Genomic DNA, 48,035 nt, shown 5'->3' with positions numbered 1-48,035 from the left:
GGGTGGTACTCCGGTGGTGGGTCACGAGGCCGACGGGCGGATGGCGGTCTTCGTCCTGGGGCCCGACGGCGGCAGTGTCGCGATCCGTGAGCAGAGTGCCCCGTCCTCGGGTTGGGGCGGCTGGAACGGCTCCTTCGGCGGAGCGGCCTCCGGTGTGACGGTCGGTCAGAACGCCGACGGCCGGATGGAGGTGTTCGCGGTGGCGCCGGACCGGAGTTCGATCTCGCACGTCTGGCAGACCGCGCCGAACGGTGGGTGGAGTGCCTGGAACGGTGACGGCAGCGGTCTGTTCGGTGGTCCGACGGGTGGTACTCCGGTGGTGGGTCACGAGGCCGACGGGCGGATGGCGGTCTTCGTCCTGGGGCCCGACGGCGGCAGTGTCGCGATCCGTGAGCAGAGCGCCCCGTCCTCGGGCTGGGGCGGCTGGAACGGCTCCTTCGGCGGAGCCGCCGCGACCGTGAACGTCAGTCACAACGCGGACGGCCGGATGGAGGTGTTCGCCCTCGCTCCCGGCGGCGCGAACATCTCGCACATCTGGCAGAGCACCCCCAACGGCGGCTGGAGCGGCTGGAACGCCGACGGCACCTTCGGTGGCACCGCCTGGGTCGGCGCGTGAACCCTTCGAGAGGAGCAGCGGAGAGCGAGATGTCACCCTTCGACCACCCCGTGCGGCACGTGTCACACGGGTCCAGGGCCACGGCCCGGGCCCTGCTGATGGTCGTCACCCTCGTCCTCGCCCTGGCGGGCACCGGTCTCGCGACCGCGGGCAGCGCCTCCGCCGCCTCGACCATCGGCGGCCCGATCACCCGCGGCGAGATCATCGCCCGGGCCCAGTACTGGGTCGACCACCAGCCGGGCCCCTACGACCAGGGCGGCTACTCGCCCGGCCCCGGCGGTGACTTCGACTACCGCCGTGACTGCTCGGGCTACGTGTCGATGGCCTGGCACCTGGACGCCAACGCCTGGACGGGGTCGCTGTCGGACTCCTACTCCTACGCCATCGACCGCGGCGACCTGCGCCCCGGCGACATCCTGAACAACTACAGCGAGCACGTGTTCATCTTCGACCGGTGGCTCGACGGTGACGGCGACTTCTCCTACTACTCCTTCGGCTCGACGCCGGTCCGCCACCTCAGCGCCAACATCGGCGACGCCTCGCTGGACGGGCACCCCAACGGCTCCTTCAGCGCCCGCCGCTACCACAACGTCATCGAGGACGGCGCGGTCACGCCGCACCCGTACCAGTCCGGCCGGATGGTGTCCGGCCGCGATGCGGACGGCCGGCTGGAGACCTTCGCCGCGGGCCCGGACGGTGTCTGGCACACCTGGCAGCCGGCGGTCAACGGCGGCTGGTCGGAATGGGTCAACGAGGGCGGTCCGGCCAACGCCCAGCTGGCGATCGCGCCGAACCAGGACGGCCGGCTGGAGGTGTTCGCGCTCAACGGCACCACGCTCGACCACATGTGGCAGACCGCGCCGAACGCCGGCTGGTCGGGGTGGGCCGGACTCGGCACCGGCGGGTCCCGCATCGCGGCCGGCGGCAACGCCGACGGCCGGATCGAGGTCTTCGCCGCCGGCTCCGCCGGGGTGTTCCACACCTGGCAGACCGCGCCCAACGGAGCATTCGCCGCCTGGGCCGGTCTCGGCGGCCCCGCCGACGCGCGGCTGCAGATGGAGAGCGCCCCCGACGGCCGGCTGGAGGTGTTCGCCCTGTCGGACACCACCTTCGGCCACCTGTACCAGACCGCGCCCAACGGCGGCTGGTCGGCCTGGGACACCTTCGGCGGCGGCGGGCACGGCCTGACGGTCAACCACGACTCGGACGGCCGGCTGGAGGTGTTCGCCTCCAACGGCGCCGGGGTGTTCCACCGGTGGCAGACCGGCCCCACCAGTTGGTCGGAGTGGACCGGGACCAACGGGGGAGCCGCCGATTCCGAGCTCTCCTCGGCGCGCTCGGTCGACGGCCGGATGGAGGTGTTCGCCATCAACGCCGGTACGGCCGCCCATCTGTGGCAGACGGCCGTGAACGGCGGCTGGTCGCCCTGGGAGACCTTCGGCACCGGCGGCACCGGGATCGCGGCGACCACCAACCAGGACGGCCGGCTGGAGGTGCTCGGCAGCAGTGCCTCCGGCGTCTTCCACCGCTGGCAGACCGGTTTCAGCACCTGGTCCGGCTGGGCCTGGCTGAACTCCACGGCCGGCCCGGCACTGGCCTGACGACAGCGGGGCGCCTGCCCGCCCCGGAGGGAAGGGGCCCGTCCGGTCGGAGGAAGGTCTCCGACGACCGGGCGGGCCCCGCGGGTCGATCCCCGGCCCACCGGCGGTGGGTCAGGCCAGGGGGCGGCAGAGCAGCGCGTCCGGCACGCCGCCGTGCGTCCAGCGCCAGGTCATCGCGACACCCGCGAGGTACTCGCCGGCGGCGCACTGGCCCTTGTAGTACCCCGGTGCCCAGTCACTGGCCGCGGAGTCGGCCCCGGTGGAGGCCGGCGGGCGGTTGTCGCCCCGGTCGAACCAGAGGACCCGGTTCGTCGCGGGCAGCGCGCCGGCCGCGGGAGCGCACAGCAGTGCCGCCATCGCGTTGCCGCGGACGCTGTAGCCGACCACGAGGTGGCCGGCCGGGCACTGGAGCTTGTTGTAGCCCGGGGCCCAGTCGCCGTCGGTGACCTGGCGCTCGTCGGTGACGGTGACCCAGCCGCCCGGACCGGTGGCGGGCTGTCCGGCGTCGGTGCACAGGCCGCGGCTGTCGCTGCGGCCCAGGCCGATCAGGCGCTGGCCGTCCGGGCAGTTGCCCTTGCGGTTGCCGCTGCTCCAGTCGGGCAGGGCGAGCATCCGCCGGGACACGTTCTGGTCGGTGTGGTCGAGGTCGAGCAGGTTCCAGCGCGGCGACCGCGGCACCTGGCCGGTGTACGAGGGGGCCGCGATCAGCCGGTTCCAGTACGGGGCCCGCCAGTCTCCCTGGTCCTCGATGCTGAGCCGGCGGCCGGCCCGGTCGTAGTGCAGCAGGGCCCAGGAGTCCTGCGGCGCACCGTCGTTGTGCCAGCCGACCAGCGGCCAGATGGCGAAGTCGGCGTCCCGGGCGGCCAGGATCGCCGTGAAGCGGTCGAACCAGGCCTGCTCCTTGGCGTCGGTCGAGCCGCGTCCGCCCGCGCCGAACTCGCTGATCCAGACCGGAGCGGTGAAGTGCTGCCCGGACCGGGTGACGAACAGCGCCTCCTCGTCGACCACCGCGGCCAGCTGTTCGGGCGTCAGGTCCTGGTAGCGCGGATCGCTGGTGGACCCGAGCCCGCTGCCCGCACCGGTGTTGGCCGAGCCGGTGTAGCCGTAGAAGTGGGCGGCGTAGACCAGCTTGCCGGAGTCGATCAGGGTGTTGGAGAGGGTGGCGACCGGCTTGAGCATCGGGCGGCCGTGGTAGAGGCCGGCCAGCGGGATGCCCTGCCAGTTGATGCCCTCCATGATGATCAGCAGGTCGGGCGAGGCCTGGAGGATCCGGTTGCCCGCCTCCTCGAAGGCGGCGTACTCGTCGTGGCTGTCACCCATGCCCCAGTTGGGGTCGTCCCAGGTGTCGCGGCGGACTTCGTTGCGCAGGTCGGCGCCGACGACCCGCTTGTTCGCCCGGTACCGGTTCGCCATGAACAGCCAGTCCTCCTCCCACTGTTGGGTGGACTGGCCGCTGTTCCAGCGCTCGTTGCCGTCCAGGCCGCAGCAGAACCGGTAGGAGGTGGTGTGGTTGTTGAGGACGACGGCGAACCCGTCGGCGGTGAGGGCCGCCACCACGGCGTCGAAGACCTGGAGGGGGGTGCTGCCGCGCAGCTGAGGGTTGGCGGCGACGGCGACGTCCGGGACGACCGTGGTGTCCCGGAGCATCGCGTCCGCGAAGGGGAGGCGGATGCTGTTCAGCCCCAGGCTGTGGAACCCGGCCATGATCTCGGGCAGCGCCGCCCGGTCCAGACCGAGCGGCAGGTTGTACGACACCTGGCCGGCCTGGTTGTTCGCCGGATCCGCGGTGTCGCCGCTGCCCTGCCAAGTGCCCTGGGCGCCGGCCCAGTTGCCCGACCGCAGTTTGAACCGGTCGCCGGCCGCGTCGACGACGTAGCGGCCGCGGGTGCTCAGCGGTCCGGTCCAGGAGGCCGCCAGCTGTGCACCGGTGAGTGCCACCGGGGCGGCCGCCGGCGCGGTGGCGGCTGTGATGGGGGCGGCCGGCGCCGCCGGGGCGGTCCCGGGCGACGCCATGACGCAGGCGGACAGGGTCGTTGCCACGGACAGCACGCGCAGTGCAAGTCTTCTCATGGTGATCCCGACGTGGGTGAGGGTGATGGACGCCGGTCTCCCCCGCCGGGGACCGGCCTGCATGTACACGGTCACCCGGGATCCTGACACACCCCGGGCCCGCCCGGGAGTCCCCCTTCCGCCGCCGCTGCCATGGTCCTTGCGCCCGGTGACCGGACCGTGGCCACCCGGTGGCTGCCCGGCGGCCGGACGGCGGCCGGGCGGTCGGATCACCGGGCGAGGATGCGCCGGAGCCAGCGGAGACGGGCCTCGCGGGCGTCCCGGGCGAGCGCCGACCGGGGCGCGAGGGTGTCGAAGCCGTGGAAGGCACCGGGCCACACGTGCAGTTCGGCCTGGCCGCCGGCCTGCCAGAGCGCCTGGGCGTAGGCGACGTCCTCGTCCCTGAAGGTCTCGGCCGACCCGACGTCGAGGTAGGCCGGGGGCAGCCCGGACAGGTCGGTGGCGCGGGCGGGCGCCGCGTAGGGCGAGAGGTCCGCGGCGCCGTACCGGTCGCCCAGCAGTGCCTGCCACGCGGTGGCGTTGGAGGTGCGGTCCCAGGTGTCGAGGCCGGCCATCTGGTGGCTGGAGAAGCTGGTGCCGCGGTCGTCGAGCATCGGGCACAGGAGCAGCTGCCCGATCGGGGCGGGGCCGCCCCGGTCCCGGGTGAGCAGGGCCAGAGCGGCGGCGAGTCCGCCGCCGGCGCTCTTGCCGCCGAGCACGATGCGGTCCGCGTCGATGCCCAGCTCGGCGGCGTGCTCGGCCGCCCAGACGAAGCCGGCGTAGCAGTCCTCCAGCGGTCCGGGGTGGCGCGTCCGCGGAGCCAGCCGGTACTCGACGGAGATGACGGCCAGCTCCAGCGGGAGAGCCCACTCGCGCAGCAGCTGCGGAACGACGGACCACGCGTTGCCCATGATCATTCCGCCGCCGTGCAGGTAGTACAGCAGCGGCAGCGGCCGGGGGATCCCGGCGGGTCGTGCGCTCACCAGCGTGACGTCCGGCCCGTCCGGCGCTCGCGGCACCCGCAGCTCGGCCACCTCGAAGCGGCCGTCGGCCCGCAGCTCCCGGAGTGTCGGCCGGGGCCGGGACGCGACATCCCGCTCCTGCCGGGCCGCCAGGTTCTCCGGGGTGATCGGCCCCCCGGCCCCGCCGCCCAGGGCCGCCAGCGCGGCGGCGAGTTCGGGATCGAACGGGGGCGCGAGCCCGGGCCTCGGAGCGGCGGGAGCGGACTCCGACGGTATGTCGGCGACGCTCATGCCTGCCCGTCCCGTCGCGCGGGTGCGCCCCGACCGGCAGGTCGGCCGGGGCGCACCGGTGGCACGTCCGGGGACGGGGAGAACGTCGGGGCGAGGTCCATGCGGTGTAGTCAACCACCTGTCGGGCGGGGGCCACAGCTCCCCGGTGGCCGCGGTGGCCAGGGGTCTGACAGCGCGTTGTGCGCGGGTTGCCAGCGGCGGGGCGGAGGCTGAACCCGTCGGGGCCGGTCGGGTCGGCCCCCGAGCAGAGAAGAGGAACGCCCCATGTCCCGTTGTGTGTTCTCGTCGGAGCGTGCGAGGTGGTCACGCCGGTTGCGGCTGGTGTCGGCCGTGGTGACGGCGTCGGGGCTGGCCGTGGGGCTGGCGACGCCCGCGGTCGCCCGCCCCGCCCCGGCGGCCGGGGCCACCCCGGGCGCGGCGCCCGCAGTGGTCCGGGACGGGGTCGAGGCGCAGCTGACCGAGCTGGCGCGCAGGCTGGTGGCGGCCGGGGCACCGGGGGTGATCGTACGGGTGGACGACGGCCGTGGCCGGCCGATCGAGATCGCCGAGCAGGCCGCCTGGGCCGCGCGGGACCACCGGCTCGACGCGGGCGACGAGTTCCGGATGGGTTCCAACACCAAGACCATGATGGCCACCCTCGTCCTCCAGCTGGTCGCCGAGGGCCGGCTCGGTCTGGACGACCCGGTGGAGCGGTGGTTGCCGGGCAGGGTCCCGAACGGCGGGGCGATCACGGTGCGGATGCTGCTGAATCACACCAGCGGCCTGTTCGACTACACCGAGGACAGCGCGCTCCTGCCCGCGATCCTCGGCACGGACCGGCAGCGGTGGACCTCCACGGCGCTGCTCGCGGTGGGAGCGAAGCACGAACCGCTGTTCCCGCCGGGTACCAAGTGGTCCTACAGCAACACGAACTACGCGGCGGTCGGCGCCGTCCTCGAACAGGTCACCGGCAGCACCCCGGCCGACCTGCTCCGGGACCGGATCGCCCGGCCACTGGGCCTGCGGCACACCTATCTCGCCACGGACGGCGGCTGGCGCGGCCGGCACGCCCGGGGCTACGAGCCGGACGCCGCGCACATGCCGCCGGGCGTGCCCGCCGAGTTCAGGACGGTCGCCGGGGTGCGCCACGACGGTCAGGTGGACGTCTCGGCCAACGATCCGAGCTGGGGCGGCAGCGCCGGAGCGGTGGTGTCCACCGCAGCGGACTGGTCCCGGTTCTACCGGGCGCTGATGTCCGGTCGGCTGCTGCCCGCGGCCCAGCTCGCCCAACTGCGCACCACCGTCCCGATGGACCCGGCGAACCCGGTGGACGGGCCCGGCTACGGGCTGGGCGTCGAGACGGTGACCACCCCGTGCGGCACCATCTGGGCCCATGAAGGGGGAATCACCGGGTACTCCAGCGCCAACTACACCGATGGCACCGGCGGCCGTACCGCCACGGTGCTCGTCCCGACGGAGTTCCGGTACGAGTTCGAGGCCGATCCGCAGCTCGCCGAGGCCGACCGGGCGCTGCAGACCGCCGCGATCTGCACCATGTTCGGCAGGCCGGTGCCGACCGCCGGGCCGGTGCCGACCGTCGTGGCCACGGCTCAGGCGGGCTGACCGGGGCGGACCGGGCGAGGCCCGGGGGCGGGTGCTGCCGCCGGGACCGCTTCCGGGAGCGCTTCCGGTGTGGCTTCCGGCGCGGCGATGGTCGCGGTCACGAGGTCCCTGGCCCCGGTCCGCGGCATCGCCGCGCCCTTGGCGTGGGCCGCCGCGAACCCGGCGGCTCCCAGGGCGTCGGCCGCCCGCCGGGCGATGCCGCGCACGTCGGCGTCGTCGAGGCCGTCCGCGCCGCGCAGTGCGGTGGCGGCACCGAGCAGCCGTGCGGCGCTGCCCGGCCTGCCCCGCGCCAGCTCGGCCCCGGCCACCACGACGGCGAGCCCGGCCGCGACCGGCGTCTCCCAGGCCAGTACCAGGTGCACCGCCGGGTGGTCGAGCCGGCGCACCGCGTCGTCGGGGAGTCCCTCGGCCGTGTCCACCCGGGCGAGCTCCGCCAGCAGCAGGGCGGTCAGGTGTGACGGGGGCTCCTGGTCGGAGGGCGAGTCGTCCAGGCCGGCCCGGGCGTGCTCACGGGCCGCTCCCGGCCGCCGGTCCTGTGACTCCAGCCGGGCCAGGCCCAGGCGCACCTGTGCCCACAACTCGGCCGACCCGGTCGGCGCCACCTGGTCGAGCAGGTCCTCCAACCGCCGCCGTCCGCCCGCCACGTCCCCCGCCTGCGCGCGGATCAGCGCGGCCTCCACGTCGTTCTCGACCGTGTACTCCCGCATGCCGAGTTCCCGGAAGTACCGGGTGGCCCGCTCGTTCATGGCCAGTGCGGCGGACGGATCGCCGGACCGCCGCCGGAGCGATCCGAGGACGCTCAGCGTGGTCGCCAGGCCCCACCGCTCCCCGAGCTCCTCGAAGCCGGCCAGCGCGCGGGTGAGCAGCTCGGTGGCCCGGGCGGGATCCCCGGCGTGCAGGGCCAGCCGGCCCCGGACCGCCAGCCCGAACGCGCGGCTCCACGGCTCCCGCCGTCCGTCGTCGGAGGTGCCCGGTTCGTCGGAGGGACCGACCGTCGCCGGGGCCGCCGGTGCGGTGATCGCGGTGGCCAACCCGGCCAGCTCCAGCAGGGGGTGGACGGCGGGGTCGATGCCCTCCAGCGCCCGCTCGATCCGGCCGAAGGCGGCCGCCACCTCCTGCGGCCGGCCGACCTCTCCGGTACCGAGCGCGTGGGCCACCAGGACCAGCGCGCGGGCCGGCGGATCGGCCGGCCCGGGCACCGTCAGGACCCGGCCGAGCAGGTCCAGCGATTCCGGGGGGTTGCCCCGCATGGACCAGTACCAGCTCAGCGCGGCACCGAACCGGACGGCCGTGTCGGCGTCCCCGCTCTCGATCGACCGGCGGATCGCGGCCAGCAGGTTGTCCCGTTCGGCCGACAGCCGGGCCAGCCAGCGCAGTTGGTCGCGGGTGCGCAGCCGGGGTTCCGCGCGTTCGGCCAGGTCGAGGAGGAACCCGAGGTGCCGTCGGCGGGCGGCGTCGCTCCCGGCGCGCCGGTCCAGCTGCTCCAGGCCGTACTCCCGGATCGTCTCCAGCAGCCGGTAACGCACCTCGCCCGCATCGGCGGCCCAGACCGGATGCAGCAGCGACTTGTCGACCAGCGCCGCCAGCAGCTCCCGGACGTCGCCGGGCCCGACCTCGCCGGGCCGGGGGTCGCCGCCCTGGACGGTGCCGGCCCGCCGGTCGAGCCCGCCGACCGCCCGCGCCGCGTCCTCCGTGAAGCTGCCGGGCACCACCGCCAGCCGCTCCAGGAGGGTCCGTTCGTCGGCGGTCAGCAGCTCCCAGCTCCAGGCCACCACGGCCCGCAGGGTCCGGTGCCGGGGCAGCGCGGTGCGGCTGCCCGCGGTGAGCAGCCGGAACCTGTCGTCCAGCCGGGCCGTGACCGCCTCGATCGGCAGCGTGCGCAACTGCGCCGCGGCGAGTTCGATCGCCAGCGGCAGGCCGTCCAGGCGCCGGCAGATCTCGATCACCGCCGTCAGCGAGTCGCCGTCCGGGGCGAAACCGGGGCACACCGCGGTGGCGCGGTCGTGGAACAGCCGGACCGCCGCGCAGGCGCGCGCCCGCCGAGCCGTCGAGCCCGGTTCGGGCAGCTCCAGGGGGAGGACCGGGTGCAGGTTCTCGCCGTCGATCCGCAGCGGTTCCCGGCTGGTGGCCAGGACCCGCAGCCGGGGGCACCGGCCGAGCAGGGTCTCGGCAAGCGTCGCGGCGGCCGCTACCACGTGCTCGCAGTTGTCCAGCACCAGGACCAGGTCGTCGTCCGCCAGCTCCTCGACCAGGCTGTCCAGCACCTCCGGGGCGAGGCCGGTGCCGGTGCCCGCGGGGACCGGCGGGACGGGGCTGCGCCTCGGCGGGCCGGCCGTCCGCGTCCGCAGGGCGTCGAGCACCGCGCCGGGCACGCCGTCCGCGTCGACCGGGGCCAGGGCGACGAACCACACCCCGCCGGACGGTGTGAGCCGGCGGCCGCTGGTGCTCGCGAGTCGGGTCTTGCCGGCTCCGCCCGGGCCGACCAGGGTGACCAGGCGGGCCCGGCCGAGCAGCTCGACCACCCGGTGGACGTCGTCCTGGCGGCCCACGAAGCTGGTCAGTGGAGCGTCCAGGTTGCCGGGCGGCCGCGATCGGTGGTCCGGCCGTCCGTCCGGCCGGTGGGGCCGGGGGAGGTCGCCGCGCAGCACGGCCAGGTGAGCCGCCTGGAGCAGGGGCCCGGGGTCGCTGCCGAAGGTCTCGGCCAGTCGGTCCCGCAGCCGCTGGTAGCCGGCCAGCGCCTCGGCGCCCCGGCCGCCGGCGGCCAGCGCGCGGATCAGCTGGGCGTGCAGCCGCTCACGGAGGGGGTGGTCCACCGTCAGCGATTCGAGCTCGGCGACCAGGTCGGGGTCGGCCCCCAGCGTGAGCTCGGCCTCGATCCGGTCCTCCAGGGCGGCCAGCCGGGCCCGGTCGAGCCGCTCGCCCTCGGCGTCGGCGAACGGCGCCTCCCGTACGTCGGCCAGGGCGCGGCCGCGCCAGAGGCCCAGCGCTTCCCGGAGGGTGGCGGCAGCCTCGGCGGAGCGGTCCTGTGCGAGCAGGTGCCGGCCGGAGCGGGCCAGTCGATCGAACCGGACGCAGTCCACCGCGTCCGCCTCGACGGCCAGCCGGTACCCGGCCGGTCCGGAGGTGAGCAGCGCCGGGTCGCCCAGGACCCGCCGCAACCGGGACACCAGCGACTGCAGGGCGTTCGCCGGGTCGGCCGGTGGCTCCCCGGCCCACAGCGCCCCGGTCAGGGTCTCGGGCCTGACGGCGCGCCCGGCGTCCAGCGCCAGCCGGGCCAGCAGGGCCCGCACGCGGGGCCCGCCGGCGGCCACCGGGCCGGCGCCGAGGTCCAGTACCAGGGGTCCAAGGAGGTCGACGCGCACCCGTTCACTATGGCAGCCCCGTCCGTTCGACGGTCGGGCCCGGGCCGACCCGGGCGACCCTAGGGCCGGTCGCGGGCGCGGTGCCGGCATCCGGGAGAATGGCCGCCATGACCACCATCCTCGATCACTCCGCCGGCGTCGCGGCGGAGACCGCCCGTTTCGTCGCCGTTGTCCGAGCCGCCGACCCGACGACCGCGGTACCCACCTGCCCCGGCTGGACGTTGACCGACCTGGTGCGTCACGCCGGCAGTGCGCAGCGCTGGTTCACCGTCCTGCTGCGGCAGCGGATCCAGGAGCCGCCGCGCAGTCGCGACGTCGACCTGCGGCTGCCGGAGCGGCCGGGGGGCTATCCCGACTGGCTGGCCGAGTCCGCGGCGCAGGCCGGTGCCGCGTTCGCCGAGGCCGACCTCGACGCGCCGATGTGGGCCTGGGGCGCCGACCAGCACGCCCGGTTCTGGGTCCGCCGGATGCTCTTCGAGACCCTGGTGCACCGCGTGGACGCGGAGCTCGCGCTGGGTCTGCACCCCGAGATCGATCCGGTGCTGGCGGCCGACGGGGTGTCGGAGTTCCTGGTCAACCTGCCCTTCGCCGCCCTCTTCGCGCCCGACACGGCCCTCCTGCGGGGTGCGGACCGGAGCATCCGGTTCACCCGCACCGACGGGGACGGCGACTGGCTGGTGCGGCTGCGGCCCGACGGCTTCGGGCTCGACCCGCAGGGCGCGGACGCGAGCGCCGACGCATCGGCCGACGCGACGGTGCGGGGCAGTGCCGCGGACCTGCTGCTGTTCCTCTACGGTCGGCTGGACCGGGCCGCCGACCGCTTCGAGATGGACGGGGACGAGGAACTGCTGGCGCACTGGGTCGCCCACTCCGCGTTCTGAGCGGCGGGGCCGGGTACGTCGCGGCCCCGCCGGCGGGCGTCAGACCTCGATCCAGAACCGCCGTACGGGGCCGAACTCGGTGTCGCGGATGTCGTCGAGGACACCGCCGTGACGCGCGATCGTCCTCGCCGAGGCGAGGTTGTCGACGGCGCAGATGACCAGCAGGCGGTCCAGCCCGAGCTCCCGCGCCTCGTCGAGCATCCGGCCCAGCGCCCAGCCGGCCAGTCCGCGTCGGCGTGCGGAGGGCCGGATGCCGTAGCCGATGTGGCCGAACTGCAGCACGAACTCGTCGAGCCCGTGCCGCAGGGCGATCCCGCCGAGCACCCGGTCGCCCTCGACGATCCACCGGTACAGGCAGAACGTCCGGCCGGCCTCCGCCGGATCCGCCGCGTCGGTCAGGCGGGCCACCCAGGTCGCGAACCCGGCCGCGGAGCCGACCTCGTCGGACGGCAGCAGTCCGAAGCCGTCCTCGTGGACGCCGGGACCCCATTCCCGGTGCGCCTCGGTCCAGGCGGAGTGCAGGCGGGCGGTGGGCTTGATCAGTTCGGGCATACCGCGACGATACGGCCCGCCCGGCGGGTCGGGGGACCGACTCGGAGAACTCGGCCGGCAGGCCCGGGGACGGCGCGGCCGGGGCCGCACGGTCGCGCCCGGGTCTGCCGGAGGGAGGGCCGGTCAGACCCGGTCGGCCGCGATGAGCACGTACTGGAAGGAGCCGTCCTTGTAGGAGTTGATGAACGCCTCCTCGATGCCCGTGACGAGGGAGGAGGTGGCACGCAGCTCCCAGTAGGGCAGGGTCGCCGGGGTCAGGTCGATGACGGCCTGCGGCACGAGGCGGTTGTCCGCCATGGCGCGCAGGTACTCCCGGCGGGAGTGGATGTTGCACTCGAAGTGCGCGTTGATCTGGGACACCCACTTCGACGGCTGCCCGTAGGCGGGGTTCCAGCAGCCCGTGATGGTGACGTAGCGGCCGCCGACCGCGAGCATGCGGGAGTGCTCGGCGAAGAGGTCGTGCAGGTCCACGTACATGCTGGACTCGTTGTTCCACGAGCCCGCCACCTGGCCGGTCTCGAAGGGCATGTCGAGCATGTTGCAGACCCGGGAGCGGACCGAGCCGTCGATGCCGAGCTCCCGTGCGCGCCGGTTGCCGAACTCGGCCTGCTTGGCCGACAGGGTGACGCCCTCGACCTTGCAGCCGAACCGCTGGTGGGCCATGACCATGGAGCCGCCGCGGCCGCAGCCGGCGTCCACGAGGGTGCCGTCGCGCGGGATCGTGCCCAGGTTGTCCAGCAGCACCTCGGCCTGTGCGGACTCCAGCCGGTGCAGTTCGGCGATCACCTTCTTCTCGCGCTCGCTGTCGGTCGGGTCCCCCAGCGAGGCGTGGTCGACGTCACCGATGCCGTAGTGGTGGTGGTAGAGGCCGTCGACGTCACCGAGGCGCAGGTTGACCGGCCGGGCCTCGTGGTCCCAGTAGCGGGCGATGTCGCCCTGGTAGGGCGTCGCCGGGCCGGGAATGGCGGCAGATGTCGTGGTGGGGATATCGGTTGTGGTCATCGGTCAGCTCCTTGGTTACCAGAAGTCGGGCAGGCTGTAGCGGTAGGTGTTGGTCCGGTGCCAGTAGTGGTTGCCGTCGACCCAGACGGCCACGCCGCGCAGGAAGCGCAGCAGGGCCGGGGCCGGGCAGGCGGCGGCCAGGGCGGCCGCCTCGGCCTCGAAGGCGTGCATGAGGTCGTTGTGGACGTCGACCGCCTTCAGATAGCCGTCGCGGTCGGTGCCGCCCTCCTGTTCGGCGAGCACCACCGGAAGGTTCAGGTGCCGGCCGGGGCTGGCGAGCTCCTTGGTGTAGGAGTACAGGTCGTTGACGATCGTGGTGGCGTTGGAGCCGAGCGCGATGACGCGTTGCAGGGCGGGCAACGTGTGGAGGTCGGCGGGCAGTTCGTAACCGCCGATGGTGTCCGTGATGGTCGGGCAGGGGCGGAAGTTGTTGAACTGGCGCATCGCCAGGTACTCCCACACCGCGGGGACGTGGTCGGTCTGCGCCCAGGCGGCCTCGGCGAGGTAGCCCAGGTGCAGGCGGGCCATGTCGTGCCGGAACCGGTCGGCCTGGGAGGGGCTCGCCGCGCGGTTGAAGTAGTCCATGGCGGAGCGGTAGGCGCGTCGGGGGGCGTCCTCGTGCAGGGACTCCGCCCAGGCCGGCTGGTACTCCGCGGTGGTGTGCACGGGGTCGAGCGCGGTGTGGGCCAGCAGGAGGCGCCCGCCGAGGCCGACGGGCGAGCCGCCGTGGTCCTCGCAGTAGCAGTCGTCGACCACGTTCTCGGCGACCATCAGCCGTGCGGCGACCATCAGGTGGTCGGTGTCGGGGGCGTCGGGGTGGCAGGCCACCATGTAGCGGCCGATCGAGAAGCCGTCGAACTGGTCCTCCCACTCGGGCGGATACAGCTGGACCTCGTCCACCGCCCAGGTCTTGATCCGGTTGCCGATCTCCGCGACGCGCTCCGGGTCGGGCTCCGGCACCGGGTGGTGGTAGAGGCCGGGGACGGGATCGCCGGTCTGCGGTGCGGCGGTACGGCGGCCCGGGTGCAGCCCGGCCGTCCCCAGACCGCTGGGGCCGCCGAGGATCCGCTCCAGGGCGGTACGGCTCATGACCGTACCGCCGAGGTCTCCGCGGTGGTCTCCGGGCCGGTGTGCGTGGGCATGGATGGGACTCCCTCCGAGCAGGACCGCGCGTCATGACGGGTCGTCATCCGGCGCAACACAAAGGGGATCCCGCAGGCGGTGCCCCCCTTGCCGTTCGCTGGTCAACGGTAGGCGGGGCGGTGCGGCCCGAGGCGCTCAGGAGCGGTCGATCTACTCGATAGGGTGAATGTTCTCGAAGATCGGGTTTGAAGCGCCCGATCTGCGGTCGGCGCCGCCGGCCAGGGGGCCGACCGACGTGCGGAGCGCCGGCCGACGGCCGGCTCCCGGGGCGCCGCCGGGCTCATGCGTGTACGCAGCTCGGGAGCGGGCCGACGCTCCCGCCGTCCCCGGGCGTCCCGGGGCGGCGCCTCCGGCGGCCCGCCGGGCGGTCAGCCTTCCGTGGTCCGGCCGGTGTCCTCGGCCGCCGCGGCGTCCCGGCGGTCCAGGGCCTCGGCGGTCGCGGGGTACTTGCTGCGCAGGCGGTCCCGGAGCGAGAGCACCGGCCCGCCCGCCTCGTCGGGGCCGGAGCGGGGGCCGGAGCCGGAGTCGGGGTCCGCCGGCTCGGCGGTCGGGGTGCCGGCGGTCGGATTCCCGGCGCTCGGGGTGCCGGTGGTCGGGCCGGCGACCGGGTCGGCGGGGGAGCGCAGCTGCGCCACCTCGGCCTCCAGCTCGGCGATGCGGGACCGCAGCTGCTGCGCCTCCTGGGCCGCGTCCCGGTACAGCTGCTTGTTGCGCTTGCCGACGTCCGAGAGGGTGTCCACGCGGTCGGCGAAGGCGTCGCGTTCATGGACGATCGGCAGGACGATCTGACCCGCGACGACCGCCGCGATCCAGTCGACCCACTCGTTGATGCGCGTGGTGCCCAGGGGGCCGATCAGTTCGGCGTCCTGCAGGCCGGTGAGCATGGGACGGCGGATCATGTCGGCGATGCTCCGCTGCGGGCCGCTCTGTTCGGTCACGACTGCTCCTCGATGCTTGCCTCGCGGTGGGGCAGCAGGTGCCGCCGGCGTCACGTTCCGCAGGGCAGGTGCCGGTCTCCTCGGCTGTCACCAGCCTAACCACCGGGGATCTCCTCGCCGACGGGTGGCCGGGGCCCCGGTGGGCCCCGACCTCGGCCGCGCTGTTCCGGCTCGTGCGGCGCTCTGCGCGGAGCGGGGGCCGGACGGGTGATTCTGTCGTCCGTGGACGATGGACGCCGGGGTAGTTCGTGCCGCCAGGGCTATTCGCCGCAGCCGGCAATTTGCCCGCCGGGCCATTGGGTCGCGTCCGTCCGGGCAGGTCGGCCCTGGCCGTCCGGGCAGTCGCCGCGGTGGAGTGCCGTTCTGGTCCGGATCCCTTGCAGGCGAGGCCAGTTGACCGATCCGTGAAGGTCTCTGACCTCCTGTCCAGAGCCTGGGTGTCGTGTACAGGGCGACTCTTGACGCGTTCTGTCGTTGCTGGTTGGGTTGCTCCGTGGCATCACGGGAAGCACACGTATCTCACGAACCTTCCATGAATTCGACTCACAGTGATGCGGTAGCCGTTGTCGGTCTGTCGTGTCGTTTACCCGGAGCTTCGACTCCCGATGAACTGTGGCGACTTCTCCGGAGCGGTGAAACCTCCGTCACGGAGGTTCCGGAAGGCCGCTGGAGCGAATTGCCGACGGAAGACGGACCGGCGTCCGAATCCGCCGGGTCGATTCCCCGGTGGGGCGGATTCCTCGACCAGGTCGACCGTTTCGACGCCGGCTTCTTCGGCCTTTCACCGCGCGAGGCGGCGGCGACGGACCCGCAGCAGCGGTTGATGCTGGAGCTCGCCTGGGAGGCGCTGGAGCACGCCGGGATCGTCCCGGCGACGCTCGGCGGCAGGGAGGCCGGAGTCTTCTTCGGCGCGATCTGGGACGACTACGCGACCCTGCAGCACCAGCGCGGTCCGCGGGCCCTGACCCAGTACGCGGTGACCGGCCTGCACCGCAGCATGATCGCCAACCGGGTCTCCTACACCCTCGGCCTGCGCGGGCCCAGCATGGTCGTCGACACCGGCCAGTCGTCCTCCCTGGTCGCCGTCCACCAGGCCTGCGAGAGCCTGCGCCACGGGGAGACCGACCTCGCACTCGCCGGGGGAGTGAACCTCAACCTCGCCCCGCAGAGCAGCATCGCCGTGACCCGGTTCGGCGGCCTCTCGCCGAGCGGCCGCTGTTTCACCTTCGACGCCCGGGCGGACGGCTACGTCCGGGGCGAGGGCGGCGCGGTGGTCGTCCTGAAACGCCTGTCGGACGCCGTCGCCGACGGGGATCCGATCCACTGCCTGGTCCTCGGCGGCGCGGTGAACAACGACGGCGGCGGCGAGGGCCTCACCGCGCCCAGCCGGTTCGCGCAGGAAGAAGTCGTCCGGCGCGCCTACCACCGCGCCGGGGTGGATCCGGCGGACGTCCATTACGTGGAGCTCCACGGTACGGGCACGAAGGTCGGCGATCCGGTGGAGGCCGCGGCCCTCGGCGCCGCGCTCGGCCGGCTGCGGGATTCCCGGCAGCCGCTGCTGGTGGGCTCGGCGAAAACCAATGTGGGGCACCTCGAAGGCGCCGCCGGAATCGTCGGGCTGCTCAAGGTCGCACTGAGCCTGCGGCACCGGGAACTGCCGCCCAGCCTCAATTTCGACAGCCCCAACCCGCTGATTCCGCTGGATTCGCTCAATCTGCGCGTGCACCGGGAGCTGGGGCCGTGGCCGAGTCCGGACCGGCCGCCGCTGGCCGGCGTGAGCGCGTTCGGCATGGGCGGGACCAACTGCCATGTCGTGCTCTCCGCCGGGCCGCCGCCGGCGGGCGGGCAGCCGGAGGACGGGCGATCGGACGACGGGCCGGCGCGGGCGGTCCCGTGGCTGCTGTCCGGCCGTTCGGTGCCGGCCCTGCGGGCCCAGGCGGCCGCGCTGCTGGCGCGGCTGGACGAGCAGCCCGGACTCCGCGCGGCGGACGTCGGCCTCTCGCTGGCCGTGACGCGCTCGGCCTTCGAGCAGCGCGCCGCGGTCGTCGGCCAGGGCGACGCGCAGTTGCGGCGCGGCCTGGCGGCACTGGCGCGGGGCGAGAGCTCGGCGGACGTCCTGGCGGGGCGGGCGTACGGGAGCGGCCGGCTCGCCTTCCTGTTCGCCGGCCAGGGCAGCCAGCGCCCCGGTGCCGGGCGTGCGCTGTACGACGAACATCCGGTGTTCGCCGAGGCGTTGGACGCGGTCTGCGAGCACGTCGACGCAGCCGCGGCCGCGGCGGGCCAGGCGCCGGACGGGCCGCTCCGGGACGTGCTCTTCGCGGCACCCGGCTCGGCCGCGGCCGAGTCGCTGGACCGCACCGGCACGGCGCAGCCCGCGCTGTTCGCCGTCGAGGTCGCGCTGTTCCGCCTGCTGGAGAGCCGGGGTGTCCGGCCGGACGTCCTGCTCGGCCACTCCGTCGGCGAACTGGCCGCCGCCCACGTCGCCGGGGTGTTCTCCCTCGCGGACGCCTGCACGCTGGTGGCGGCCCGCGGCCGGCTCATGCAGGCGCTCCCGCCGGGCGGTGCGATGGCGGCGCTCCAGGCCACCGAGCAGGAACTGCTCCCGCTGCTGGCCGGCCGGGAGCACCGGGTCGGCCTCGCCGCCGTCAACGGCCCGGAGTCGACCGTCGTCGCCGGGGACGAGGACGAGGTCGAGCGGATCGCCGCGCACTGGCGGACCGCCGGCCGCCGGACGAGGCGGCTGCGGGTCAGCCACGCGTTTCACTCCCCGCACATGGACGCCGTGCTGGACGACTTCCGCAGTGTCGTGGCGGCCCTCGACCTCCGGCCGCCGACCCTCCCGATCGTCTCCACCGTCACCGGCGGCCCCGCCACGGCCGAGGAGCTCGGCTCGGCCGAGTACTGGGTGCGGCACGTGCGCCGACCGGTGCGGTTCCTCGACGGCATGCGCCGGCTGGAGCGCCAAGGCGTCACCGCGTACCTGGAACTGGGGCCGGACGGCACGCTCAGCACGATGGGCCGGGACTGCCTCACCGAGCCCGACCGGCCGGCGGCCGGCCCGGGCGCCGGGCCCGTCCTCGTCCCCACGCTGCGCAAGGACCGGCCCGAGCCCGAGGCCCTGGTCACCGCGCTCGCCCGGCTGCACGTCCACGGCGTCGGGGTGGACTGGGAGGCGGTGTTCGCCGGGCACGGTGCCCGGCGGGTCGAGCTGCCCGGCTACGCGTTCCAGCGCCGGCGCCACTGGCTGGGTGGCGTGGCCCGCCCGACCGCGTCCGGCGGGTCCGGCCCCGCGCAGCCGGTGGACGACGTCACCGACGTCACCGACCCGGCGGGGCCCCGGCTCCGGCTGGAGGGCACCCCCGCCGGTGACCGGGCGAGCCTGCTGCTCGACCTGGTGCGCAGCGAGGCGGCCGTCGTGCTCGGCCACGGCGACGCGGGCCCGGTCGACCCCGGGCTCTCCTTCAAGGAGCTGGGCTTCGACTCGCTCACCGCGGTGGAACTGCGCGACCGGCTCGGCGCGGCCACCGGGCTGCGCCTGCCGACCGGCCTGCTGTTCGACCATCCGACGCCCCTCGTGCTGGCCGAGCGGCTGCGCGTCCTGCTCCTCCCGGCGGACCGCGCGACGGACTCCGGGGCCCTGGCGGAGCTGGACCGGCTGGAGCGCTCCCTGGCGGCCGGCCCGCCGCGAGCCGACGGCGACGACCCGGTGCCGAGCAGGTTGCGGACGGCGACGGTCGACGAGCTCTTCGCCTTCATCGACCAGGAGTTCCGCAACTCCTGACACGCCCCGACGCACGACGTCCGAACCTTCCGCACGGCCGAACCTTCCGCACGGCCGCATCGACACGGAGTGAAGAGCAGTGGCGAACGAGGAGAAGCTGGTCGAGTACCTCAGGTGGGTGACGACCGACCTGTACCGGACCAGGGAACGGCTGCGTGCGGTGGAGGCCGCGTCGACCGAGCCGGTGGCCGTGGTGGGCATGGGCTGCCGGTTCGCGGGGGGCGTGCGGTCCCCGGAGGACCTGTGGCGGCTGGTGCTGGAGGGCGGAGACGCGATCGCGCCGCTGCCGACCGACCGCGGGTGGGACCTGGAGGGGCTGTTCGACCCGGAGGCCGGGCGGCCGGGGTCGAGCTACGTCCGGGCGGGCGGGTTCCTGGAGGGTGTCGCGGAGTTCGACGCGGGGTTCTTCGGGATCTCGCCGCGTGAGGCGTTGGCGATGGATCCGCAGCAGCGGTTGCTGTTGGAGACGTCGTGGGAGGCGGTCGAGCGGGCGGGGATCGATCCGGCTTCGCTGCGGGGGAGCCGGACGGGAGTCTTCGTGGGCGCGACCTCCCAGGACTACGGCCCCCGGCTGCACGAGGGTTCGGACGAGCTGGGCGGCTACCTGCTGACCGGCGGCACCCCCAGCGTGATCTCGGGGCGGGTCGCCTACGCGTTGGGCCTGGAGGGGCCGGCGGTGACGGTGGACACGGCGTGTTCGTCGTCGTTGGTGGCGCTGCACCTCGCGGTCCAGTCGTTGCGGTCGGGCGAGTGCGACCTGGCGTTGGCGGGCGGGGTGACGGTGATGTCGACCCCGGGCATGTTCGTCGAGTTCAGCCGGCAGCAGGGCCTGGCCCCGGACGGGCGGTGCAAGCCGTTCGCGGCCGCCGCGGACGGCACGGGCTGGAGCGAGGGCGTCGGCGTGCTGCTGGTGGAGCGGCTCTCGGACGCCCGGCGCCTCGGGCACCGGGTGCTGGCGGTGGTGCGTGGCAGCGCGGTGAACCAGGACGGTGCGTCGAACGGTCTGACGGCGCCGAACGGGCCGTCGCAGCAGCGGGTGATCCGCCAGGCGTTGGCGAACGCCGGGCTGTCGGCGCGGGACGTGGACGTGGTGGAGGCGCACGGGACGGGCACCCGCCTCGGCGACCCGATCGAGGCCGAGGCACTGCTGGCGACGTACGGCCAGGGCCGGCCCGAGGGGGAGCCGCTCCGGCTGGGCTCGGTGAAGTCGAACATCGGGCACACCCAGGCGGCCGCCGGCCTGGCGGGCGTGATCAAGATGGTGTCGGCGATGCGGGCCGGCGTCCTGCCCAGGACGCTCCACGTGGATGAGCCGTCTCTGCACGTCGACTGGTCCTCGGGGGCGGTCGAGTTGTTGACGGAGGCTCGGGACTGGCTCCCGGGGGAGCGGCCGCGTCGGGCCGCCGTCTCCTCCTTCGGGATCAGCGGGACCAACGCGCATGTGGTCCTGGAGCAGGCTCCGGCGGAGGAACCCGGCGGGGAGCCGGACGGGTCGCGGCGTAGTCCCGCCGGGGCGGTCCCGTGGCTGCTCTCGGGACGCTCCCCGGAGGCGCTGGCCGCGCAGGCCCGGCGTCTGTTGTCGCACCTGGACGGCCGGGGCGGCGAGCGGCCGGTGGACACCGGCCTCGCGACGGCGGTCAGCCGATCGCTCCTCGAACACCGCGCCGTGGTCCTGGCCGATCGCGGCGACCGGGAGGGGTTCCGATCCGGACTGGCGGCGCTGGCCGAGGGCCGGTCCGTCCCGCAGGTGATCGTGGGCGACGCGTCGGAGCCGGCCGGCCGGGTGGTGTTCGTGTTCCCGGGTCAGGGGGCTCAGTGGGTGGGGATGGGTGCCGAACTGCTGGATTCCTCGCCGGTGTTCGCGGCGCGGTTGGTGGAGTGTGCGGAGGCGTTGCGGCCGTTCGTCGAGTGGGACCTGCTGGATGTGGTGCGGGGTGTGTCCGGGGCCGCGTCGTTGGAGCGGGTGGATGTGGTGCAGCCGGTGTCGTTCGCGGTGATGGTGTCGCTGGCGGCCGTCTGGCGTTCGTTCGGTGTGGAGCCGGCGGCGGTGGTGGGGCATTCGCAGGGGGAGATCGCGGCGGCCTGTGTGTCCGGGGCGTTGTCGCTGGAGGATGCGGCGCGGATCGTGGCGTTGCGTAGTGGGGTGATCGCGCGGGGGCTGGCGGGGTTGGGTGGGATGGTGTCGTTGGCGCTGAGCCCTGCTGAGGCTGAGGAGTTGGTGGCTGCCGGGGATGGCCGGTTGTCGGTGGCGGCGGTGAACGGGCCGAACTCGGTGGTGGTGTCGGGGGATCCGTCGGCGTTGGAGGGACTGCTGGCGGACTGTGAGGCGCGGGGGGTGCGGGCTCGGCGGATTCCGGTGGACTACGCCTCGCATTCCGCGCAGGTCGAGTCGGTCCGGGAGGAGTTGCTCGACGTCCTGGGGTCGGGCGCGGCGCGGGCGTCGGGGGTGGCGTTCTGTTCGACGCTGACCGGGGACTTCCTGGAGACCGAGGGGCTGGACGGCGAGTACTGGTACCGCAACCTGCGGGAGACGGTGCGCTTCGACCGGGCGGTGCGCCGGTTGTCCGAGCAGGGTTACCGGGTCTTCGTCGAGGTGAGCCCGCACCCGGTGCTCGGCCCGGGCATCGAGGAGAGCGTGGAGGAACTCGGCCACCAGGCCGTCGTGGTGGGGACGCTGCGTCGTGGTGAGGGCGGCCTGGACCGCTTCCTCGCCTCGGCCGCCGAAGCCTTCGTCCGGGGCGGCCCGGTGGACTGGACGGCCGCGTTCGCCGGCACCGGCGCCACCCCGGCGGACCTGCCGACGTACGCGTTCCAGCGGCAGTCCTACTGGTGGGAGCCGGCCCAGGCCACGACGGGTGACGCGAGCACCCTGGGGCTGCTCCCGGTCGACCACCCCTTCCTGGGCGCGACGCTCGCGCTGCCCGACTCGGACGGCGTCCTGGTCACCGGCCGGCTCTCCCTGGCCGCGCACCCGTGGCTGGCGGACCACACCGTCCTCGGGACCACCGTGGTCCCCGGCACCGCGCTGCTGGAGCTGGCCTTCCAGGCCGCCGACCGGGCCGGGTGCGGCCGGGTGGAGGAGCTCACGCTGCATGCCCCGCTCGTCCTGCCCGACGAAGGTGCGGTGTCGCTCCAGGTGGTCGTCGGCGCGCCCGACGAGGCCGGCCGGCGTCCGGTGAGCCTGCACTCCCACCCGGCGGGCGCACCGGCCGAGCAGCCGTGGACCAGGCACGCCACCGGCGTGGCGGGCCCGGCCGGAGCGGGCCCGGAACGCGACGCCGGCCCGGCGGCCTGGCCCCCGCCGGGGGCCGCACCCGTCCGGATCGACGGGCTGTACGCGGGCCTGGCCGAGAGCGGCCTGCCCTACGGCCCGGCCTTCCGGGGGGTCAGGGCCGCCTGGCGGCGCGGCGACGAGGTGTTCGCCGAGGTCGCCCTGCCCGAGGAGCTTGCCGGCGAGGCCGGACGCTTCGCCGTGCACCCGGCGCTCCTGGACGCCGCGCTGCACGTCATCGGTCTGGCCGGGCCTGCCGGGGGACCGGCGGACGGCCTGCCGCAGTTGCCCTTCGCCTGGGAGGGCCTGGCGCTGCACGCCGTCGGCGCGACCGCGCTGCGGGTCGCGGTCACCCCGCTGGGGGCCGGCAAGGTGGCGCTGACCGTCGCCGACACCACCGGGCGGCCGGTCGCCGGGATCGAGTCGCTGGTGCTGCGGCCGGTCACCCGGGAGCAACTGGACGACGTCGGCCGGGCCCAGGGCGATGCGCTCTTCCAGGTCGACTGGATCGCCGTCGGTGCGCCGGCGGCCGCTGCGCCCGGCTCCCCGCAGGGGCCCGGCCGCTGGGCCGTGGTGGCGGCCGAGGGCGCGGGCGCCCACGGCCTCGGCGGCCTCGGCGGCGGGACCTTCGCCGATCTGCGCGCCCTGGCGGAGGCGTCGACGCGGACGAGCGGCCCCGTGCCCGAGGTGGTCCTCCTGCCCTGCGCGGAGCAGACCGTGCCCGGCGACCCCGGGGCGGCGGTCCGCGCCCTGACCGGTCGCGTCCTCGACGCGCTGCAGAGCTGGCTGGCCGACGACCGGTTCGCCTCCTCCCGCCTGGTGGTCGTGACCCGGGGGGCCGTGGCCGTCCGCCCCGGTGAGGGAGCGGCCGTGCCGGTGCAGGACCCGGTGTGGGGGCTGGTGCGGGCGGCGCAGGCGGAGAACCCCGGCCGCTTCGTCCTGCTGGACCTCGACGAGGAGGCGGCGTCACCGGCCGTGGTCGCCGCGGCGGTCCACTCCGGCGAGCCCCAACTCGCCGTCCGGGCAGGCACCCTGAGCGTTCCCCGGCTCGCCAGGGCGGTGCCGGCGCTGGCGCCGCCCACCGGGGCGCCCGCCTGGCGGCTGGACATCGCGGGCAAGGGCACCCTGGAGAACCTGGCGCTGCTGCCGAGCCCGGACGACACCGCCTCCGGCCCCTTGGCCGAGGGCCGGGTACGGATCGCGGTCCGTGCCGCCGGCCTCAACTTCCGTGACGTCGTGGTCGCGCTGGGCCTGGTCCCGAGGCTCGACGGGCTGGGCATCGAGGGCGCCGGCGTGGTCACCGAGGTCGGCCCCGGGGTGGCCGGCCTCGCCGTCGGCGACCGGGTGATGGGCCTGTTCTCCGGCGCGTTCGGTCCGGTCGCGGTGGCCGACCACCGGGCCGTCGTGCCGGTACCGGACGGCTGGTCCTTCGCCGAGGCGGCCGCCGTCCCCGTGGTCTTCCTGACCGCCTACCACGGCCTGCGGGACTTGGCGGGTCTGCTGCCCGGCGAGGCGGTCCTCGTCCACTCGGCGGCGGGCGGGGTGGGCATGGCCGCGGTCCAACTGGCCCGGCACTGGGGGGCCGAGGTCTTCGGCACGGCCGGCCCGGGGAAGTGGGACACCCTGCGGTCGTCGGGGCTGGACGAGGCGCACATCGCCTCCTCCCGTGACCTCAGCTTCGAGGAGCGGATCCTGGCGGCGACCGGGGGCCGCGGGGTCTCGGTCGTGCTCAACTCGCTGGCGGGGGAGTTCGTGGACGCCTCCCTGCGGCTGCTGCCCGGGGGCGGGCGGTTCCTGGAGATGGGGAAGACCGACCACCGGGACCCGGCCGAGGTGGCCGCCCGTCACCCCGGCGTCGACTACCGGATCTTCGACCTGATGGAGGTCGACCCCGGGCGGATCGGCGAGATGCTCCGCGAGGTCCTGGCGCTGTTCGAGGCCGGGGTGCTGCACCGGACACCGCTGACCGTCTGGGACGTCCGCCGGGCCCCGGAGGCGTTCCGCCACCTGCGCCAGGCCCGGCACGTCGGGAAGATCGTCCTGACCGTTCCCCAGGCGCCGGACCCGGACGGCACCGCGCTGGTCACCGGCGCCTCGGGGACGCTGGGCGCACTGACCGCCCGGCACCTGGTGACCCGGCACGGGGTGCGGCACCTGCTGCTGGCCTCGCGCCGGGGCGCGGACGCCGAGGGCGCGGCCGCACTCGCCGCCGAGCTGACCGCCCTCGGCGCCACCGTGACGACCGCCGCGTGCGACGTCACGGACGCCGAGGCCGTGGCCCGCCTGCTGGCCCGGGTACCGGCCGCGCACCCGCTGACGGCGGTCGTCCACACGGCGGGCGTGCTGGACGACGGAGTCGTCCCCTCGCTGGACCGGGAGCGGCTGGACCGCGTCCTGGCGCCCAAGGTGGACGCCGCCTGGCACCTGCACCGGCTGACCGAGCACCTGGACCTCGCGGTGTTCGCCCTCTTCTCCTCCGCCACCGCCCTGGTGGGCGCCGCCGGCCAGGGCAACTACGCGGCGGCCAACGCGTTCCTGGACGGGCTGGCCCGCCACCGGCGCTCCCGCGGCCTGCCGGCCCTCTCGCTGGCCTGGGGGCTCTGGGCCGAACGCAGCGCCATGACGGGCCACCTCGAAGGCGCCGACCTGACCAGGATGCGGCGGGTCGGCATGGGCGCGCTCTCGACCGAGGACGGCCTGGCGCTCTTCGACGCCGCCCACCGCACCGGTGAGCCGGTGGCGGTGCCGATGCGCCTGGACGCCACCTCCCTGCGGGCACACGCCGCCTCCGGAGCCGGCCTGGCCGCAGTGCCGCCGCTGCTGCGCGGGCTGGTCCGGGTCACCGACCGCCGGACGGCCGCCGCCGGATCGTCCGCCGGGGGGACGGCGCTGGCGCAACGGCTCGCCGGACTCCGCGCGCCGGAGCGCGAGCGTCTGGTCCTGGACCTGGTGCTCGACGAGACGGCCGTGGTGCTCGGGCACGGTCTCGCCGGCGCGGTCGACGCCCGGCGGGCCTTCCGGGAGCTCGGCTTCGACTCCCTGGCCGCCACGGAGCTGCGGAACCGGCTGAACGCGGCGACCGGGCTGCGACTGCCGACCACCACCGTGTTCGACCACCCGACGCCGGCCGAGCTCGCGACCCTGCTGCGGGCCCGGCTCGCCGGGGAGGCCGGCACCGCCGGGGCCTCCGGGGGCGCGGGAACGTCCGCCGGGGCGGCCGCCTTCGAGGAACTCGACAGGCTGGAAGGCGCGCTCGGCGAGGTCGCCCAGGACGACGACGCGGTGGCCGGGATCACCGAGCGTCTCGAAGCCCTGCTCGGGAAGTGGAAGGAGGCCCGCGCCTTCGACACCGGGGCCGCACCCCGAGCGGACTTCGAATCCGCCACCGTCGACGACATCTTCTCGCTCATCGACGAGGAGTTCGGCCTCTCCTGATCCCGCTCGCGCGCCCCGCCCTCCTGTCCTGCCTCCTTGTCCTGCCCTGCTGCCCCGCCCGCTCGGCCCGACTTCGAACGGTGCTCCCGGCCTCTACCCGTTGGACGGATTCCCGATGGATAACGAAGAGAAGCTCCTCGACTACCTGAAGCGTGTGTCGGCCGATCTGCGGCAGACCAGGGAGCGCTTGCGTGCGGTGGAGGCCGCGTCGACCGAGCCGGTGGCGGTGGTGGGGATCGGGTGTCGCTACCCCGGCGGGGTGCGCTCGCCGGAGGACCTGTGGCGGCTGGTGGTGGCGGGCGGAGAAGCGGTCGCCCCGCTGCCGACCGACCGTGGCTGGGATCTCGCCGGCCTGTACGACGCCGACCCCGATGCGTCCGGGCGCTCCTACGTCCGGGCGGGCGGGTTCCTGGAGGGTGTCGCGGAGTTCGACGCGGGGTTCTTCGGGATCTCGCCGCGTGAGGCGTTGGCGATGGATCCGCAGCAGCGGTTGCTGCTGGAGACGTCGTGGGAGGCGGTCGAGCGGGCGGGGATCGATCCGGCCTCGCTGCGGGGGAGCCGGACGGGTGTCTTCGCCGGTGCGCTCTCGCAGGAGTACGGCCCCCGGCTGCACGAGGGCTCGGACGAGCTGGGCGGCTATCTGCTGACGGGTAACACGCTCAGCGTGTTGTCGGGGCGGGTGGCGTATGCGTTGGGCCTGGAGGGGCCGGCGGTGACGGTGGACACGGCGTGTTCGTCGTCGTTGGTGGCGTTGCACCTCGCGGTGCAGTCGTTGCGGTCGGGTGAGTGTGATCTGGCGTTGGCGGGCGGGGTGACGGTGATGTCGACCCCGGGGATGTTCGTGGAGTTCTCGCGGCAGCGGGGGCTGTCGAGGGACGGTCGGTGCCGGTCGTTCTCGGTGGATGCCGATGGTTTCGGGATAGCCGAGGGTGTCGGTGTGTTGTTGGTGGAGCGGTTGTCGGATGCTCGGCGGTTGGGGCATTCGGTGTTGGCGGTGGTGCGTGGCAGCGCGGTGAATCAGGACGGTGCGTCGAATGGTCTGACGGCGCCGAACGGGCCGTCGCAGCAGCGGGTGATTCGGCAGGCGTTGGCGAACGCGGGGTTGTCGGCGCGGGACGTGGACGTGGTGGAGGCGCACGGGACGGGGACCACGCTGGGTGACCCGATCGAGGCGCAGGCGCTGCTCGCCACCTACGGCCAGGAGCGCTCGGCGGACCGCCCCCTGTACCTCGGGTCCGTCAAGTCGAACATCGGGCACCCGCAGGCGGCGGCGGGTGTGGCGGGTGTGATCAAGATGGTGTCGGCGATGCGGGCGGGTCTGCTGCCCAGGACGCTGCATGCCGATGAGCCCTCGCCGCACGTCGACTGGTCCTCGGGGGCTGTGGAGTTGTTGACGGAGGCCCGGGAGTGGCAGTCGGGGGAGCAGCCCCTTCGGGCCGGGGTGTCGTCCTTCGGGATCAGTGGGACCAACGCGCACGTGGTCCTGGAGCAGGCGCCCGAGGAGGAGCCGCTTCCGGTCCGGGATCCTTCGGTCGCTCCACCGGTGGTGCCGTTGGCGGTGTCGGCGCGGGGTGGGTCGGCGTTGCGGGGGCAGGCGGAGCGGTTGTCGGCCTGGTGGGAGGGTCGGGCCGAGACCGGTGTGCTGGACGTGGGGTTCTCGCTGGCGGCGGGGCGGGCGCAGTTGGAGCGCCGGGCGGTGGTCGTCGCGGGGGACCGGGCCCAGGGCCTGGCGGGTCTGCACGCTTTGGCGTCCGACGAGCTGTCGCCTGAGATCGTGGAGGGTACGGCGGACCTGCTGGACGCTGCGGGTGTGGTGTTCGTGTTCCCGGGGCAGGGGGCTCAGTGGGTGGGGATGGGTGCGGAGTTGTTGGATTCCTCGCCGGTGTTCGCGGCGCGGTTGGTGGAGTGTGCGGAGGCGTTGCGGCCGTTCGTCGAGTGGGACCTGCTGGATGTGGTGCGGGGTGTGTCCGGGGCCGCGTCGTTGGAGCGGGTGGATGTGGTGCAGCCGGTGTCGTTCGCGGTGATGGTGTCGCTGGCCGAGTTGTGGCGTTCCTACGGTGTGGAGCCGGCCGCGGTGGTGGGGCATTCGCAGGGCGAGATCGCGGCGGCCTGTGTGGCGGGCGCGTTGTCGCTGTCGGATGCGGCGCGGATCGTGGCGCTGCGCAGCCGGGTGATCGCGGAGGGGCTGGCGGGGCGCGGTGGCATGGTGTCGCTGGCGCTGGGCCTGTCGAAGGCACAGGAGTTGGTGGCTGCTAGCGGCTCCGGGTTGTCGGTGGCGGCGGTGAACGGGCCGAACTCGGTGGTGGTGTCGGGGGATCCGTCGGCGTTGGAGGGGTTGCTGGCGGACTGTGAGGCGCGGGGGGTGCGGGCTCGGCGGATTCCGGTGGACTACGCCTCGCATTCCGCGCAGGTCGAGTCGGTCCGGGAGGAGTTGCTCGACGTCCTGGGGTCGGGCGCGGCGCGGGCGTCGGGGGTGGCGTTCTGCTCGACGCTGACCGGGGACTTCCTGGAGACCGAGGGGCTGGACGGCGAGTACTGGTACCGCAACCTGCGGGAGACGGTGCGCTTCGACCGGGCGGTGCGCCGGTTGTCCGAGCAGGGTTACCGGGTCTTCGTCGAGGTGAGCCCGCACCCGGTGCTCGGTCCGGGTATCGAGGAGAGCGTGGAGGAACTCGGCCACCAGGCCGTCGTGGTGGGGACGCTGCGTCGTGGTGAGGGCGGCCTGGACCGCTTCCTCGCCTCGGCCGCACAGGTCTGGGTGCGCGGCGTGCCGGTGGACTGGGCGGTGGCGACGACGGGTGGTCGTCGGGTGGATCTGCCGACGTACGCCTTCCAGGGTGAGCGGTTCTGGTTGGAGCCGGCGGGTGCTTCGCCGTTGGGGGCGGTGGACGCGTTGCGCTACCGGGTCGTCTGGCGGCCGTTGGACGCGGTGCCCGCCCCGGAGGTGTCCGGGGGCGAGTGGCTGCTGGTGGTGCCGGACGGGGGCGGGGACGGTGAGTGGGGCACGGCGTTGGAAGCGGCGTTCGCCGAACACGGCGTGCGCGCCAGCACGTTGGTGGTGGGTGACGAGTGTGACCGTGAGTCGCTGGCGGCGGTGTTGAAGGATCGCGCGTCGGCCGGTGTGGTGTCGTTGCTGGCGAGTGGGCCGGGGTCGGCGGTCGGTGGTGCGGCGGTGCCGTGGGGGCTGGCGGCGACGGTGGCCCTGGTGCAAGCCCTGGAGGCCGCCGGTGTTTCCGCGCCGTTGTGGTGTGTGACGCGTGGCGCGGTGGCGGTCGGGGTCGACGAGCGGGTGCCGAGTCCGGAGCAGGCGACGATCTGGGGCCTGGGCCGGGTGGTCGCCGCCGAGCTGCCGGACCGGTGGGGCGGCATCGTGGATGTGTCGGAGTCCGTCGGCGGCGAGGTCGCTCGGGCCACCGTCGCCGCCCTGCTCGGCGGGCACGGTGAGGACGAACTGGCGGTCAGGGCATCCGGGTTGTTCGTCCGCCGGTTGGAGCGGGCGCCGCTGGCGGGCGTGGCGCCGGTCCGGGCGTGGGAGCCCCGGGGCACCGTGCTGATCACCGGTGCCACCGGCGCGCTCGGCCGTCACGTCGCACGGCGGCTGGCCGGCGACGGCGCCGACCACCTGCTCCTGCTGAGCCGCAGCGGCCGTGACGCACCCGACGCCGACGCCTTCGAGGCCGAACTCACCGCGCTGGGTGCACAGGTCACCATGGCCGCCTGTGACGTGTCCGACCGCGGGGCGGTGGCGGAGGTACTGGCCGGACTGCCGGCGGAGTACCCGCTCACCGCCGTGATCCACACGGCCGCCCTGCTCGACGACGCCCTGCTAGGCGATCTGACGGTCGACCAGATGGAGCGGGTGCTGCAGGTCAAGGTCGGTGGCGCCCTGGTGCTGCACGAGCTGACGAAGGGCCTGGACCTCTCCGCCTTCGTCCTGTTCTCCTCGATCGCCGGCACCTGCGGTCTGGCCGGGCACGCCAACTACGCGCCGGGCAACGCCTATCTGGACGCCCTGGCCCACCAGCGGCGGGCAGACGGCCTGCCCGCCACCGCCATCGCCTGGGGCCACTGGGACGGGGGCGGCATCGCGGCCCCCGCCATCGAGGAGCAGATCCGCCGACGCGGAGTGCTGACCTTCCGGCCGGAGCTGGCACTGGACGCGCTCGGGGGCATCCTCGACCACGACGAGACCTCGGTCGCCGTCTTCAGCACCCGCTGGGACGGTACGGGGCTTGGCGCGGGGGCCCGGCCGGTCCCGCTGCTGAGCGAGCTCCTCGCCGCCGATCGCCCGGAGGCCGAGCCGGGCCGGAGGGCCGCCACCACGTCCGACGGATCGTCGGATCTGCTGCGCCGCCTGGCCGGACTCTCCGGCGAGGAGCAGCGGAAGGCACTGCTGGACATCGTTCGCCAGGTCGTCGCCTCGGTCCTGCGGCACCCGTCCGACGACTCCGTCCTGCCCAACCGCGCGTTCAAGGACATCGGCTTCGACTCGCTGACCGCCGTCGAACTGCGCAACCGCCTGCGGGCGGCGACCGGCCTGCGGCTGACCGCCACCCTGATCTACGACCGTCCGACACCCACCGCCCTGGCCGACCACCTGCACGCCGAACTCTTCGGCCGGGCGCCGGCCGCCGCAGCCGTCCTCCCGGCGACGGTCGGCTCCGACGAGCCCGTCGTGATCGTGGGGATGAGCTGCCGGCTCCCCGGCGGGGTGCGCTCGCCGGAGGACCTGTGGCGGCTGCTCGAAGCGGGGACGGACGCGATCTCGGGCCTGCCCGCCGACCGTGGCTGGGATCTCGCCGGCCTGTACGACGCCGACCCCGACGCGTCCGGGCGCTCCTACGTTCGCACCGGCGGGTTCCTGGACGCCGCTGCCGACTTCGACGCGGGGTTCTTCGGGATCTCGCCGCGTGAGGCGTTGGCGATGGATCCGCAGCAGCGGTTGCTGCTGGAGACGGCCTGGGAGGCCTTCGAGCGGGCGGGGATCGACCCCGAATCGGCCCGGGGCAGCCGGACCGGGGTGTTCGCGGGCCTGAGCATGCAGGACTACGCGACCTTGCTGCGCGACGCGTCGGCCGAGGTCGAGGGCTACGCGGTGACCGGCAGCGCGGGGAGTGTGTTGTCGGGGCGGGTGGCGTACGCGTTGGGCCTGGAGGGGCCGGCGGTGACGGTGGACACGGCGTGTTCGTCGTCGTTGGTGGCGTTGCACCTCGCGGTGCAGTCGTTGCGGTCGGGTGAGTGTGATCTGGCGTTGGCGGGTGGGGTGACGGTGATGTCGACCCCGGGGATGTTCGTGGAGTTCTCGCGGCAGCGGGGGTTGTCGAGGGACGGTCGGTGCCGGTCGTTCTCGGTGGATGCCGATGGTTTCGGGATGGCCGAGGGTGTCGGTGTGCTGTTGGTGGAGCGGTTGTCGGATGCTCGGCGGTTGGGGCATTCGGTGTTGGCGGTGGTGCGTGGCAGCGCGGTGAATCAGGATGGTGCGTCGAACGGTCTGACGGCGCCGAACGGGCCGTCGCAGCAGCGGGTGATTCGGCAGGCGTTGGCGAACGCGGGGTTGTCGGCGCGGGACGTGGACGTGGTGGAGGCGCACGGGACGGGGACCACGCTGGGTGACCCGATCGAGGCGCAGGCACTGCTCGCCACCTACGGCCAGGACCGTGCCGAGGGTGTGCCGCTGTGGTTGGGGTCGGTGAAGTCGAACATCGGCCACACTCAAGCCGCGGCGGGTGTGGCGGGTGTGATCAAGATGGTGTCGGCGATGCGGGCGGGTCTGCTGCCGAGGACGCTCCACGTGGATGAGCCCTCTCCGCACATCGACTGGTCCTCGGGGGCGGTCGAGTTGTTGACGGAGGCTCGGGACTGGCTCCCGGGGGAGCGGCCGCGTCGGGCCGCCGTCTCCTCCTTCGGGATCAGCGGGACCAACGCCCATGTGGTCCTGGAGCAGGCTCCGATCGAGGAGCCCCTTCCGTCGGTGGCCCTGCCGGTGGTGCCGTTGGTGGTGTCGGCGCGGGGTGGGTCGGCGTTGCGGGGGCAGGCGGAGCGGTTGTCGGCCTGGTGGGAGGGTCGGGCCGAGACCGGTGTGCTGGACGTGGGGTTCTCGTTGGCTGCGGGGCGTGCGCAGTTGGAGCGCCGGGCGGTGGTCGTCGCGGGGGACCGGGCCCAGGGCCTGGCGGGTCTGCACGCTTTGGCGTCCGACGAGCTGTCGCCTGAGATCGTGGAGGGTACGGCGGACCTGCTGGACGCTGCGGGTGCGGTGTTCGTGTTCCCGGGTCAGGGGGCGCAGTGGGTGGGGATGGGTGCGGAGTTGTTGGATTCCTCGCCGGTGTTCGCGGCGCGGTTGGTGGAGTGTGCGGAGGCGTTGCGGCCGTTCGTCGAGTGGGACCTGCTGGATGTGGTGCGGGGTGTGTCCGGGGCCGCGTCGTTGGAGCGGGTGGATGTGGTGCAGCCGGTGTCGTTCGCGGTGATGGTGTCGCTGGCCGAGTTGTGGCGCTCTTACGGTGTGGAGCCGGCCGCGGTGGTGGGGCATTCGCAGGGCGAGATCGCGGCGGCCTGTGTGGCGGGCGCGTTGTCGCTGGAGGACGCGGCGCGGATCGTGGCCCTGCGTAGTGGGGTGATCGCGCGGGGGCTGGCGGGGTTGGGTGGGATGGTGTCGTTGGCACTGAGCCCTTCCGACGCTGAGGAGTTGGTGGCTTCAAGCGGCGCCCGGTTGTCCCTGGCGGCGGTCAACGGGCCGAACTCGGTGGTGGTGTCGGGGGATCCGTCGGCGTTGGCGGAGCTGCTGGCGGACTGTGAGGCGCGGGGGGTGCGGGCTCGGCGGATTCCGGTGGACTACGCCTCGCACTCCGCGCAGGTCGAGTCGGTCCGGGAGGAGCTGCTCGACGTCCTGGGCGATGTCGTGCCCCGGCCGGCGGACGTGCCGTTCTATTCGTCCGTGACGGGCAGCCTGTTGGACCCGGCGGAGTTGAACGCGGAGTACTGGTACCGGAACCTGCGGGAGCCGGTGGCCTTCGCGGAGGCCGTCCGGGCCTGTGCGGCCGATGAGTTCCGGGCGTTCGTGGAGAGCAGTGCGCACCCGGTGCTGAACCTGGCCGTCGAGGAGACGGTGGAGGAGTCGGGCGGCTCGGCCGTCGTGGTGGGGACTCTGCGTCGTGGTGAGGGCGGCCTGGACCGCTTCCTCGCCTCGGCCGCGCAGGTCTGGGTGCGCGGCGTGCCGGTGGACTGGAGCGCCGCCACCGGTGGTGGTCGTCGGGTGGATCTGCCCACGTACGCCTTCCAGGGGGAGCGGTTCTGGTTGGAGCGGGCGGACGGTTCGCCGTTGGAGGCGGTGGACGCGTTGCGCTATCGCGTGGTCTGGCAGCCGTTGGGCGCGGTGGCTGCCGCGGAGGTGTCCGGGGGCGAGTGGCTGCTGGTGGTGCCGCGTGCGGGTGCGGACGGTGAGTGGGGCGCGGTGCTGGAGGCGGCCTTCGCCGAACGCGGTGTGCGGACCAGCACGTTGGTGGTGGGTGACGAGTGTGACCGTGAGTCGTTGGCGGCGGTGTTGAAGGATCGCGCGCCGGCCGGTGTGGTGTCGTTGTTGGCGAGTGGGCCGGGGTCGGCGGCTGGTGGTGCGGCGGTGCCGTGGGGGCTGGCGGCGACGCTGGCCCTGGTGCAGGCCCTGGAGGCCGCCGGTGTTTCCGCGCCGTTGTGGTGTGTGACGCGTGGCGCGGTGGCGGTCGGGGTCGACGAGCGGGTGCCGAGTCCGGAGCAGGCGACGATCTGGGGCCTGGGCCGGGTGGTCGCCGCCGAGCAGCCGGACCGGTGGGGCGGCGTACTGGACCTGCCCGAGCGTCCGGGGAGGGAGGCGGTGGAGGCCGCGGTCCTCGCTCTCCTGGGCGGGCACGGTGAAGACGAACTGGCGGTCAGGGCTTCCGGGTTGTTCGTCCGCCGGTTGGAGCGGGCGCCGCTGGCCGGTCGGGCGGCCGTTCGCGCGTGGGAGCCCCGGGGCACCGTGTTGATCACGGGTGCCACCGGTGCCCTCGGCCGTCACGTCGCCCGTCGGCTGGCCGGCGACGGCGCCGAACACCTGCTTCTCCTGAGCGAAGTCGCCTGGGAGGAAGACGAGTTCCTCGCCGAGCTGGCCGCCTCGGGTGCGCGGGTCGCCACGGCCGCCTGTGACCTGTCCGACCGGACCGCGGTGGCGCAGGTGCTGGCCGGACTGCCGGCGGAGTACCCGCTCACCGCCGTGATCCACACGGCCGCCCTGCTCGACGACGCCCTGCTCGACACGGTGACGGTCGATCAGATGCAGCGCGTATTGCGGATCAAGGCAGCCGGCGCCCTGGTGCTGCACGAGCTGACCAAGGACCTGGACCTCTCCGCATTCGTCCTGTTCTCCTCCTTCGCCGGTATCTGCGGTCTGGCCGGGCACGCCAACTACGCGCCGGGCAATGCCTATCTGGACGCCCTGGCCCACCAGCGGCGCGCCGACGGCCTGCCCGCCACCGCCATCGCCTGGGGCCACTGGGACGGCGCCGTCGTGGCCGGCCCCGCCGCCGAGGACCGGATCCGCCGCCACGGCGCCCAGGACCTCGACCCGGCCCAGGCGTTGGACGTCCTCCAGGGGATCCTCGACCACGACGAGACCTCCGTCGCCGTCCTGCGCTGTGCCTGGGACGACCCGGCCTGGAACGCGCCCCTGCTGGGCGACCTCCGGGCGGCGCGGCGCGGGCCCGCCCCGTCCGGTCCGGCGGCCGGGGGCGGGCAGGACGGGCCGTCGACCGACCTGGCCCGTCGGCTGGCGGAGCTCCCGGAGGCGGAGCGCCCCGGGGCGCTGCTGGAGCTGGTCCGGCCGGTGATCGCGACCGTCCTGCGGCACTCCTCGCCGGAGGCGATCGAGCCGGACCAGCCGTTCAAGGACCTCGGCTTCGACTCGCTGACCGCCGTCGAACTGCGCAACCGTCTGCGGGCGGCGACCGGCCTGCGGCTGACCGCCACCCTGATCTACGACCATCCGACGCCGGCCGCCCTGGCCGACCACCTGTACGCCGAGCTGGCGCCGCGCCCCGACACCACCGTGGTGCCGATCCTGGCGGAACTGGACCGGCTGGCGGCGATCCTCTCCGCCGCCTCGGTCGCCGGGGCCGAACGGCAGGCGGTCGGCGACCGCCTGCAGGACCTGCTGGCCGGCTGGCGCGCCACCGCGTCGCGCGCCGCCGGCCCCGCCGACACCGTCACCGAACTCGAAGCCGTGACCGACGACGAGCTGATCGGGCTCCTCGGCGACGAGTTCGGCATCTACCAGCCCGATCACTCCGCAGAGGGAAACGCTCATGAATGACGACCGGATGCGCTACTTCCTCAACCGGGTGACCGCCGAGCTGCGCGAGACCCGCGACCGCCTGCGGGAGGTGGAGGACAGCCGCCAGGAGCCGATCGCGATCGTCGGCATGGCCTGCCGGCTGCCCGGCGGGGTCACCTCGCCCGAGGGCCTGTGGGACCTGGTGGCGTCCGGGGCCGACGTGATCTCGGCGCTGCCCGTCAACCGCGGCTGGGACCTCACGGACTTCTACGACCCGGACCCCGACGTGCCGGGCCGCTCCTACGTCCGGGCCGGCGGGTTCCTCCACGACGCCGCCGACTTCGACGCCGGGTTCTTCGGCATCTCGCCGCGTGAGGCGCTGGCGATGGACCCCCAGCAGCGGCTGCTGCTGGAGACCGCCTGGGAGGCCTTCGAGCACGCGGGCATCGATCCGGTGTCGGTGCGCGGCACCGACACCGGGGTGTTCGCCGGGGTGGTCTACGGCGACTACGCGCGGCGCGGCGCGCAGATCCCGGCCGATCTGGAGGGGCACGTCGGTACCGGCAGCGCCGCCAGCGTCGCCTCGGGCCGGATCTCCTACACCCTGGGGCTGGAGGGCCCCGCGGTGACGGTCGACACCGCCTGTTCCTCCTCGCTGGTCGCCCTGCACCTCGCCGTCCAGTCGTTGCGGTCGGGCGAGTGCTCGCTGGCGCTGGCCGGCGGGGTGACGGTGATGCTCACCCCCGAGGAGTTCGTCCGGTTCTCCCGCCTGCGCGGCCTGTCCACGGACGGGCGCTGCCGGGCCTTCGGGGCCGGCGCGGACGGCTTCGGCATGGCCGAGGGGGTCGGGCTGCTGCTGGTCGAGCGGCTGTCGGACGCGCGCCGCAACGGCCATCAGGTCCTGGCGGTGGTGCGCGGGTCGGCGGTCAATCAGGACGGTCGGTCGAACGGGCTGTCCGCGCCGAACGGCCCCTCCCAGCAGCGGGTGATCCGGCGGGCGCTGGCCGACGCCCGGCTGTCCGCCACGGAGGTGGACGTCGTCGAGGCGCACGGCACCGGCACCAGGCTCGGTGACCCGATCGAGGCGCAGGCGCTGCTGGCCACCTACGGTCGGGAGCGGCCCGCCGAACAGCCGCTGTGGCTGGGCTCGTTGAAGTCCAACGTCGGCCATGCCCAGGGTGCGGCCGGCGTGTCCGGGGTGATCAAGATGGTGATGGCGATGCAGAAGGGAGTCCTGCCGAGGACGTTGCACGCCGAGGAGCCGTCCCCGCACATCGACTGGTCCTCGGGCGCGCTCCGGTTGCTGACCGAGGCCCGGCCGTGGCCGGCGGCCGACCGCCCGCGCCGGGCCGGGGTCTCCTCGTTCGGCATGAGTGGGACCAATGCCCATGTCGTCCTCGAACAGGCGCCGGCCGCAACGGAGCCGGAGCAGGCCGAGGCACCGGCAGCGCCGCAGCCCGCCGGCGTACCCGCAGCGCCGCAGCCCGCCGCCGTACCGGCGGTGCCCGGCCCGCCCGCCGTGGTGCCGTGGCTGCTGTCGGCGCGGAGCGCGCCCGCACTGCGCGAGCAGGCCGCGCGCCTGCGGTCGGCCCTCCAGGACCGTCCGGCGGCCGACCCGGTGCCGGGCCCGGCGGCGGTCGGGCACGCGCTCGCGACCACCCGGGCCGTCCTGGAGCACCGTGCGGTACTGCTCGGCACCGATGCGGACAGCCTGTTGCAGGGCCTCGCCGCCCTGGCCGAGGACGCTCCGGCGCCGGGCGTGGTCCGCGGCGTGGCGGCGGGCCCGGGCCCGGGCCGGACGGTCTTCGTCTTCCCCGGCCAGGGTGCGCAGTGGGTCGGCATGGCGGTCGAGCTGGCCGAGGCGTCCGGTGTCTTCCGGGATCGGCTGACGGAGTGCGCGGAGGCGTTGAAGCCGTTCGTCGACTGGGATCTCTTCGAGGCCTTGCGCGGTGGGTCGGGGGCGCCGTCGTTGGAGCGGGTCGATGTGGTGCAGCCCGCGTTGTTCGCCGTGATGGTGTCGCTGGCCGAGTTGTGGCGTTCCTACGGTGTCGAGCCGGCGGCGGTGGTGGGGCATTCGCAGGGGGAGATCGCGGCCGCGTGTGTGGCGGGGGCGTTGTCGTTGTCGGACGCGGCGCGGGTGGTGGCCCTGCGCAGCCGGGCATTGACCGGGCTGGCCGGGCTCGGCGGCATGGTGTCCGTTCCGTTGCCCGCCGAGGAGGTCGGTGAGCTGCTCGGCCGTTGGCAGGACCGGATTCAGATCGCGGCGTTGAACGGCCCCGCCGGTACCGTGGTGGCCGGTGAACCGGGAGCTCTGGACGAGCTTGTGGCGCATTGTCAGGAGCGGGAGGTGCGGGCCCGGCGGATTCCGGTGGACTACGCCTCGCACACCTCGCAGGTGGAGCGGCTGCGCGACGAACTGCTGGAGGTGCTCGCGCCGGTCGTGCCGGGCCCGGCGAGCGTGCCGTTCTACTCGACGGTCGAGGAGCGGTGGCTGACCGGCGCCGAACTCGACGCCGACTACTGGTACCGCAACCTCCGCCGGACCGTCGCCTTCGAGCCCGCGACACGGGCGCTGGTGGATCAGGGCCACGGCGTCTTCGTCGAGGTCGGTCCGCACCCGGTGCTGGCGGTGAGCGTGCAGGAGACCCTGGAGGCCGCCGGGGCCCAGGGCATCGTCACCGGCTCGCTGCGCCGCGACGACGGCGGACTCGACCGGTTCCTCGCCTCGGTCGCCGAGGTGCACGTCCAGGGCCGGCCGGTGGACTGGACGGCGGCCTTCGGCGGCGTGCCCGCACAGCGGGTGGAGCTGCCGACCTATCCGTTCCAGCGGCAGCGCTACTGGCTGAACGCCTCCGGGTCGGGGGCAGCCGGGCTGACCGGCGCCGGACTCGCCACGGCGGACCACCCCCTGCTCGGCGCGGTGATCGAGCCGGCGGACAGCGACGAGGTCCTGTTCACCAACCGCCTCTCATTGGACACCCACCCCTGGCTCGCCGACCACGCCGTGGCGGGCACCGCCGTCCTGCCGGGCACGGCCTTCGTCGAACTGGCCGTCCGGGCCGGCGACCAGGTCGGCTGCGAACTGCTCGACGAGCTGGTGATCGAGCGGCCGCTGGTCCTGCCCGAGCAGGGCGGCCTCCGGTTGCAGGTGCGGGTGGGCGCCGCGCAGCCGTCCGGTGTGCGGCAGGTCGGGATCCACGCCCGTCCGGAGCAGGGCGGCGACGGGTCGTGGACCCGCCACGCCACCGCCGTGCTGGCGGCCTCCGGTCCGGCCCCGGACGGGTCGGCGGACGCCTTCGAGGCCGGTGCGTGGCCGCCGCCCGGTGCGGTGGCCCTGGAGACCGGGGGGCTGTACGAGCGGCTGGTGGCCGAGGGCTACCACTACGGGCCGGCCTTCCGCGGGCTGCGCGCGGCCTGGCGGCGTGGGGCGGAGGTGTTCGCCGAGGTCGGCCTGGACGAGGAGCAGTCGGCCGAGGCCGGCCGGTACGGGCTGCACCCGGCGCTGCTCGACGCGGCCCTGCACGCCACGTTCCTGGCCGATGGGGTCGAAGCGGCCGATGGGGACGGCGGGGCCGGTGCGGCCGACGGCGCCCCCACCCCCACCCGTCTGCCGTTCGCCTGGAACGAGGTGCGCGTCCACGCGGTGGGCGCCTCGGTCCTGCGGGTACGCCTGCGGCCGGACGGGCCCGACCGGATGGCGCTGGCCGTCGCCGACCCGTCCGGACAGCCGGTGGCGACCGCGCGGTCGCTGGCCCTGCGTCCGGTCTCCGCCGAGGAGTTCGGCGGCGACCGGGCCGCGGCGGGGGACTCCCTCTACCGGGTCGGGTGGGTGCCGGCGCCCGGTCCGTCCGAGTCGGGCGCCGCGGACGCGGCCGACTCCGCGCCGGTCGTCGAGTACTTCCCGGCCGCTCCCGACGCGGCCGACGAGGCCGAGGCGGTGCACCGGCTGTCCCGGCGGGCGCTGGACGCCGTGCAGTCCTGGCTGGCCGACGAGCGGTCGGCGCAGCGCAGGCTGGTGCTGGTCACGCGCTCGGCGACCGCCGTCCGGCCGGGTGAGGCCGCCGATCCAGCCGGTGCGGCGCTCTGGGGGCTGGTGCGCTCCGCGCAGGCCGAGCACCCGGGCCGCTTCGTCCTGGTGGACGTCGACGACCCGGACGCCGTGCCGCTCCTGCCGCCGGCCGTCCTCGCCTCCGGGGAGCCTCAACTGGCCGTCCGGGCGGGCGAGGTGCTGGTGCCCAGGCTGGTGCGGGCGGCGCCGTCCGAGGTCGGCACGCCGGTCCCGCGCTTCGACCCCGATGGCACGGTGCTGGTCACCGGTGGTACCGGAACGCTCGGGTCGTTGCTGGCCCGGCATCTGGTGACCGGGTACGGGGTGCGGCATCTGCTGCTGGTGAGCCGCAGTGGTCCGGCGGCCCCGGGCGCCGGTGAACTCGAAGCCGAGTTGCGGGAGTTGGGTGCCGAGGTGACCGTCGCGGCCGCCGACACCGGCGACCGGGAGGCGCTGCGCGCCCTGCTCGCCGGCATCGGGCGCCCGCTGACCGGCGTGGTGCACACCGCCGGAGTGCTGGACGACGGCCTGGTGGCCGCCCTGACGCCGGAGCGGATGGCCGCGGTGCTGCGGCCCAAGATCGATGCCGCCCTCGCCCTCCACGAGCTCACCGCGGACGAGGACCTCGCGGCCTTCGTGCTCTTCTCCTCCGCCGCGGGTGTGCTCGGCGGTGCCGGCCAGGCCGGCTACGCGGCGGCCAACGCGGCCCTGGACGCGCTCGCCGAGGCACGCCGGGCCCAGGGGCTCCCGGCCGTGTCGCTGGCCTGGGGCCTGTGGGCCGAGGCCAGCGGCCTGACGGGCCATCTGGACCGGGCCGACCACCGCCGGATCGCCCGCAGCGGCGTACGGCCGTTCTCCTCGGAGCAGGGGCTGGCGCTGTTCGACGCCGCGCTCGCGACCGGCGAGGCCGCCCTGGTGCCGATGGCGCTCGACCTGGCCGGCCTCCGGTCGGCGGACGCTCCCGTCCCCGCCCTGCTGCGCGCTCTGGTGCGGCCGGGCCGGCGGGTCGTCCGGGCCGGCGACGGCGGCGCGGCCGGCACCCTGGCGGAGCGGCTCGCCGCCCGCCCGGCCGGTGAGCGCGGGCGGGCGCTGCTGGACCTGGTGCGCTCGCACGCCGCGACGGTACTCGGCCACGGCTCCACCTCCGGGGTCGAACCGGCGCTCGCCTTCCGCGAGTTGGGCTTCGACTCGCTGACCGCCGTGGAGCTGCGCAACCGGCTCGCCGCGGCCACCGGTCTGCGGCTGCCGGCCACCCTGGTGTTCGACCACCCGACCCCGGTGGTACTGGCCCGCCGGCTGGAGGCCGAGCTGTTCGGCGAGCCGTCGGCCACTCGGCCGGCCGCGCTCGCCGCAGCGGCCCAGGACGAGCCGATCGCGATCGTGGGCATGGCCTGCCGGTTCCCCGGCGGCATCGACTCGGCGCAGGACCTCTGGGAGGCGGTCGCGGCGGGCCGGGACGTGGTCGGGAGCTTCCCCGAGAACCGCGGCTGGGACCTCGACGCACTGTTCGACCCCGACCCGGACCGCCCCGGCAAGAGCTACGTCGACGCGGGCGCCTTCCTCGCCGACCCTGGCGAGTTCGACGCGGAGTTCTTCGGGATCAGCCCGCGTGAGGCGCTGGCGATGGACCCGCAGCAGCGGTTGCTGCTGGAGGCCTCCTGGGAGGCGTTCGAGCACGCGGGCATCGACCCGGCGGCCCTGCGGGGCAGCGACACCGGAGTGTTCGCGGGGCTGCTCTACCACGAGTACGGCGCGCTGCTCGACCGGGCCGAGGGGGCGTCCGAGCTGGAGGCGTACGCGGGCACGGGGGGTGCGGGCAGCGTCGCGTCGGGCCGGATCTCCTACACGCTCGGACTGGAGGGCCCGGCGATCACCGTCGACACCGCGTGCTCGTCCGCGCTGGTGGCGGTGCACCTGGCGAGCCGTTCGCTGCGCTCGGGGGAGTGCTCGCTGGCGCTGGCCGGCGGCGTGACCGTGATGACCACACCGGCCGCGTTCACCGGGTTCTCGCGACAGCGCGGCCTGGCGGCGGACGGCCGGTGCAAGCCGTTCTCGGCCGCGGCCGACGGCACCGGCTGGTCCGAGGGGGTCGGCCTGCTGGTGCTGGAGCGGCTCTCCGACGCCCGCCGGCACGGGCACCGGGTGCTCGCACTGGTCCGGGGCAGCGCCGTCAACCAGGACGGTGCGAGCAACGGGCTGTCGGCACCGAACGGACCGGCGCAGCAGCGGGTGATCCGGCAGGCCCTGGCCAACGCGGGGCTCTCCGCCGACGGGGTGGACGCGGTGGAGGCGCACGGCACCGGGACGAGGCTGGGGGACCCGATCGAGGCGCAGGCGGTGCTGGCGACGTACGGCCAGGGCCGGCCGCAGGGCCGGCCGGTGTGGCTGGGCTCGGTGAAGTCGAACCTCGGCCACACCCAGGGAGCCGCCGGCGCCGCCGGCATGATCAAGATGATCCAGGCGATGCGGCACGGGGTGCTGCCGAGGACGCTGCACGTGGCGGAGCCGACGGCGCAGGTGGACTGGTCGGCGGGCGCCGTGGAGCTGCTGTCGCAGGCGCGGGAGTGGCCGGAGACGGGGCGGCCGAGGCGTTCGGCGGTGTCCTCGTTCGGGATCAGCGGGACGAACGCGCACGTGGTGCTGGAGCAGGCGCCGCCGGTGGATCCCCCGGCGCAGGCCGAGCCGGGCACCGGGGCGCCGTGGTTGCTCTCGGGCGGTGACGAGGGCGCGCTGCGCGCCCAGGCGGGTCGCTTGGCGGCGCATCTGCGGGAGCGGCCGGAGCTGGGGGTGCGGGACGTCGGGTACTCGCTGGCGACCACCAGGGCGGCGCTGCCGGAGCGGGCGGCGGTGCTCGGGGCGGACCGGGAGGCGCTGCTGAGCGGCCTGGACGCGCTCGCCGGGGATCGACCCGCTGCGGGGATCGTCCGGTCCGGCGTCACCTCGCACGACGGCGTCGTCTTCGTGTTCCCGGGGCAGGGCTCGCAGTGGCTCGGGATGGGTGTCGAGCTGCTGGCGGAGTCGGAGGTCTTCGCCGCCCGGATGGCCGAGTGCGCGGAGGCGTTGAAGCCGTTCGTCGACTGGGATCTCTTCGAGGCCCTGCGCGGTGGGTCGGGGGCGCCGTCGTTGGAGCGGGTCGATGTGGTGCAGCCCGCGTTGTTCGCCGTGATGGTGTCGCTGGCCGAGTTGTGGCGTTCCTACGGTGTCGAGCCGGCGGCGGTGGTGGGGCATTCGCAGGGGGAGATCGCGGCCGCGTGTGTGGCGGGGGCGTTGTCGTTGTCGGACGCGGCGCGGGTGGTGGCCCTGCGCAGCCGGGCCCTGACCGGGCTGGCCGGGCTCGGCGGCATGGTGTCCGTTCCGTTGCCCGCCGAGGAGGTCGGTGAGCTGCTCGGCCGTTGGCAGGACCGGATTCAGATCGCGGCGCTGAACGGCCCCGCCGGTACCGTGGTGGCCGGTGAACCGGGAGCTCTGGACGAGCTTGTGGCGCATTGTCAGGAGCGGGAGGTGCGGGCCCGGCGGATTCCGGTGGACTACGCCTCGCACACCTCGCAGGTGGAGCGGCTGCGCGACGAACTGCTGGAGGTGCTCGCGCCGGTCGTGCCGGGCCCGGCGAGCGTGCCGTTCTACTCCTCGGTGACCGGTAAGCTGACGGAGGGTCAGAAGCTCGACGCAGCCTACTGGTACGCCAATCTGCGGCAGGCGGTGGAGTTCGAGGCCGCCACTCGGGCGCTGCTCGACGACGACCACCGGGTCTTCGTCGAGGTCAGCCCGCATCCGGTGCTGACCACCAGCATCGAGGACACCGTCGGGACCACCGACGCCACCGCCACCGTGACGGGCACGCTGCGCCGTGACGACGGCGGCCCGGCGCGGCTGCTGGCCTCCGTGGCCGGGCTCTGGGCGGCCGGTCTGCCCGTCGACTGGAGTGCCGCCACCGCCGGCGGCCGCCCGGTCGAGCTGCCCACCTACGCCTTCCAGCGCCGCCGCTACTGGGTGCGGACCGCAGCCGCCGAGCACGGCGGCTCGGCCGTCGGGCTCGGGCTGGCGGACGCCGCCCACCCGCTGCTCGGCGCCGTGGTCGCCCCGGCCGGTGGCGACGGTCTGCTGCTCACCGGCCGGGTGTCACGGCGCAGCCACCCGTGGCTCGCCGACCACGCCGTGGCGGGCACCGCCGTCCTGCCGGGCACGGCCTTCGTCGAACTGGCCGTCCGGGCCGGCGACGAGGTGGGCTGCCCGGTCGTCGAGGAACTGGTCATCGAGGCGCCGCTGCCGCTGCCCGACCGGTCGGCGGTCGCACTCCAGGTGGCGGTCGGGGACCGCGACGAGACCGGACGGCGGACGGTGACCGTCCACGCCTGCCCGGGCGAGGGGCAGCCGTGGACCAGGCACGCCGGCGGTGTCCTCGCCCCGGCCGAGCCCGCCGGAGCGCCCGGTGAACTCTCCGGGGAAGCCCAGGAGTTGAGCGTCTGGCCGCCGGCCGGCGCGGTCGCGGTGGACACGGCGGGCTTCTACGAGCGCCTCGACGAGGCCGGGTACGGCTACGGACCGGCGTTCCGCGGGCTGCGGGCGCTCTGGCGGCGCGGGTCGGAGATCTTCGCCGAGGTCGGCCTCCCGGAGGCCGAACGCGCCGCGGCCGGTCGCTACGCCCTGCACCCGGCCCTGCTGGACAGCGCCCTGCACGCCTGGGCGGTCCAGGGCGTCGGCAAGGCCGCCCGGCTCCCCTTCTCCTGGAGCCGGTACCGCCTGCACGCCTCGGGCGCCACGATCCTGCGGGTCCGGCTGCTGCCGACCGGCGAGGACACGGTGTCGCTGCTGGTCGCCGACGAGGAGGGCCGACCGGTGGCCTCGGTGGGCTCGTTGCTGGTCCGGGAGATCCCGGGCGGTTCGCTCGGGCGGCCCGCCGCGGCCGCTCCCGACGCGCTCTTCGACCTGGAGTGGAGGCCGCTTCCGCTCCCGGCCGGACCGGTCGCGCAGTCGGCGCGGATCCCGGTCACCGAGCCGACCGGTCCCGACCCGGCCCGGGCCGCCCGGGAAGCCGTCCAGCAGGCGCTGACGCAGATCCGGGCCACGCTGGCCGAAGCTCCCTCGGGCGACGCTCCGCCGGCCGTGGTGACCAGGTGCGCCGTGGCCGCCCGGGCGACGGACGGCGCGCCGGACCTGGCGGCCGCGGCCGTACTGGGGCTGCTCCGCACCGCCCAGGCCGAGCACCCGGGCCGGTTCGTCCTCGTCGACCTCGACGACGACCCCGTCGCGCCGGAGCTGCTGAACGCCGCCGTCGCCACCGGCGAGCCCCAGATCGCCGTCCGGGCCGGCGCCCTGTACGCCCCCCGCCTGGCCCGGGCGGCGGCCCGGGACGAGCTGGCGCTGCCCGACACGCCCGCCTGGCACCTCACCACCGACGGGTCGGGCACGCTGGAGAGCCTCGCGCCGACCCCGTACCCCGAGGCGCTCGCGCCACTGGCCGCCGGAGAGCTGCGCATCGCCGTCCGCGCGGCCGGGCTGAACTTCCGTGACACCCTGGTCGCGCTGGGGATGTACCCGGACCCGGCGGCGTACCTCGGCGGCGAGGGCGCCGGAGTGGTGCTGGAGACCGGCCCGGGGGTCACCGGGTTCGCGCCCGGGGACCGCGTCCTCGGCATGCTGCCCAAGTCCTTCGGGCCGGTGGCGGTGGCCGATGCCCGGCTGGTGGCCCGGATCCCCGAGGGCTGGTCGTTCACCGAGGCGGCGGCCATGCCGGTGGCCTTCCTCACGGCCTACTACGCCCTCTACGACCTGGCCGACCTGCGCGCCGGCGAGTCGGTGCTGATCCACGCCGCCGCGGGCGGGGTCGGCACGGCCGCCGTGCAACTGGCCCGGCACCGGGGCGCCGAGGTCTACGGCACCGCCGGCCGGGGCAAGTGGGCGGCCCTGCGCGCGCTCGGCCTCGACGACGACCGCATCGCCGACTCGCGCACCACCGGGTTCGAGCAGTCGTTCCTGGCGGCCAGCGGCGGGCGCGGGATGGACGTCGTCCTCGACTGCCTCGCCGGGGAGTTCGTCGACGCCTCGCTGCGCCTGCTGCCCCGCGGTGGCCGGTTCGTCGAGCTGGGCAAGACCGACGTCCGCGCCGCCGACGAGGTGGCCGCCGCCCACCCGGGCGTGACGTACCGGGCGTTCGACCTGGTGGCGGCCGCCGGGCCGGACCGCATCCAGCAGATGTTGGCCGAGCTGGTGGACCTCTTCGAGCGGGGCGTGCTGTCGCCCCTGCCGACGACCTGCTGGGACCTGCGCCGGGCGCCCGAGGCCTTCCGCCGGCTCAGCCAGGCCAAGCTGGTCGGCAAGGTCGTGCTGACCGTTCCCCGGCAACTGGGCCCCGAGGGCACGGTGCTGGTCACCGGTGGTACCGGAACGCTCGGGTCGTTGCTGGCCCGGCATCTGGTGACCGAGTACGGGGTGCGGCATCTGCTGTTGGTGAGCCGGAGCGGTCCGGCAGCCCCGGGCGCCGGTGAACTCGAATCCGAGTTGCGGGAGTTGGGCGCCGAGGTGACCGTCACGGCCGCCGACACCGCCGACCGGGAGGCGCTGCGCGCCCTGCTCGCCGACGTCCGGCCGCCGCTGAGCGGCGTGGTGCACACCGCCGGTGTGCTCGACGACGGCGTGGTGGAGTCCCTGACCGCCGACCAGGTGGCGGCGGTGCTGCGGCCCAAGGCCGACGCCGCCCTCGCCCTGCACGAACTCACCGCCGACCAGGACCTCGCCGCCTTCGTGCTCTACTCCTCGGCCGCCGGCGTCTTCGGCAGCCCCGGGCAGGCCAACTACGCGGCGGCCAACGCCTTCCTGGACGCACTCGCCGCCCGGCGGCGGGCCACCGGGCGGCCGGCGCTCTCGCTGGCCTGGGGGCTCTGGCAGCCCCGCAGCGGGATGACCGGACACCTCGGTGCGACCGACCACGGCCGGTTGGCCAGGAACGGCGCCGTCGGAATGACACCCGAACAGGGTCTCGCGCTCTTCGACGCCGCCCTGCGGCTGGACCGGTCGATGCTCGTCGCCGCGCCGCTCGACCTGGCCGGTCTGCGCGGACGGGGCGAGGGCGTCCCCCCGCTGCTGCGGGACCTGGTCGCCCCGGCGCGGCGGACGGTCGGCACCGGCCGGGCGGACGACGGATCGCTGGTCCTGCGGCTGACCAGGCTGCCCGCGACCGAACGCGCCCGCGTCCTGCTGCGGGCGGTCCGGGGTCACGCCGCCACCGTGCTCGGCCACGACGGACCAGACCTGGTGGGGGCGGACCGCCCGTTCAAGGACCTGGGCTTCGACTCGCTGACCGCCGTCGAGCTGCGCAACCGGCTGAACACGGCGACCGGGCTGCGGCTGCCCGCCACCGTCGTCTTCGAGAGCCCCAGCGCGCGCGAACTCGCCGAGCGGTTGCGGCGGGAGCTCTTCCCCGACGCGCCGGAGAGCGAGATCGGCACTGCGGTCGCGATCGACACCGGCACCGGTGCCGAACCCGGTGAGGAGGAGATCCGCCGGACCCTCGCCACGCTGCCGGTCGACCGGCTGCGCGAACTCGGCCTGATCGACGTGCTGTTGAGCCTCGCCGACCGGTCGGACGAGGCCGGCCCGGGCGACCGGCCGGCGTCCGCGCCCCCGTCCGCGTCGCCGTCCCCCTCCGCGCTCCCCGCGCCCCCAGCGGACGACGAGCTCGACCGGCTCGACGACATGGACGCCGAAGACCTGATCGCCCGCGCGTTCGGCAACGCGACATGACCGCGCGCCCCGACCGCCCGGCCGGCCCGCCGCCCCGGCGGACCGGCCCCGCGGCCGCCGACCGACCCGGAACCCGCCAGTGGAGGAAAGATGGCTGAGACCCAGGACCGCCTCGTCGAAGCCCTGCGGCTCTCGCTGAAGGAGAACGAGCTGCTGCGCCGGCAGAACGCCGAGCTCGCCGACACCGCGGCCGAACCGATCGCGATCGTCGGCATGGCCTGCCGGCTGCCGGGCGGCGTGCGGACACCGCAGGACCTCTGGACGCTGCTGACCGACGGCGCGGACGTGATCGCCGACCTGCCCCGGGACCGGGGCTGGGACATCGACGGCCGGTACGACCCCGACCCGGACGTGCCCGGCACGTTCTACGTCCGGCAGGGCGGATTCCTGGACGACGTCGCGGAGTTCGACCCCGAGTTCTTCGGGATCAGCCCGCGCGAGGCCCTGGGGATGGACCCGCAGCAGCGCCTGCTGCTGGAGACCTCCTGGGAGGCCGTCGAGGCGGCGGGCATCGACCCGCACACGCTGCGCGGCTCGCGCACCGGAGTCTTCGCCGGCCTCGGTTACCACGACTACGGCACCCGGCTGAGCCGGGTCCCGGACGGGCTGGAGGGCTACCTCGGCAACGGACGGTCGGGCAGTGTCGCCTCCGGCCGGGTCTCCTACACCCTCGGCCTGGAGGGGCCGGCCGTCACGGTGGACACGGCCTGCTCGTCCTCCCTGGTCGCGCTGCACCTCGCGGCCCGGTCGCTCCGCCAGGGCGAGTGCGATCTGGCGCTGGCCGGCGGGGTGACGGTGATGTCCACCCTGGACGGCATCCTGGAGCTCGCCCGCCAGCGCGCCCTGGCCCGCGACGGCCGCTCCAAGGCGTTCGGCGCCGGCGCCGACGGGATGAGCATGGCGGAGGGGGTCGGCCTGCTGCTGGTCGAGCGGCTCTCCGACGCCCGCCGGCACGGGCACCGGGTGCTCGCACTGGTCCGGGGCAGCGCGATCAACCAGGACGGCAGGTCGAACGGCATGACCGCGCCGAACGGCGCCGCGCAGCGCCGGGTCATCCGCCAGGCCCTGGCCGAGGCACGGCTGACGGCCGACCAGGTCGACCTGCTGGAGGCGCACGGCACCGGCACGGCGCTGGGTGACCCGATCGAGGCCGTCGAGCTGCTGGCGACGTACGGCCAGGGCCGGCCGCAGGGCCGGCCGGCCTGGCTGGGCTCGGTGAAGTCGAACCTCGGGCACACGCAGTTCGCCGCCGGGGTCACCGGGGTCATCAAGGCCGTGCTCGCGATGCGGCACGGGGTGCTGCCGAGGACGCTGCACGTGGCGGAGCCGACGGCGCAGGTGGACTGGTCGGCGGGCGCCGTGGAGCTGCTGTCGCAGGCGCGGGAGTGGCCGGAGACGGGGCGGCCGAGGCGTTCGGCGGTGTCCTCGTTCGGGATCAGCGGGACGAACGCGCACGTGGTGCTGGAGCAGGCGCCGCCGGTGGA

At 74.8% G+C, this 48,035-nt stretch carries 13 protein-coding genes and 3 pseudogenes; 9 read left to right on the top strand and 7 right to left on the bottom strand.

The features are described 5' to 3' along the window. Together ACFVYI_RS34310 and ACFVYI_RS34305 are read left to right on the top strand one after the other, a co-directional pair. A pseudogene (locus ACFVYI_RS34310) lies at positions 1-616 on the top strand (glycosyl hydrolase family 32); the annotation flags it as partial. Positions 617-645: 29 nt separating this feature from the next. Next, positions 646-2,217, top strand: coding sequence for a hypothetical protein (locus ACFVYI_RS34305; protein WP_387892810.1), 1,572 nt, complete (start codon positions 646-648; stop codon positions 2,215-2,217). 111 nt (positions 2,218-2,328) lie between these two features. Here the strand turns inward: ACFVYI_RS34305 and ACFVYI_RS34300 are convergent, their stop codons facing one another. Then, positions 2,329-4,287 carry a glycoside hydrolase family 5 protein gene (locus ACFVYI_RS34300; RefSeq protein WP_387892808.1) on the bottom strand — a complete coding sequence of 653 codons (1,959 nt, stop codon included), beginning with the start codon at positions 4,285-4,287 and terminating at the stop codon, positions 2,329-2,331. Positions 4,288-4,496: 209 nt separating this feature from the next. Further along, on the bottom strand, positions 4,497-5,519 hold the full coding sequence (locus ACFVYI_RS34295) for an alpha/beta hydrolase (RefSeq protein WP_387892806.1): 1,023 nt from the start codon (positions 5,517-5,519) through the stop codon (positions 4,497-4,499). Between the two features lie 264 nt (positions 5,520-5,783). Here ACFVYI_RS34295 and ACFVYI_RS34290 point away from each other — a divergent pair, with 264 nt between their 5' ends. Beyond that, complete coding sequence (locus tag ACFVYI_RS34290) at positions 5,784-7,121, top strand: serine hydrolase domain-containing protein (RefSeq protein ID WP_387892805.1); 1,338 nt, start codon at positions 5,784-5,786, stop codon at positions 7,119-7,121. Here the strand turns inward: ACFVYI_RS34290 and ACFVYI_RS34285 are convergent. Then, on the bottom strand, positions 7,109-10,483 hold the full coding sequence (locus ACFVYI_RS34285; protein WP_387892804.1) for a BTAD domain-containing putative transcriptional regulator: 3,375 nt from the start codon (positions 10,481-10,483) through the stop codon (positions 7,109-7,111). The two genes, ACFVYI_RS34290 and ACFVYI_RS34285, sit on opposite strands and share 13 nt — an antisense overlap. Before the next feature lie 107 nt (positions 10,484-10,590). On the opposite strand from ACFVYI_RS34285, the gene ACFVYI_RS34280 reads away from it, so the two are divergent. Further along, complete coding sequence (locus ACFVYI_RS34280; RefSeq protein WP_387892803.1) at positions 10,591-11,364, top strand: maleylpyruvate isomerase family mycothiol-dependent enzyme; 774 nt, start codon at positions 10,591-10,593, stop codon at positions 11,362-11,364. A 39-nt stretch (positions 11,365-11,403) separates the two neighbouring features. Here ACFVYI_RS34280 and ACFVYI_RS34275 read toward each other — a convergent pair whose 3' ends face one another. The 4 genes and pseudogenes from ACFVYI_RS34275 to ACFVYI_RS34260 form a co-directional block, all read right to left on the bottom strand. Further along, positions 11,404-11,916 (bottom strand): GNAT family N-acetyltransferase, encoded by a 513-nt coding sequence (locus ACFVYI_RS34275; protein ID WP_387892801.1) that lies wholly within the window; start codon positions 11,914-11,916, stop codon positions 11,404-11,406. A 123-nt stretch (positions 11,917-12,039) separates the two neighbouring features. Beyond that, positions 12,040-12,918: a geranyl diphosphate 2-C-methyltransferase gene (locus ACFVYI_RS34270; protein WP_387892800.1), complete on the bottom strand. Its 879-nt coding sequence runs from the start codon at positions 12,916-12,918 to the stop codon at positions 12,040-12,042. Between the two features lie 15 nt (positions 12,919-12,933). After that, positions 12,934-13,998 (bottom strand): annotated as a pseudogene (locus ACFVYI_RS34265) (family 2 encapsulin nanocompartment cargo protein terpene cyclase); the annotation flags it as partial. Between the two features lie 431 nt (positions 13,999-14,429). Then, a complete protein-coding gene (locus ACFVYI_RS34260) occupies positions 14,430-14,999 on the bottom strand; it encodes a hypothetical protein (RefSeq protein ID WP_387892799.1) in 570 nt (189 codons plus the stop codon). A gap of 532 nt (positions 15,000-15,531) precedes the next feature. Here ACFVYI_RS34260 and ACFVYI_RS34255 point away from each other — a divergent pair. The 5 genes and pseudogenes from ACFVYI_RS34255 to ACFVYI_RS34235 all read left to right on the top strand — a co-directional run. Continuing rightward, entirely contained in the window at positions 15,532-18,780 is a 3,249-nt protein-coding gene (locus ACFVYI_RS34255) for a type I polyketide synthase (RefSeq protein WP_387892797.1), read from the top strand. A gap of 79 nt (positions 18,781-18,859) precedes the next feature. Further along, positions 18,860-25,486, top strand: a pseudogene (locus ACFVYI_RS34250) (SDR family NAD(P)-dependent oxidoreductase); the annotation flags it as partial. A gap of 115 nt (positions 25,487-25,601) precedes the next feature. Continuing rightward, positions 25,602-34,802 carry an SDR family NAD(P)-dependent oxidoreductase gene (locus tag ACFVYI_RS34245; protein ID WP_387892795.1) on the top strand — a complete coding sequence of 3,067 codons (9,201 nt, stop codon included), beginning with the start codon at positions 25,602-25,604 and terminating at the stop codon, positions 34,800-34,802. Next, complete coding sequence (locus ACFVYI_RS34240; RefSeq protein ID WP_387892793.1) at positions 34,795-46,551, top strand: SDR family NAD(P)-dependent oxidoreductase; 11,757 nt, start codon at positions 34,795-34,797, stop codon at positions 46,549-46,551. Before ACFVYI_RS34245 ends, ACFVYI_RS34240 begins: the two co-directional genes overlap by 8 nt. Positions 46,552-46,641: 90 nt before the next feature. After that, a partial coding sequence (locus ACFVYI_RS34235) for a type I polyketide synthase (RefSeq protein ID WP_387892792.1) occupies positions 46,642-48,035 on the top strand: 1,394 nt, incomplete at its 3' end.

The organism is Kitasatospora sp. NPDC058218 (genome assembly GCF_042882445.1).
GTDB lineage: Bacteria > Actinomycetota > Actinomycetes > Streptomycetales > Streptomycetaceae > Kitasatospora.
Note: the sequence above shows the minus strand (reverse complement) of the source record. Positions and strands in the feature narration are given on the sequence as shown.

What these genes read in the sequence shown, in the direction of transcription:
- ACFVYI_RS34305 (WP_387892810.1), top strand. Translation starts at nt 646, where the DNA reads ATGTCACCCTTCGACCACCCCGTGCGGCACGTGTCACACGGGTCCAGG.
- ACFVYI_RS34300 (WP_387892808.1), bottom strand. Translation starts at nt 4,287, where the DNA reads ATGAGAAGACTTGCACTGCGCGTGCTGTCCGTGGCAACGACCCTGTCC.
- ACFVYI_RS34295 (WP_387892806.1), bottom strand. Translation starts at nt 5,519, where the DNA reads ATGAGCGTCGCCGACATACCGTCGGAGTCCGCTCCCGCCGCTCCGAGG.
- ACFVYI_RS34290 (WP_387892805.1), top strand. Translation starts at nt 5,784, where the DNA reads ATGTCCCGTTGTGTGTTCTCGTCGGAGCGTGCGAGGTGGTCACGCCGG.
- ACFVYI_RS34280 (WP_387892803.1), top strand. Translation starts at nt 10,591, where the DNA reads ATGACCACCATCCTCGATCACTCCGCCGGCGTCGCGGCGGAGACCGCC.
- ACFVYI_RS34275 (WP_387892801.1), bottom strand. Translation starts at nt 11,916, where the DNA reads ATGCCCGAACTGATCAAGCCCACCGCCCGCCTGCACTCCGCCTGGACC.
- ACFVYI_RS34270 (WP_387892800.1), bottom strand. Translation starts at nt 12,918, where the DNA reads ATGACCACAACCGATATCCCCACCACGACATCTGCCGCCATTCCCGGC.
- ACFVYI_RS34255 (WP_387892797.1), top strand. Translation starts at nt 15,532, where the DNA reads ATGAATTCGACTCACAGTGATGCGGTAGCCGTTGTCGGTCTGTCGTGT.
- ACFVYI_RS34245 (WP_387892795.1), top strand. Translation starts at nt 25,602, where the DNA reads ATGGATAACGAAGAGAAGCTCCTCGACTACCTGAAGCGTGTGTCGGCC.
- ACFVYI_RS34240 (WP_387892793.1), top strand. Translation starts at nt 34,795, where the DNA reads ATGAATGACGACCGGATGCGCTACTTCCTCAACCGGGTGACCGCCGAG.